The organism is Streptomyces sp. NPDC056480 (assembly GCF_042795405.1).
Classification (GTDB): domain Bacteria; phylum Actinomycetota; class Actinomycetes; order Streptomycetales; family Streptomycetaceae; genus Streptomyces.
On the sequence record NZ_JBHTSA010000050.1, the window covers coordinates 1 to 57,671 of the forward strand.

Annotated in this window: 41 protein-coding genes and 1 tRNA gene (1 of these 42 running past the window's edge); 20 read left to right on the top strand and 22 right to left on the bottom strand. The window is 71.9% G+C overall.

The genetic code is table 11. From position 1 onward, the window contains the following. Positions 1-46: 46 nt before the first annotated feature. The 4 genes from ACFQ79_RS22080 to ACFQ79_RS22095 all read right to left on the bottom strand — a co-directional run bounded on the left by ACFQ79_RS22080 (position 47) and on the right by ACFQ79_RS22095 (position 5,037). A complete protein-coding gene (locus tag ACFQ79_RS22080) occupies positions 47-442 on the bottom strand; it encodes a hypothetical protein (RefSeq protein WP_383586039.1) in 396 nt (131 codons plus the stop codon). A gap of 121 nt (positions 443-563) precedes the next feature. Next, the gene (locus ACFQ79_RS22085) at positions 564-2,204 is read right to left on the bottom strand and encodes a protein kinase (RefSeq protein ID WP_383586041.1); all 1,641 of its coding nucleotides are present in this window, start codon (positions 2,202-2,204) and stop codon (positions 564-566) included. Beyond that, the gene (locus ACFQ79_RS22090) at positions 2,201-2,902 is read right to left on the bottom strand and encodes a hypothetical protein (RefSeq protein ID WP_383586043.1); all 702 of its coding nucleotides are present in this window, start codon (positions 2,900-2,902) and stop codon (positions 2,201-2,203) included. Before ACFQ79_RS22090 ends, ACFQ79_RS22085 begins: the two co-directional genes overlap by 4 nt. A 77-nt stretch (positions 2,903-2,979) precedes the next feature. Continuing rightward, positions 2,980-5,037 carry an N-6 DNA methylase gene (locus ACFQ79_RS22095; RefSeq protein ID WP_383586045.1) on the bottom strand — a complete coding sequence of 686 codons (2,058 nt, stop codon included), beginning with the start codon at positions 5,035-5,037 and terminating at the stop codon, positions 2,980-2,982. Between the two features lie 185 nt (positions 5,038-5,222). Between ACFQ79_RS22095 and ACFQ79_RS22100 the strand changes: the two genes are divergently transcribed. After that, positions 5,223-5,924 carry a hypothetical protein gene (locus ACFQ79_RS22100; RefSeq protein WP_383586047.1) on the top strand — a complete coding sequence of 234 codons (702 nt, stop codon included), beginning with the start codon at positions 5,223-5,225 and terminating at the stop codon, positions 5,922-5,924. A gap of 271 nt (positions 5,925-6,195) precedes the next feature. Here the strand turns inward: ACFQ79_RS22100 and ACFQ79_RS22105 are convergent, their stop codons facing one another. Both ACFQ79_RS22105 and ACFQ79_RS22110 read right to left on the bottom strand, forming a co-directional pair. Continuing rightward, positions 6,196-6,852, bottom strand: a complete 657-nt coding sequence (locus tag ACFQ79_RS22105) for a hypothetical protein (protein ID WP_383586049.1) — start codon at positions 6,850-6,852, stop codon at positions 6,196-6,198. A 29-nt stretch (positions 6,853-6,881) separates the two neighbouring features. Further along, a complete protein-coding gene (locus ACFQ79_RS22110; protein WP_383586051.1) occupies positions 6,882-7,403 on the bottom strand; it encodes a hypothetical protein in 522 nt (173 codons plus the stop codon). A 179-nt stretch (positions 7,404-7,582) separates the two neighbouring features. Between ACFQ79_RS22110 and ACFQ79_RS22115 the strand changes: the two genes are divergently transcribed. Further along, positions 7,583-8,194, top strand: a complete 612-nt coding sequence (locus ACFQ79_RS22115; protein WP_383586053.1) for a HEAT repeat domain-containing protein — start codon at positions 7,583-7,585, stop codon at positions 8,192-8,194. Positions 8,195-8,289: 95 nt separating this feature from the next. On the opposite strand, the gene ACFQ79_RS22120 is transcribed toward ACFQ79_RS22115, so the two are convergent. From ACFQ79_RS22120 to ACFQ79_RS22150, 7 genes are all read right to left on the bottom strand, one after another. Then, positions 8,290-8,775 carry a DUF4265 domain-containing protein gene (locus tag ACFQ79_RS22120; RefSeq protein ID WP_383586055.1) on the bottom strand — a complete coding sequence of 162 codons (486 nt, stop codon included), beginning with the start codon at positions 8,773-8,775 and terminating at the stop codon, positions 8,290-8,292. Further along, positions 8,750-19,387, bottom strand: a complete 10,638-nt coding sequence (locus tag ACFQ79_RS22125) for a LamG-like jellyroll fold domain-containing protein (RefSeq protein WP_383586057.1) — start codon at positions 19,385-19,387, stop codon at positions 8,750-8,752. Before ACFQ79_RS22125 ends, ACFQ79_RS22120 begins: the two co-directional genes overlap by 26 nt. A gap of 271 nt (positions 19,388-19,658) precedes the next feature. Further along, the gene (locus tag ACFQ79_RS22130; protein WP_383586059.1) at positions 19,659-20,282 is read right to left on the bottom strand and encodes a BMP family ABC transporter substrate-binding protein; all 624 of its coding nucleotides are present in this window, start codon (positions 20,280-20,282) and stop codon (positions 19,659-19,661) included. Then, on the bottom strand, positions 20,279-20,617 hold the full coding sequence (locus ACFQ79_RS22135; protein ID WP_383586061.1) for a hypothetical protein: 339 nt from the start codon (positions 20,615-20,617) through the stop codon (positions 20,279-20,281). The genes ACFQ79_RS22130 and ACFQ79_RS22135 overlap by 4 nt, the downstream gene beginning before the upstream one ends. Positions 20,618-20,752: 135 nt before the next feature. After that, positions 20,753-21,499 (bottom strand): N-acetyltransferase, encoded by a 747-nt coding sequence (locus tag ACFQ79_RS22140; protein WP_383586063.1) that lies wholly within the window; start codon positions 21,497-21,499, stop codon positions 20,753-20,755. Positions 21,500-21,559: 60 nt separating this feature from the next. After that, a complete protein-coding gene (locus ACFQ79_RS22145) occupies positions 21,560-22,258 on the bottom strand; it encodes an HNH endonuclease family protein (protein WP_383586065.1) in 699 nt (232 codons plus the stop codon). An 82-nt stretch (positions 22,259-22,340) separates the two neighbouring features. Beyond that, positions 22,341-23,195, bottom strand: a complete 855-nt coding sequence (locus ACFQ79_RS22150) for a hypothetical protein (RefSeq protein WP_383586113.1) — start codon at positions 23,193-23,195, stop codon at positions 22,341-22,343. Positions 23,196-23,332: 137 nt separating this feature from the next. On the opposite strand from ACFQ79_RS22150, the gene ACFQ79_RS22155 reads away from it, so the two are divergent. Both ACFQ79_RS22155 and ACFQ79_RS22160 read left to right on the top strand, forming a co-directional pair. Continuing rightward, a complete protein-coding gene (locus tag ACFQ79_RS22155; protein WP_383586067.1) occupies positions 23,333-23,917 on the top strand; it encodes a TetR/AcrR family transcriptional regulator in 585 nt (194 codons plus the stop codon). A gap of 61 nt (positions 23,918-23,978) precedes the next feature. Then, a complete protein-coding gene (locus tag ACFQ79_RS22160; RefSeq protein WP_383586069.1) occupies positions 23,979-25,244 on the top strand; it encodes an SGNH/GDSL hydrolase family protein in 1,266 nt (421 codons plus the stop codon). A gap of 51 nt (positions 25,245-25,295) precedes the next feature. On the opposite strand, the gene mfd is transcribed toward ACFQ79_RS22160, so the two are convergent. From mfd to ACFQ79_RS22175, 3 genes are all read right to left on the bottom strand, one after another. After that, positions 25,296-28,850 carry a transcription-repair coupling factor gene (mfd, locus tag ACFQ79_RS22165; protein WP_383586071.1) on the bottom strand — a complete coding sequence of 1,185 codons (3,555 nt, stop codon included), beginning with the start codon at positions 28,848-28,850 and terminating at the stop codon, positions 25,296-25,298. 223 nt (positions 28,851-29,073) lie between these two features. Next, complete coding sequence (locus tag ACFQ79_RS22170; RefSeq protein ID WP_383586073.1) at positions 29,074-31,647, bottom strand: ABC transporter permease; 2,574 nt, start codon at positions 31,645-31,647, stop codon at positions 29,074-29,076. Then, positions 31,644-32,483: an ABC transporter ATP-binding protein gene (locus tag ACFQ79_RS22175; RefSeq protein ID WP_383586075.1), complete on the bottom strand. Its 840-nt coding sequence runs from the start codon at positions 32,481-32,483 to the stop codon at positions 31,644-31,646. Before ACFQ79_RS22175 ends, ACFQ79_RS22170 begins: the two co-directional genes overlap by 4 nt. A gap of 463 nt (positions 32,484-32,946) precedes the next feature. Here ACFQ79_RS22175 and ACFQ79_RS22180 point away from each other — a divergent pair, with 463 nt between their 5' ends. Together ACFQ79_RS22180 and ACFQ79_RS22185 are read left to right on the top strand one after the other, a co-directional pair. After that, positions 32,947-34,548, top strand: coding sequence for an MFS transporter (locus tag ACFQ79_RS22180; protein ID WP_383586077.1), 1,602 nt, complete (start codon positions 32,947-32,949; stop codon positions 34,546-34,548). Positions 34,549-34,664: 116 nt separating this feature from the next. Then, positions 34,665-35,399: a translation initiation factor IF-2 gene (locus tag ACFQ79_RS22185; RefSeq protein WP_383586079.1), complete on the top strand. Its 735-nt coding sequence runs from the start codon at positions 34,665-34,667 to the stop codon at positions 35,397-35,399. Between the two features lie 165 nt (positions 35,400-35,564). Here the strand turns inward: ACFQ79_RS22185 and ACFQ79_RS22190 are convergent, their stop codons facing one another. From ACFQ79_RS22190 to ACFQ79_RS22205, 4 genes are all read right to left on the bottom strand, one after another. Beyond that, positions 35,565-35,948 (bottom strand): VOC family protein, encoded by a 384-nt coding sequence (locus ACFQ79_RS22190; RefSeq protein ID WP_383586081.1) that lies wholly within the window; start codon positions 35,946-35,948, stop codon positions 35,565-35,567. Between the two features lie 63 nt (positions 35,949-36,011). Then, entirely contained in the window at positions 36,012-36,908 is an 897-nt protein-coding gene (locus ACFQ79_RS22195; RefSeq protein ID WP_383586083.1) for a cellulose-binding protein, read from the bottom strand. Between the two features lie 158 nt (positions 36,909-37,066). Further along, positions 37,067-39,724: an SUKH-4 family immunity protein gene (locus tag ACFQ79_RS22200; protein WP_383586085.1), complete on the bottom strand. Its 2,658-nt coding sequence runs from the start codon at positions 39,722-39,724 to the stop codon at positions 37,067-37,069. A gap of 7 nt (positions 39,725-39,731) precedes the next feature. Next, positions 39,732-40,730 (bottom strand): SMI1/KNR4 family protein, encoded by a 999-nt coding sequence (locus ACFQ79_RS22205; protein ID WP_383586087.1) that lies wholly within the window; start codon positions 40,728-40,730, stop codon positions 39,732-39,734. A 267-nt stretch (positions 40,731-40,997) separates the two neighbouring features. Between ACFQ79_RS22205 and ACFQ79_RS22210 the strand changes: the two genes are divergently transcribed. Together ACFQ79_RS22210 and ACFQ79_RS22215 are read left to right on the top strand one after the other, a co-directional pair. Continuing rightward, on the top strand, positions 40,998-41,513 hold the full coding sequence (locus tag ACFQ79_RS22210) for a YwqJ-related putative deaminase (RefSeq protein ID WP_383586089.1): 516 nt from the start codon (positions 40,998-41,000) through the stop codon (positions 41,511-41,513). A 10-nt stretch (positions 41,514-41,523) separates the two neighbouring features. After that, positions 41,524-42,015: an SUKH-3 domain-containing protein gene (locus tag ACFQ79_RS22215; protein WP_383586091.1), complete on the top strand. Its 492-nt coding sequence runs from the start codon at positions 41,524-41,526 to the stop codon at positions 42,013-42,015. Here ACFQ79_RS22215 and ACFQ79_RS22220 read toward each other — a convergent pair. Then, entirely contained in the window at positions 41,978-43,309 is a 1,332-nt protein-coding gene (locus ACFQ79_RS22220) for a sensor histidine kinase (protein WP_383586093.1), read from the bottom strand. The two genes, ACFQ79_RS22215 and ACFQ79_RS22220, sit on opposite strands and share 38 nt — an antisense overlap. A gap of 114 nt (positions 43,310-43,423) precedes the next feature. Between ACFQ79_RS22220 and ACFQ79_RS22225 the strand changes: the two genes are divergently transcribed. The 8 genes from ACFQ79_RS22225 to ACFQ79_RS22260 all read left to right on the top strand — a co-directional run bounded on the left by ACFQ79_RS22225 (position 43,424) and on the right by ACFQ79_RS22260 (position 50,046). Then, the gene (locus tag ACFQ79_RS22225) at positions 43,424-44,296 is read left to right on the top strand and encodes a hypothetical protein (RefSeq protein ID WP_383586095.1); all 873 of its coding nucleotides are present in this window, start codon (positions 43,424-43,426) and stop codon (positions 44,294-44,296) included. Between the two features lie 11 nt (positions 44,297-44,307). Continuing rightward, positions 44,308-44,378, top strand: a tRNA-Gln gene (locus ACFQ79_RS22230). A gap of 107 nt (positions 44,379-44,485) precedes the next feature. Continuing rightward, positions 44,486-45,934, top strand: coding sequence for a bifunctional UDP-N-acetylglucosamine diphosphorylase/glucosamine-1-phosphate N-acetyltransferase GlmU (glmU, locus tag ACFQ79_RS22235; RefSeq protein ID WP_383586097.1), 1,449 nt, complete (start codon positions 44,486-44,488; stop codon positions 45,932-45,934). Positions 45,935-46,055: 121 nt separating this feature from the next. Beyond that, positions 46,056-47,030 (top strand): ribose-phosphate diphosphokinase, encoded by a 975-nt coding sequence (locus ACFQ79_RS22240; protein ID WP_030315367.1) that lies wholly within the window; start codon positions 46,056-46,058, stop codon positions 47,028-47,030. Positions 47,031-47,288: 258 nt separating this feature from the next. Further along, positions 47,289-47,876 (top strand): 50S ribosomal protein L25/general stress protein Ctc, encoded by a 588-nt coding sequence (locus ACFQ79_RS22245; protein ID WP_030315368.1) that lies wholly within the window; start codon positions 47,289-47,291, stop codon positions 47,874-47,876. A 98-nt stretch (positions 47,877-47,974) separates the two neighbouring features. Then, a complete protein-coding gene (pth, locus tag ACFQ79_RS22250; RefSeq protein ID WP_383586099.1) occupies positions 47,975-48,571 on the top strand; it encodes an aminoacyl-tRNA hydrolase in 597 nt (198 codons plus the stop codon). Positions 48,572-48,613: 42 nt separating this feature from the next. Beyond that, positions 48,614-49,057 carry a hypothetical protein gene (locus tag ACFQ79_RS22255; RefSeq protein ID WP_383586101.1) on the top strand — a complete coding sequence of 148 codons (444 nt, stop codon included), beginning with the start codon at positions 48,614-48,616 and terminating at the stop codon, positions 49,055-49,057. Positions 49,058-49,221: 164 nt separating this feature from the next. Further along, complete coding sequence (locus tag ACFQ79_RS22260) at positions 49,222-50,046, top strand: LPXTG cell wall anchor domain-containing protein (RefSeq protein ID WP_383586103.1); 825 nt, start codon at positions 49,222-49,224, stop codon at positions 50,044-50,046. 85 nt (positions 50,047-50,131) lie between these two features. Here ACFQ79_RS22260 and ppc read toward each other — a convergent pair whose 3' ends face one another. Continuing rightward, positions 50,132-52,861 (bottom strand): phosphoenolpyruvate carboxylase, encoded by a 2,730-nt coding sequence (gene ppc / locus ACFQ79_RS22265; protein ID WP_383586105.1) that lies wholly within the window; start codon positions 52,859-52,861, stop codon positions 50,132-50,134. 249 nt (positions 52,862-53,110) lie between these two features. Here ppc and ACFQ79_RS22270 point away from each other — a divergent pair, with 249 nt between their 5' ends. The 4 genes from ACFQ79_RS22270 to ACFQ79_RS22285 form a co-directional block, all read left to right on the top strand. Beyond that, the gene (locus ACFQ79_RS22270) at positions 53,111-54,082 is read left to right on the top strand and encodes an acyl-CoA desaturase (protein ID WP_383586107.1); all 972 of its coding nucleotides are present in this window, start codon (positions 53,111-53,113) and stop codon (positions 54,080-54,082) included. Then, positions 54,082-54,765: a TetR/AcrR family transcriptional regulator gene (locus tag ACFQ79_RS22275; protein ID WP_030315379.1), complete on the top strand. Its 684-nt coding sequence runs from the start codon at positions 54,082-54,084 to the stop codon at positions 54,763-54,765. Before ACFQ79_RS22270 ends, ACFQ79_RS22275 begins: the two co-directional genes overlap by 1 nt. A gap of 297 nt (positions 54,766-55,062) precedes the next feature. Further along, positions 55,063-56,802, top strand: a complete 1,740-nt coding sequence (locus tag ACFQ79_RS22280) for an FG-GAP repeat domain-containing protein (RefSeq protein ID WP_383586109.1) — start codon at positions 55,063-55,065, stop codon at positions 56,800-56,802. Between the two features lie 271 nt (positions 56,803-57,073). Beyond that, positions 57,074-57,671, top strand: partial view of an FG-GAP repeat domain-containing protein gene (locus tag ACFQ79_RS22285; protein WP_383586111.1) — the 5' portion only. Its footprint extends 1,124 nt past the window's final position; 598 of the gene's 1,722 nt are visible here — the first part of the coding sequence; it begins with the start codon at positions 57,074-57,076; the stop codon falls past the right edge of the window.

Below are 57,671 nucleotides of genomic sequence, written 5' to 3' on the forward strand. Positions count from 1 at the left end.
CCCCGTGGGGGTTCCGGCCCTTCCCGGACCTGTCGGTGCGCGCGGACTACTTCGCGGGGACCTCTTCCAGGCACAGCACGAACTTGTCCGACTCCAGCTGCTGCGCGAGCGCCGACAGCTCCGCGCCGCACTTGTTCACGTCGAAGGTGTTGTCGATGACCTTGACGACCTTGAACAGGTCGGCCTTGCCCGAGGAGCAGTCCGTGGTGTCGACCTTGGGGTCGTTGTCCGGGCCCGTCACGGTGACGCACTCGCCGGCCTTGGCGTGCACGGGGGCGTCGCCGGTGAGGTACGGAAGGCCGAGCTTCACGCCGAGGGCGATGGCGATCGCGAGGACGACACCGCCGACCTTCTTGAGGATGCGGCTGCCCTTCTTCGCGGGGGCGGGCTGCTCCGGAGCGGCGGGCTGCTCGGGGGTGAAGGGCGCGGGCGGCGTCGTCATGAGGGATTCCTTGGGGACGTGAACATGATCAGACGCGAACGCTACATGCATCAAAAAGGGCAAAGAGGATCAAGAAGATCCATTGACCGATCAGTTGTCGAGTCGTGACTCTGGCGCTCCGTCAGGAGCGCGGCCCCAGCTGACGCTGGTGCTCCAGCACCCTCCGCAAGTCCGCCGGAAGCGGGTGATACGGCCCGAACGCCCGCTCCGCGTCGAACAGCAGCCGCTGGAGCTGCTCCTGTCCGGCAGCGTGCTCCCCGGTCGCCACGAGGAGCAGCGCGATCCGCTGCCGGATGTCGAAGGCACGGGCCGGATCGCCCTCGTAGTACGGCAGGACCGCACGGAACTCGGTGAGCGCGGCGGCCGTCTCCCCCAGCTGTTCGAGGCACAGGGCGGCGTCATAACGGAATTGAAGAGCCTGCGGATCCGCCGGCCCGGCCTCCGCGTCGCGGTCCGCCGCGAGGCGGCGCAACTCGGGCAGCGCACGCCGGTACCGGCCGTCGTCCATCAGCGTGGACGCGTACTGCTTGCGCAGGATGCGGACGACCGGCGACCCCTCGCCGTGCTCGGCCGCGGCGGCGGGCAGGATCCCGCCGAGCATGTCGACGGCCCGGGTGAGCGCCCCCTCCCCCAGCAGCCGCTTGACCTCGTCGACGGCGGCTGCGACGTCGGGGCGGGCGGGAGCGGCCGGGGGCACGGGGGCGGCCGGGACGGGCGGCGGATACGAGGCCCTCGGATCGCTCCTGGGATCGGTCACGGGCGCGGTCAAGGGCGCGGCCGCGGGCAGGGGCGGCGGCGCCTGCGCCGGGACGGCAGGTGCGACCGGCGCCACCGGGGCGGCCGTCGCCGCGGGGCGGTCCGGCCAGGGCGCGTGCGGGCGGAGGAACGGCCGGGTCGGGTCCATCGGACCGGCCGGGGCCCCGCGCGCGGGGAGCAGCGGCAGCAGCTCCTCGTACACCTCGTGCGCACCGGACGGCCGCTCCCGCGGGTCCTTGGCGAGCAGCCGGAGGACGAGCGCCTCCAGGGGCTCGGGGACCTCGGGCCGCAGCTGACGGAGCGGCACGGGGGGCTCGTACAGATGGCGGTGGAGGACACCGAGCGCGGTGGACCCGACGAAGGGCACGTTCCCGCTGAGGAGTTCGTGCAGCAGCGCGCCGAGCGCGTACAGGTCGGTGGAGGGGCCGACGGCGCCGCCCATGGCCTGCTCGGGCGCCATGTAGGCGGGGCTGCCGATGGGTGAACCGGTGTGGGTGAGGCGGGTGGTGTCGCTGTCCAGGACGGAGGCGACCCCGAGGTCGAGGACGATGACGGATCCGTCGGGACGGACCATCACGTTCCGCGGCTTGAGGTCGCGGTGCACGATCGGCACGGCGTGGACGGCCGCGAGCACGGCGCACAGCTGCGCGGCGACGCTGACCGCCCACTCCCAGGGGTACGGGTCGTGCTCGGCGAGGTGGTCGGCGAGGTCGGCGCCCTCCACGTACTGCATGACGAGGTACAGGTCCTCGCCCTCGCTGCCCGCGTCGTGGACGGTGACGAGGCCGGGGTGGTCGACGTGCGCGGTCACCCGGCACTCGCGCACGAAGCGGCGGCGCAGCTCGTCGGCCGCGGTGGCCGGGCCCGTCATGGTGGCCGGCCGGAGCAGCTTCACCGCGACCCGGCGGTCGAGCCTGCGGTCGTACGCCGTCCAGACCTGGCCCATGCCGCCCTGCCCGATGACGGTGGCGAGCTCGTAACGCCCGCCGATCACCCGCCCGTTCATGCCCGACCGTCGTCTTCCCCGGTCTGCCGGAGCAGGTCGCTGAGCTCGTCGAGCTCGGCGCGGACCTGCTCGATGCGGGGGGCGTGCCCGGGAAGCGGCGGCGGGGCCTGGCCCGGCGGCGGGGTGGGGACGTACGGACTCGGCGCCGAGCCCTGGCCCGGGCCCGGCACGGAGGCCTGGCCCGGAGCCCGGCCCGGCACGGGGCTGGGGGTCGTGACGGCGGCGGGCGGGTAGCCGTACCCCGGCGTGGCGTATCCGGGAGCGGCGTACCCGGGCGGCGGGGTGCCGTACGGGTACGCCCGCGGCGGGTGGGGCGACGGCGACGGGACCATGATCACGACCGGCGCCGGCTGGTGGTGGCGGATGTCGACCACCAGGAAGTAGCAGGTCACGATCGCCATCTGCACGAGCAGCACGATCATCCCTGCGGTGTTCATCCAGGTGTCGGCGAACCGCTGCTCCAGCGGCACCACGCATCCGATGTTCAGCACCAACTGGGCCCAGAAGAACGCCCAGTCACGCCCGGTGCGCCGCGTGATCGCGATCCGGAGCATGGCGACCCAGGCGAGGAAGCCGAGCGACAGGACCACCAGGACCGTGATGAGGACCCGGACGGTGATCGTGGCCGCCGTCGGGCCGGTGGCGCGCGGCGGCCCGGGTGCGGGTGTGGCCGCGGGTGTGGGCACCTGACCGTACATACGACGCTCCCCCAGGACGGACGATCAGGCCTCTGCGGTTGACCGGACCAAGTCGGACCAAGAGAGTATGACGGCCTTCACGCGGGCTCCACACTTCCGTCCGCGAGACCGTCGTACAGCCCCTGGACCAGCTGCTCGCCGAGGCGGGCGGCGAGCCGCAGGGCCTCCTCGAACTCGGCGAGCGACTTGAAGTGGGCGCCGTGGCGGCGCTGGTCGGCCAGGGGCAGCCGGGGCAGCTGGAGACGGCGCACGTCGAGCCGGGTCGCGGTCGAGGCGAAGCTGCTGGCCTGCCGGTTGTTGGCGGTGCCGCGCAGGAATCCGGCGAGGAACCAGGGGTCGAGGGCGGCCGGTTCGGGCCGCAGCAGCTGGAGGTTCCGGCCGAGTGCCGCGCCCGCGGTGGCGGCGTCCACGACCCGGGCGACGGAGCCGCCGCCGAGGACGGGGACGACGACGTCGCCCTCGGCGACGAGGACGGGCTCCTCGCGTTCCTCGGCCGGACCGCCGCCGGCGGGGAGGGTGCCGGAGGGCGCGCCGCCGGACAGGACGTCGTGCTCGGTCAGGACGGGCACGCCGCCCCCGGCGGGGGCCGTGCCCGAGCCGCCCGTACGGAGCTGGAGGGCGCCGGTACGGGCGAGTTCGCCGACGGTGGTGAGGGGCCGCGGCGCGGGGCGGGCGGGTACGGGGGTGGGGGCGAGGCCCCGGGTGCGCCGCAGGGTCTCGTCCAGGCGGTCGCGGACGGCGGCGAGTTCGGGGGCGGTGCCGCCGGCGGCGGGGGCGGTGAGATAGCGGGCGGGGGCGAGGTCGACCTCGTCGTCGAGGAGTTCGATGACGGGGACGGCGCGGGCGACGGACTCCTCGCCGCCGCGGCCTGTCCACGCGTCGAGCACCGTGTTCCGCAGGGTGGTCCAGGGGAGCTTGTCGCGGCCGGCGTCCGGGACGAGCCCGGCGGTGTCCACGAACAGGGTCTCCGCCGGCGGCCGCTGGCCGGCTCCGGGGCTGACGAGGACCCAGAGGTGGAGCGGGATGCCGTACGGGGGTGCGGCGCCGGCCGGGAGGGCGACGACGGCCCGGAGGGCGCCGCGGCGCAGCAGGTCGGCGCGGATGCGGCGGCCGGAGCGGCGGGAGGCGACGGCGGGGGGCATGAGGAGGACGGCGGCGCCGCCGTCGCGGAGCCGGGCGAGGGCGTGCTGCACCCAGGCCAGCTCGGACTCGGTCCTGGCCGGGAAGCCGTACTCCCAGCGGGGGTCGTAGGCGAGCTCGTCGTGGCCCCAGGTCCGCTCGTTGAACGGGGGGTGGCAGAGGACCGCGTCGACGCTCAGGGTCGGGAAGGCGTCGGCGCGGAGGGTGTCGCCGGTGGCGGCGCGGATGTCGGCGTCGCCGTGGAGGGCGAGCCGGAGGGCGGAGAGGGCGGCCAGGTCGGGGTCGGCGTCCTGGGCGTAGAGCGCGGTGGGGTGCGGGACGGCCCGCAGCAGGCCGCCGGTTCCGGAGGCCGGGTCGAGGACGGTGGCGACGGGGCGGCCCTCGGGGGCCGCGGCGGCGGCGAGGTCCGCCATGAGCTCGGCCAGCGGGGGCGGCGTGAGCGTGTACTGGCGGGGGTTGGCGTCGAGGTGGCGGCCGAGCAGGAACTCGAAGGCCTGGCGTGCGCCGCCCAGCTCGACGGCCAGCTCGACGGCGGCGCGGAGCAGGGGCACGGCGGGGAGCGTCTCGGCCGGGGTCGGGGTGTGAACGGACCTGGGCACGCCGAAGCGGGCGGTGAGGACCTCTTCGAAGACGACCGGCAGGAGTTCGCCGAGGCGGTCGTCGGGGAGCGCGGCCAGTTCGGTCCAGGCGCCGGGGCGGGCGCGGAGGAGGAGCAGGACGCAGCCGGTGTGGACGAGGCCGGCGACGGTGCCGGAGGGGTGGCCGGCGAGCTGCTGCCAGACACGCTCACGGAGCGGCACTTCGGCGAGTTTTCCCTGGTCGCGGAGCCATTGCTCGATGTCGGCGAGGGAGAAGGAGGGGCTGGTCTCGGTGCCGCCGACGGGCTTGGGGAAGTCGGCGTGGCGCCGGCGCCAGTTGCTGACGGCGGCCCTGCCGACCCCGGCGAGCCGGGCGATACCGGCGGCGGTGACCTCTGCCGTGCTCTCTTCGGGCACCTGTCCGTCTCCCCTCGTACGTGTGTGAACACGCCGAGCATAGCGCTCGAACCGATTCACGGCGTGAGCGAACTCGAAACCCGTGAACGGTGTTGACTCGGTTCACAGTCTCTGCTGTGATTACTCCATCGGAACACGGAGTCCCGAAAGCGGAGTCCTCACAGCGCCCGGAAGGTGCCACAGCCATGTCTCAGCAGCAGCGCAACTGGTTCGCCCGCCACAAGGTCCTCACCGCCGCCGGCGCGGTCGTCGCTGTCATCGCGATCGGCGCGGCGATGGGCGGGGGCGGCGACACCGAGTCCCCCAAGGCGGACGCCAAGCAGGAGCAGCCCGCGAAGCAGGGCGGCGACAAGAAGGCCCCGGAGTCCAAGGCGCCCGAGAAGAAGGCCGTCACGATCGACGGCGACGGCGACTTCGAGGTGGGCGCCGACGTGAAGCCGGGCCTCTACCGCTCCACGGGCAACAAGGACGCCGGCTGCTACTGGGAGCGCGCGAAGAACGCCTCGGCCGACACGGACTCGATCCTCGCCAACGACAACGTGACGGGCACGTCGTACGTGGAGATCAAGGCCTCGGACAAGCTCTTCAAGTCCTCGGGCTGCGGCACCTGGGAGGCCGTCGACGCGAAGGCGAAGGGCACGCCCGGGACGGCCCTCAAGGGCGACGGCGGCATGTTCAAGGTGGGCGTCGACATCGCCCCGGGCACGTACAAGTCGACGGGCAACAAGGACGCGGAGTGCTACTGGGAGCGCGCGAAGGACGCGAGCCACGGCACGGACTCGATCCTGGCGAACGACAACGTGACGGGCACGGCCATCGTCAAGGTCAGCGCCTCCGACGCGTACTTCAAGTCCTCGGGCTGCGGCGACTGGGCCAAGACGAGCTGACACAGCGCACCACGGTGCGGGTCACCCGACTCCTCGAAGCGGTCCGGGCCCAACAGGCTGTTCGCCCGTTGCGCCCGGACCTCGTTCTCTCCTGCCAGGAGCTACGCCGTCGGCACGCGGATCAGACCGTCAGAGGGACCGGCTTCCGGTGCGCGTTCCAGAACTCGACGCCGGCTCGCTCCTGAGCCGCCGTCAACGCGTCGGCTCCGTACGTCGCCGCGAGCGCCTTGCCGGACCGCGCCGAGTAAGGCCGACCGCCGACGGCCGGCCGTCATCCGCTCACTCCGTCCGGAGGCAGGTGATCCCGGACCCTGTCGAGCCGGTGCCCGGACACCTGGCCGCGGACCACCGCCCGGAGCGACTCGCGGTCGCCCGCGCGGGCGGCGAGGCCGTCGAGCCATGGCTCCGCGCCGGGCCAGTCGAGCGGCATCGACCACGCGGGCCAGGCCGCGACGAGTTCCCGGGCCAGGGCCAGTCCCTCTCCGGCCAGTTCGTCCCGGCCCGCCGCCGCTGCGACGAGGACACCGTCCTCCATCTCCGGAACGGCGGCGCCGTGCCCCTTCTCCAGACGGCGCCGAGCCTCCGCGTGGTACTCCCGCACGATCGCGTCGATCGACGGCGGCTCGTCGAGCGGCAGTCGGCTCTGCTCTCGCAGAGCGCCGGCCGCGTCGGGGAAGTCCCGCTCGTGCCGGGCGAAGAGCACGGGGTCGGGCGTCCCCGAAGGGCGAGCCGAACGCTGCCCCAGCATCAGGGACACCACCGGGAACTCCCTGGTCAGTGCATGGACGTGCGCCGTCGGAAGGTACCCGTCGCCACCGGTCGTCCGGTCGAGACAGATGCCCTGCACGACCGGGCCGATCCGGCGGAGCAGGTGCAGGGGCTTCCAGGCGTCGAACCCCGGAAACTCCGCGGCCCACTGCTTCGTCACCCGCCCAGCCGTGGGAACACCCGATGTGGTCATGGCTTCGCCTCGATTCCTCGATGGGGCGTGCTCGCGGGGTCTGCCGGACTCTGCACTCGGCTCGACGGAATCGTCGCGACCGTCACCTGTCCGTCCATGAGGCATTCGATGAGCACGGAACCACCCAGCGGATGGATCCAGAAGTGCGGCCCGGCGTCCAGGATGTCCCGCGCGTGCCGCACCGCGACCTCCGCGGGCATGGTCACGGCCGGCATCAGGAGGTTGGCCCAGATGACGGCGACCCGCCCGCCCCGCCGTACGTACGGGGAGAGCAGCTCCGTCGCCATCCTCGTCCAGTGCTCCTCGTCGTCCCACCAGAGGCGGTCGTCGAACGGAGCGGACTCGAAGTCGAGCACGTCGCCGGAAGCAGCCGGGAACCTGTTCAGCGTCGCCGCCGCCAGGGCGCGGTTCTCGGCGGGATCCAGCTTCACCACCTGCCGGCCGTCCTCGTCACGGGGGTCGTTCACGAAGTCCGGAAGGTAGTCCGGGCGGGTCCCGTAGGGATCACCGGTGGTCATGTGTTCCGCTCCGACATCTCGAAATGCTCCGCCCCGGGAACCCTAACCCCCCGTGCCGCGGCAGGCCGAGGCACCACAGGTGCGGGGCGCAGGGCGGGGCCAGGCCGGGCCGACGGGAGTCCACGGACAGCCGGCGCTAGCGTGGAGGGACCGATGCGGGACCCATGAGAGGACGGACGATGGCGCTCACCCTGGCGGAGGCGGTCACCCAGCTCGGCGACAAGGCTTCGGCGAGGCGCCGCTCCGCCGCGAGGCGCCTCGGCACCTTGGCGGACGGGTCGGCGGGACCCGACCTGCTCGACGCGCTCCGCCGCGAGACGGAGGTGCGCCGGAGCTGGGAGACCCAGTACGAGATGGTGATGGCGCTGGGGGCGTGCGGCTACCGCCCGGCCGTGGAGTTCCTGGCCGGACTGGCCCGGCAGCCCACCGAGGACGACGCGGTGCACCTGGCCCTGGGCGACGCGATCACGCGGCTGCGCAGCCCCGCGGAGGGCGTATCGGCGCCCTTGGCGTGGTGCCTGGAGCAGGGGGATCCGTCGCTGACCGACGGCGCCCTCCGGGCCGTCGCCGGCTTCGGCGGCGTGCCTGACGCCTCGACCGTCGACCGGATCCTGGACCTCCTCGATCCCCTGGACCCTTACGACGGCCTGCGCTACTGGGCCGCCGTCGCGGCCGCGAACTGGCCCGGAGCGCGTGTGCGCGCATTCCTGGAGTCCTGTGCGGCGGGTCCTCGGGCGGATGTGGCCGAAGCGGCGGGCGCGTCCCTCGAAGGCCGCAGGCCCGACAGCTGAGCACGGTCCCGCCCCCGGAACGCCAGTGACCCGGAGTCTGAGAGCCAGACTCCGGGTCACTGTCTTCTCACCGGTCTCCCGGCTCACTCACACGGTCAGGTGAGGTCCTCCCACCAGGAGAGGGGCTCACCCTGTTCGTCGAACACGTTTCCGTATTCCCATTCCACTCCCTCATCGGGGAGCTCGGCCAGAATCGCCTCGATCGCCGGGAACCCGACCTCGATCGGGAAGGTGAGGACGACGAGCGTCTCCAGCTCGCCGTCGACCCTCCCGCCGATCCTCACCGCTCTCCGCTTGAGAGAGACGACGGTCTCGTCCGGGATTCCGCTGTGGAACACCTGGACCGCGACGTTTCCGCCCCTGGCGACGACCTCCGCGTGCTTCGCGGCCTCGTCGTAGGCGATCACGTCGCCGGCGGCGATCCCCCGGAAGAACCCGGGGGACAACCGCACGAGGTAGTGACCGTCACTCACCGGGGTCACCGCGACCACCTCGTCGGCCCTGGCTCCCTGCTGGGACTCGACCGTGAGGCGAATCCCGAGCGAGCCGTCACCGCTAGTCGTATCTCCTGAAGCCGGCACCGCAGCCTCCCCTCTCCGCACATGACTTGCCCTTGGACGGGGCCCCTCGGTTCTGGGCGCTGCTGTTGCACGCCGCGCCCTCGATGCAGAGGTTCTCCGGATCAAGGTTGCCACCCTTGCTCCGCGCCACGTTGACGTGACCGATCTGGACGTTGTCCGCGTTCGTGGTGGTCATGCCGCAGCGCCAGCACTGGAGCACTCCGTCGCCGTCCGCCTGGGCCTTCGCGACCATCGCGTCACGGATCTTGGTGGGAACCGTCTTCTTCGCCGTCGGTCCTCCCCGGCTCGCGCCCATCTGACGCGGCGAGGCGGTCTCGCCGTCCCGGAGGACGAAGAGCGGCAGCTGGCAGAACTCCGGCTGGTCGGCGTTGTCGTTGTGGACGAGGACGGCGGTCCCGCCGGCCAGCACGAAGTACGTGTGCAGGCCCTCGATGCTCAGGTCGTACGTGGTCCTGTCGGCCTGGTACGACGTGACCTCGACGATCGCCGTCGGGGCACCCTCGCCGTTCTGGAGCTTCTGGCCGACCCGGAGGTCGCCCGCCTGCGTCCAGGAGTCGCGGGTGGACTCGTAGAACTGGTGGTGCTCGGTGGTCTGGATCGTCTTCGGACCGGCCTCCGTCATGACGGTGACGTCGACGTAGTCACGGTCGGTCTTGGTGACGATGACCTGCTTGACCTCGTGCACCTCCCGGGTCTTCTTGCCGGGCTCGGCCGTCAGGACCCTGTCGCCCGCCTTGACCTTGGAGATCTCCTTGGTCGTGCCGTCCGCCAGCAGCACCGGCGTCTTGCCGGTGAAGCTGTGCGGGGTGCTGCCGCGTCGGACCGGGCATCCGCCGCCGGAGCCGCCGCCGGGCGAGTCCTTCGCCTTGGGGCCGTTGCCCTTGCCCTTGGCTCCGAACGCGCCGCCCATGACGGCACCGATCGTCGCCGCCTTCGCGGCTCCGGCGACCGAGCAGCCCTCCTCGCTGTTCACACAGGAGGTGCCGTACTCGACCGCGCCCGTGAGGGCTTCCTCACCGGCGCTCTCCGCGACGTTCGTCGCGATCTTGCCGGCCGTGCCGGAGAGCAGCTTGCCCGCGGCGCTCGCCGCGAGACGACCGCCGACGCCGCCGGCCGCGCCGGTCACGGCGCCGATGGCGACCGCGCCGAGGAAGCCGCCGACCGACTTCGGACCGTCGCTCATCATGTAGCCGACGCCGTTGGCCGCGGCGCCCGCGAGGGCGGCGCAGCCGACGGCGCCCACGCCGGCCGTGATCGCGGTGCATCCCGCGAAGACGGCGATGCCGGTGGCCACCGAGGCGATGGTGGAGGCGTGCTGCTTGACGAAGTTGGCTGTCGCCTTCGCCGCCTTCTTGACGGCTCTGCCGACCTTCTTGGCTGCCTTGACCACCTTCTTGGCCACGTGTTTGACGGCCTTGGCGACCTTGCGGACCGCCTTCTTCACATGCTTGACGACCTTGTGGGCGACGCGTTTCACGGTCTTGTAGACACGTTTGACGTATCTCTTGACCTTTCTGACGCTGTCGGCCACGTACCGGACGGCCTTTCTCACCGCCCGCTTGGCCCGCTTCACCACCTTCTTGACGGCCCGCTTGACCTTCTTGGCGGCCTTCTTGACGACCTTGGCGACCTTCTTGACGGCCTTCTTGACGTGCTTGTAGGCCGACTTGACGGTCTTCTTGACCTTCTTCTTGACCTTCTTGACGATCTTGTCGGCCCAGCCCGGCCAGTGGCCGGTCGGGTCCATGCCCGTCATCGGGTTGCCGTCCGCGTACGCGTACCGGTTCGCCGAGATCGAGTTCGGGACCCCGCTGAGCGAGACGGTGTCACGGCTGTTGAACTGGCCGGTCTCCGGCGAGTACCAGCGCGCGGCCATGTTGACCTTCGCCGTCTCCGGGTCGGTCCAGCCGGACTGGTAGCCCAGCGCGCCGAGCATCGTCGCGGACTGGACGACCTTGCCGAACGGCGAGTAGGTCGTCGATCCGGTCAGCGCCTCACCCGTGGTGGTGAACTGCGCCACCACGTCCGTGTGCAGGTCGGTGAGGGCCAGCACCGCGGTCGCGGTCTTCACACCGACCAGGCTCCCGCCGGCGTCGCGACTGTAGGTCGTCACGCCGTCCGAGGCCACGTCGTTGCCGTCGCCGCTGTACTGGAACGAGTGGAGCACGCTGCCCGTCTCGTCCTTGGCGTCCAGGACGCGGTCGAGACCGTCGTAGGTGTAGGTGCGGTTCCCTTCCTGGACGACCCGGTTGAAGGCGTCCACCTTCATGGTCGTCACCCGGCTGGCCTCGTCCGTCACCGAGCTCAGCGTGCCGCGCGCGGTGTACGTGTAGGCGCTGTGGCCGTCCGACGTGAGCCGGTTCCGGGCGTCGTAGGTGTAGGTGTCGCCGCCCACCCGGGTCCGGTTGCCGGACGCGTCGTAGCCGTAGACCTCGTTCGTCGTCCCGTTGTTCCAGGACATGACGCGGTCGGCCCAGTCGTACGTGTACGTGTTGGCCGACGAACCGGCGAGCCCCGTCGTCGTCTTCGACGTCAGGTTGTCGTTCGCGTCCCACCCGTAGGTGAAGGAGGCGAGCGTCTTGCCGGTCGGCGAGGTCAGCGTGTCGGTGGTCGGGCGCTCCAACTTGTCGTAGCCGAAGCTGCGCTTCGCCTTGCCCGTGCCGTAGTCGACCGACGTCACGTTGCTGTTGACGTCGTAGCCGTACGTCGCCGTCGAGCCGGTCAGACCGTCGTTGGCCGTCTTCAGACGGCCGGCGGTGTCGTAGCCGAAGGTCGACGTGCCCGAGGCGTCGGTGCGGGAGGTCATCCCGCCGTCGCCGTCGTACGCGAAGGACGAGGAGCCCGAGGGCCCGTTCGCCGTCAGGAGCAGACCCCGGTCGTCGTAGGAGAAGGTGTTCTTCTCCGTGCCGAGACCGGCGACGGCCGTGACCCGGTCGTCGGCGTCGTAGTCGTACGTGTGGTCGGCCGTGACGGCCTCCGCACCCGTACCCGCCTGGCGGACCAGCCGGCTCTTCGCGTCGTACTCGAAGGAGATGTTCACCCCGCCGGGAGAACGGGACTCCTTGATCCGGCCCGCACCGTCGTAGACGGCGGTGAAGGTCCGGTCCGCGAGGTTCGGATGGGTCGGCGTCGACGGCTCGACCTGCGACTCCGGCAGACCCCATGTGTTGTACGTCGTCAGGAACGGGTTGGCCCGTCCGTCGGTGAAGCGGGTCTGGTTGCCCGCCGCGTCGTACCCGTAGGTCGTGGTGATCGACTCGGTCGCGGAGACCGGCTCGACGACCTTCGTGATCAGACCCGAGGAGTCGTACGTGAAGGTCTTCGTGTGACCACGGTGGTCGGTCGCCGAGACCATGTTGCCGGCCCGGTCGTAACCGGTGCTCGCCGTACGCAGCACGGCACCCGTCTCGTCCAGGTCGTCGGTCCTCACCAGCTGGCCGAAGCCGTCGTACGTGTTGCGGGAGCCGGTGCCGTCGGGCTCGGTGGCCGTGAGCGGCTGCCCGTCCATGTCGTACGTGAAGCGCGACACCTTGCCCGCGCTGTCGGTCACCTCGGTGACCTCGCCGTCGGCGTTGTACTTGTACGACTCCGTGACGCCCTGCGGCGACACGATCCGGGACAGCTCGCCGCCCGGGGCGTTGTACTCGTTGATCGCCGTGTAGGCCCGCTGCGTGGGCTGGCGCACGATGTCCGTGCTGGTCAGCTCGCGGCCCAGGTAGTCGTACGTCATCTCCTGGCGGGCGCCGTTCGGCCGGGTGGCCGACAGCTGGTCGCCGTTGGTGGAGTACGTGTACTTCGTCGTGCCGCCGCCCGGCTCGGTGACCGAGGCCAGGTCGCCCAGCTGCGTGTACGTGTAGGTGGTGCGGTTGCCGAGCGGGTCGACCTCCGCCGTCACCTGGCCGAGCTTGTTGTACTCGTTGTACGAGGTGGCGCGGATCGGGGCCGACGCACCCGGCGCGAGGTAGTCGGGAGACGTCATCGACAGCTCCTGGCCCTCCGCGTCGTACGCCGTCGTCACCACGTTGCCGAGCGGGTCCGAGGACTCCGTCGCCTCGCCGAACGTGTTGTACCCGGTCATCGTGACGGGCCGGACGGAGACCGGGGTCCCGCCGTTCTGCTCCGCCATGACGGCCGGCTCGGTGACCGAGGTCTGCTGGCCGAGTTCGTCGTAGCCGTAGTCGGTGACGTTGCCCGCGGTGTCCGTCTGGGACACCGGCAGACCGCGCTGGTCCAGCTTCCACATGGTCGTGCGGACCGTGGAGCCCGCGGCCGGCAGGGTGCCGCCCTTGAGCGCCGTGACCTGTGCCGCGGTGAGCGCCTCGCCGTAGACCTGGACGTCGTCCAGGCCGCCGAGGTGGTTCTCCGCGTAGGCGCCCTTGTACCAGCGGCGTCCCAGCTGGAGGGGACCGGTGGCCTCCCACGGGGTGGTGAAGGCGGCCGGGGTGCCGCTCGCGACACCGTTCACGTACAGCCGGATCTGGGAGCTCGCCTGGTCGTAGACGCCGACCAGGTGGGTCCAGGTGTTGGCCGTGACGGCGGCGGTGCCCGACGAGACCCGCACGATGGCCGGGTCGTAGGTGTCGGTGGCGTGCCGGTTGAAGGTCCAGCCGTAGGCCGTGGAGTAGTAGAGCTGGAAGCCGGAGGCCTCCTTGCCGTCCTGCGCGACGAAGGTCCGGTTGGCCGTCGTGCTGGTCAGCTTGACCCAGGCCGAGACCGTGAAGCTGCCGCTGGTGTTCACCACCGGGCCGTTGGTCTGCGCCCACGAGTTGGCGTCGCCGTCGAAGACGGCGCTGCCGCTCCGGTCGGTGTTCCAGTGCATGCCGGTGCCGTGGCTGCCGGTGTTGTTGGCGCCGGAGGAGTCGGCCAGGCCGAAGCCGGTCGTCTCGTCCAGCCTGTAGCGGGCCACCGGGGCCGTGGTCCCGTCGTGGGAGGTGGTTCCGGTGATGTTGCCCAGGGCGTCGTACCGGGTCTCCGTGGTGGACACGTCACCCGTCGCCGGGTCGCGGTCCGTCTCCGACACCACGTTGTCGTCCGGGTCGTAGCTGGTCTGCGTGGTCCGGGCGAGCCCGTTGGGGTCGAGGATCTCGGAGACCGTACGGTCGGCCGCGTCCACCGTGAAGGTGCTGCGGGTCTGCCCGTCGTTGGTGACCTGCTCGATCAGGTTGCCGGCGGCGTCGTAGGTGTTCGCCTGCTCCGTGAAGGACTTGCCGGTCTGCGGGTCCTTGCGAACCACGGAGGCCGACAGGCCGTCGTCGGTGTAGGTGTACGCCGTCTGCCAGCCCAGCGAGTCGGTGATCGACGCGAGGCGGCCGGCGGGGTCGTAGGCCCGGGACTCCTGGACGAGGGTCGTCGGAGCCGTCGGGTTGTACGGGTCGCCGGTGTAGTCGAGCAGGCTGGTGGTGAGCGGACGTTGCTCGGCGTCGAAGGTGTAGACGTTGACGGTCCCCGCGGGGTCCGTCTCCTTCACCTTGTTGCCGTAGACGTCGTACTCGAACGACGTGGTGTCGCCGCCCGGGTCCGTCCTGGTCGCCAGCTGGTTGGTGGCGTCGTACGTCATCGACGTGACGCGCGCCGTGTCACCGCCGGTGAGGTCCTGGACCGTCTGGGACAGGATGTTGCCGTCGGGGTCGTAGCCCGTGGTCGTCTTCGCCTGGTGCCTGGCGCCGGTGACCCGGTTGGTGACGGACGGGGTCGTCTCGGTGAGGACCTGGTCGTTCTTGTCGTACGTCTGGCTCGTGACCAGGCCGGCCGGGTTGGCGTCCGAGACCTCCTTCTTGGAGATCTCGCGGCCCAGCTTGTCGTACGTGTACTCCACCGTGGCGCCGTTGGCGTCGGTGATCTTCGCCAGGTCGCCGTTGGAGAAGTAGGTGTACGTGGTCTTCTTGCCGCCCGGCGTCACGACCTGCGACACGAGACCCGCCGGCGTGACCGCGGCACCGCCCTCCGCCGCCGGGGTGGTGGCGGTGGTGTACGTGGTCGAGGCGGTCCGGCCGTTCGGATGACCGGCCACGGGGGGCGTGGTCACCGACAGCAGGTTGCCGCCCGTGTCGTAGGAGTAGCTCGTGAGGTAGGCGTTGTCCGTCGGACCGGACGAGCGCCCGTCCCGCTCCGTCAGGATCAGGTCGTTGCGCAGGTCCATCGGCGGGAAGGCCGTGGTCGAGTCCGGGTAGAAGGTGTAGTACTCCGTCGAGCACTTGTTCGCGGCCGTGTTCTGGCAGGTGGTCTGGGCCACCGTGTTGCCGCGCACGTCGTGACCGGTGATCGAGCGGTTGCCGTTGGCGTCCGTGATGGTGTGCAGGAAGCCGCCGGTGTCGTACCCGTAGGTGGTGCGGTCGCCCTCGGTGTCGATCGCGGCGAGCAGGCGGTTGCCCATCTCGGCGTCGTACACGTAGGTGAGGGTCTTGTCCTTCGGATCGGTCAGCTTGACCGTCTTGACGGGGGCGATGCCGGAGGACGCCTTGTAGGCCGACCAGTGGGCCGCCACGTCCGCATCGGTCAGGCCCTTGGCGTGGACCGCGACCTCGGCGATGGATCCGGTGAAGAAGGAGACGTCACCGGGCGAGCTGAACCAGCCCTTGCCGAAACCGGCACCGATGAACGTGCGGGTCGTCGTCTGGTCGTTGGCCGCGCCGGTGTAGTCCTTCTGCTTCACCCCGTCCAGGTAGAGCGTCTGCGTCGTGCCCTTGGCCGCCAGCACCACGTGGTGCCACGCGTCGTCGGTGACCGTACCGGTGGTCCCGAAGTCGGTCGTCCCGCTGCCGGAGGCACTCCACCAGTGACCGCGCAGCCTGCCGTCCGCACCGACGTACAGCAACGGCGAGTAGGCCGCGCCCGCTCCGAGCGGATCGTTCGGAGCACGGGCCTGGTCGCTCATGAGCACGCCGGGCTCGGCCGTCTTGAACCAGAGCTCGACCGAGCGGTCGGCCTTGGCGTGCAGCGGACCGTACGGCACCTCCACGAAGGAGGTCGAGCCGTCGAAGGTCGCCGCGCTCGCGTCACCCGGACCGAAGGGGCCTTCGGCACCCTGGATGACGTTGTTGTACGTGCCGAAGCCGGTGTTCACCTGGTTCGCGGCCTGCGCCGCTCCCTGGGTGTCGTCCAGGCGCCAGTAGCCGGCCGGGGCGGAGCCCATGACGGCGGAACGGTAGACCTGGGACGAGCCGGTGATGGTCGGCGGGTTGAGCTTCCAGGTGCCGCCGTTGCCGTCGGTGGCCTGGAGGACGCGGTCGTCGGTGGTGTCGTAGACGACCGAGGCCTGGGTCTTGCCGCCGGGGGTGGTGATCTTCTGGAGCAGCCCGGCCGACCGGACGGCGGAGTCGTACTGGGTCTTGATCAGGTCGGCGGAGAGGGGCTCGGAGAAGATCGCGACCTCGGCCATCTGGCCGTTGAAGTGCCCGAGCTTGTCGTTGGCGTTCATCGCCGGCCAGCCCATGGTGTTCACACCGGCGCCGAGGGCGATGTACGGCTGCACCCAGTCGTTGACGGCGCCGCTGAGCGAGCCGACCGCCGCACCGTCGAGGTACAGGGTCTGGCTGTTGGCGACGCCGGTCAGGACGGCGTTGTGCCACTTGCCGTCGGTGACGACCGGGGTGGACGTGATCGTCGTCATGCAGCCCGGCGACATGGCCAGGCAGCCGCGCAGCTTGCCGTCGGTGCCCACGTACACCGCGGGGGTGTTCTTCGTGGTGTTGGCCACCGGGTCGGGGTCGCTGAGGGGCTTGTCTCCGTAGTAGAAGAGCACGCCTCCGGCGGTGCTCGTCTTGAACCACAGCGAGACGGAGGTGTACGAGGGCGTGGCGCCCGGCGCGGCAGGCATCTCGACGTACGAGGTGGTGCCGTTGAAGGCGGCCGCCTTCTGGGTGGAGCCCGCGAGGGGACCCGTGCCGCCCAGCGTCACGTTCTTGTACGTGCCGTTGTACTGGCCCTGGTTGGCGTCGAGGGCGTCCTTCGCGACGGTGCCCGAGGTCTCGCCGAGCCGCCAGTAGGCGAACGGGTCGGCGTCGAGGACCGTGGTGCGGTAGTGGTTGCCGGTGGCGTACGTGTACGTCGTGCACTTGGACCAGTCGGCCGGCGGGCACACCTTGGTGAGCTGGTCACCGGTGTAGGTGTACTGCCAGGTCTGGACCGAGTTCGCGTCGCCGGCCGTGGCCTGGTCGGTGTAGACGGTCTGGACGTGCCAGGCGGTGGCCGAGGCCGGCTGGTACCAGGTCAGGCCCAGGTTCCGCTTGGAGACCTCGTTCGTGATCTTCGTGAGGCGCTTGGCGGCGTCGTACGTGAAGGTCTCGGTGCGGCCCGCGTAGTCCTTGATGGTCTTCAGCGCGTAGGTGCCGGTCTTCGCGGTCGCCTGGGTGAAGGCGTACTCCGTGAAGTCCTTGTCCGTGAGCGCGTAGCCGCCGGTGACGGCCGCGAGGCGCGCGTAGCGGCCCAGCGGGGGCACGAAGGTGCCGTCCGAGTTCCGGCCGAAGGCGACCTGTTCACCCCCCGGGTAGGTGATGATCACGCTGGTGAGGGCGCCGGTGCCGTCCTTGACCTCGACGGCCTTCATGTCGACGATCGTCGACCAGCCGGCGCCGAAGGCGGAGTCGACGCGGGGGTCGAGGCTGTTGTAGGAGCGCTCGATCTCCAGCGACGGGCCGATCACCGGCACGTCGGCGTCGGTGTCCTCGGTCGTGTAGTTGCCGTCCGAGGGGTCGAACTCGTGCCCGTCGGTGTTCATCGACAGGCCCGAGGTGACCGGCGGCTGCGGCACGGCCGTGGTGAAACGGCTGCCCTCCACGACGGCCGAGGTGCCGTCGCTGGCCTCCACGTACCAGTCGTAGTTCTTCGACCACTTCAGTTTGCCGGCGGGAACCTTCCAGCTGCCCTTGGTGATCGCGCCGGACGTGGCCACCAGCGTGGGGGTGCCGGTGGCGTCCCCGTCGTAGACCTCGAAGGTGTAGGACAGGGGGCTGGGGCCCTTGTCGGCGTCGCTCGCGTAGACGAGCAGCTCCGGCTGGAGGGTGTTCGCCTGGAAGTTGGCGGGCGGGTACTGGGCGTTGATCTGCGGTGCCGAGTTCGGCGTGTAGGTCAGGTCCAGGGCCGGGCGGAAGCCGGCGGTCGCCGCGTTGTCCGAGTGGAACTTCTTCCAGTGGAGCATGTCGTTGGTCGGCGCGGTGAGCGCCAGGCCGTAGTTCGCGGCCCCGGCGGCGACGTTGTTGAACCACGTCGTGCTGAGCGAGACCGGCATGCGCGTGCCGACGCTCGCGGCGCCGGAGCTGTTGGAGCAGGAGGCTCCGGGTGCCGGGGTGGCGGTGCCGATCGCGGCGCCGAAGGACGGACCGGGGTACGCCGTGACGGCGGACGGCGTCCACGACTGCGTGATCGGGTGCACCGAGAACGACTGGGCCGCGCAGGTCGAGGACCACAGGGCGTACACGTTCAGGGTGGCGGCGGTGACCCGCTGCCCCGCGAGCGTGGTGCCGAGGGAGCTGAACTGCAGGAACGAGTTGGTCTTGTTGGTGCCCGAGTCGTACGAGCCGACCTTGATCTGGGTCTCGGTGGAGTGGTCCCCGCCGATGGTGTTCTGCGTGTACGTCGAGTTCGACGCGGTCACGGTCGGGTCGACGGTCACCGGGTAGACGCGCGCGGGGTCGTCGAGCCAGGCGCGGTCGGCGGTCATCCGCAGGGCGGGCTGCCCGTCGGCCTTGCCGTCGACGGTCGTCAGCTCGTAGGCGACGGCCCGGGACTGGGCGCGGTCGCCGGAGCGCGGATCGACCTTCGAGTCCTCCATGTACGCGTGCGGGATGGTCGCGGTGACCTTGCCGTCGGCGTCGGTGAACTCCACGTCGCCGTCGGCGGCGACGCGGGGGGTGAGGCCCTCGAGGTCGAGCGCGAAGACCCAGGAGTTCGCGGCCTGCGGGGAGCGCAGGACGACGTTCTCCTTGAAGCCCTCGGCGAGCGGCACGAGCTGCACGTCGGTCTCGGGGAGGACCCCGGCGTACGTGAGGGTGCCGTCGGCATCGACGGTGGGCTCGGTCTTCGCCGCGTCCCGCAGGGCGTAGGCGAGTGAGCGGCCCTTGCCGAAGTCGACGGAGGCGAGGGCCTTGTCGGCGGCGGTCGGCGCGAACTCGACGTCGAGGGAGTTGGCCGTCTGCTGGAGACGTCCGTCCTCGTCCTCGGTCAGGCTCGTGTCGATGGCCTTCCACGTGCCGTCCGCGGCCTTGAAGTTGGTGCGGCCGGGGAAGTGGCGGACGGTGGTGGAGCCGTCGGCGTTGACGTAGTAGTCCGAGGTGGCCGTGGACTTCTTCGCGTCACGCCTGCTGGTGCGCGCGTCGAAGCTCTTGGCGCTGCCCGGCGCTTTGCGGGTGCGGACCTCGGCGGGGTCGTCGGTCTCCCGCTCGAAGAGCGGAAGCTCGCCCTTGCCCTTGCCGGGCTTGCGGCCGGCCTCGCCCTCGAGGCTCGTGGCGTCCGACGAGGCGTGATGGCTCTTGCCCCGGGCTGTGCCGCCCTGCTGGTCGGGGGTGTCGAGAGGGCTCTCGCTCACCCATTTCCACAGTCCCGTGAGGGAGAGCTTGGGCATCTTCACCGGTTCGAGCGTGACGCCCGCGGCGAGCGCCGACTCGGTGGTGATCATGAGGAACAGTGAGATGAGTACGGAAAGAGCCGTAGCCCTCAGCCTGCGTCTTCCGGTGCGACCCGGTGGGAACAGGCGAGGGCTACGGACCCGGCGTATACGCATGGGCCAGCCTTTACTAACGCGATGCTTACAAAGCTTCGCGAGCCTGCCCGATGACGGATCGCCAGTTCACACCAGGGTGCCGAACTTTACTGCGCCTTTACCCAATGGAGGGAACCCTTCCGGACAACTCCCTCCGGGCCGCCCAGACGGGACACCTGTCGCCCCGTCACTCCTCGCGGGCCAGCCGCTTCACCGTCGCCGCGATGTCGTCCTTCAGGGACGCCCCGGGGGCCACCCGGACCAGGTTGTCGTGGGCCGCGCCGCCGGCCTCGCCGACCGTCACGAACCGGACCTTCGGGTTCTTCTCCACCGCCGCCTCCGCGGCGGCCACCTGCGGGGCTCCCGAGGCGACGACGATCTCGCAGTCCCGCTGGACCAGACCGTTGACGAACGGGCGGGCGTTCTCCACCGACTTCTCGCCCATCACCGGTACGAACGTCACGCGGATGTGCCTGTCCAGGGACGCCGCCTGCATCCCCTCCCAGACGGGGGCCGCCGGCGCCCCGCTCACGATGCCCCGCTCGTCGGTCAGCAGACAGGCGTCGTAGTCCTGATAGGCACGGGCGCGGGTGTCGGGCGGGGTGCCCTGCCGGTCCGATCCGGCGAACAGCCAGGCACCGACGAGACCGAGGGCGAGGACCACGACCGAGCCGACGACCCAGCCGGCCCGGCCGCGCAGCGCCCCGGCACCGGCGGCCAGCAGCCCGGGGACCCGGGCCGACCCGGACTCCGCCGCCTCCCTCCTCGCCGACTCCCGCTCGGCGACGCGCCAGGCACGACGGGTCTTCACCGGCCGGCCCCCTTCGCGGTGAGGCAGTGCGCCGCCGCACCCAGGGTGGAGGCCGCGAGCAGCACCACGTCGACGAGGTAGGCGAAGCCGTGGGTCTCCTCGGGCGTCAGCGCGATCTGGAAGCACCAGCCGACCGAGGCGGCCGTGAACAGCAGCGCGGCGAGCCAGTCGTTCCGCGTCCCGCGCCGCAGGGCGAGGGCGAGCGAGGGGACGAACCCGAGGACACCGAGACTGAGCAGCGGCACCAGCGCGAGCCCGACCCGGGCCGGCCGGCCCGGCAGCTCCTTGGGGCGCGGGGACTCCGCGCCCTTCTCCAAGCGGACGGCCTGGTTCACGATTCGCGGGACCTCTCACGGAGGCGCCCGCCGGGGGCGGGGCGCACGGGTGTACGACAGGGGACGCCGTACGGTACATCCCCCGCCGCGAGGATCACCCCCGGGGGCCTCTCCCCCCGCGGCGCCCCGTACACCTCAGATGCGGTGCCGCACCCACACATTGGGCTCGACGTAGACCGCGTATCCCCGCGAGACGTCGCAGTGGACGGGCACGAGCGCGCCCTCGACCTCGACCGGGCCGTCCGCGTCGAAGGGGAGACCGGTCCACGAGCGCCACTGCTCGACCGAGCCGGAGACGGTCATCGAGGCCGGGGCCACCGCCTCGATGACACCGCCCGCGCGTACGTGGACGCGCAGCCAGGCGTCGTGCGGCAGACCGTCGGACTCCCGGGTGCGGAACGCGTACTCGTGGATGGAGGACGCGGCCTCCAGGTGCTTGCCGTTGGGGCGGACCGGGGCGACCAGCTCGGAGAAGCCGCGCCGCGCGGCGTTGTCCCGCATGGCGGCCAGCATCCGGTGCGAGAGGCCCTGACCCAGGGCGCTCGTGTCGACCGTGATCTCGATGGCGCTGACGGTGTCGGCCTCGCGGCCGTGCTTCAGGTCGGAGAACGCCCAGAGGAGCACCTCGTCCCAGCCGCGCGCCGGCAGCGCGCGGCGTCCGTCGACATCGAGCCGGAAGGGAACGCTGAAGCCACGGGCGACGACCTTGCCCTCGCCGTCGGTGGCGACGAGCACGAACTCCGGCAGCTCACGCACGATCCGCCCGATGTTCGCCCAGCCCACCGGGTCGTACATCATGAACTCGGGCCAGAGATCGCGCATGCCCCACATCGGCCCCTCCAGTTCGGGGCGCTCGGCGAGGGTCGATATGTTCAGGTCCATGCAGGCAGAGTAAAGATCATTTCCCGCCGCACCAAGAGGTTTTCCCCTGGCCGGGGAGGGCTACGGGAGTTTCTGCTGCGGGCAGCCGGCGAGGACCCGCTTCATCGCGTCCCGCTCGCCGCCCGTCACCCACACCCCGTACTTCTTCTTCACGGCGATCTGCCGCGCCACGTACGTGCAGCGGTACGCCTTGTTCGGCGGCAGCCAGGTCGCCGCGTCGCCGTCGGACTTGCGGCGGTTGGTGGAGGCGTCGACGGCGAGCAGGTTGAGCGGGTCGTTGGCGAACCGGCGCCGGGTCTCCGCGTCCCACGTGCCCGCGCCCTTCTGCCAGGCGTCGGAGAGCGCGACGACATGGTCGATGTCGACCTTGCTGCGCCCCCGGACGAAGCGGACGGTGGTCCCGGTGTACGGGTCGTCGGTGAGCGTGCCGGAGGCGACCTTGCAGCGACCGTCGGTGAACCGGACGCCGGTCAGGTCGCGCTTGAGTATGTCGTCCCGGGTCCCGCAGCCGTTGCCGTCCACGTCCACCCAGGCACGCCCGAACTTCTCCCGCTCGTAACCGGTCTTCGGCGCCCGCCCCTTGACGGTGAGCGTCTCCACGGCGGCGAGAGCGGTCCCCCGCGCGGCGGGCCTGTCTCCCGCGCCGCCGCCGGATCCCGGACCGCCGCCGGATCCCGGACCGTCGCCGGCTCCGGGCGAGCAGGCGGTGGCGAGGAGCGTGGCGACGGCAAGTGCCGAGGCGGCCAGGGTCGTTCGCATCGTCCGCTCTGTAAGCATTCGGGAATTCTAGGCGGCGCGGGCCCGCCGGGGAGGCGGGACCCCGGCCGGCCCTTCGCCCCCCTCAGACCTTGCCGATGCCCAGGGTGTTCTCGGAGGGCAGCAGGCCGGAACCGATCGCCGCCAGCCAGGGGCCGCCGAGCAACTCCGCGAGACGGGCGGTGCCGTCCGGGCCGAGGGCGGCCCAGGGGGCGACGGCGAGTTCGTCCGTGCGCCGCTCGACCTCGGCGCGCAGGGCGCGGCCCGCCTCGGTGGCCGCCCCGTCGGCGGTCAGGAGGCCGCGGTCGACGAGACGGGTGCGCGCCGCCGCCCATTCCCCGCCGCTCCAGCCCCGGCTCTCGAAGACGGGCTCCGGCGCCGCGCCGATCGCCGCGAAGGAGACGAGCGACTCGACCGGGTCGAGCCCGGCGTCGACGAGGGCTTCGAGGTGGCCGTCGCCCCGGTGCTCGCGCAGGATCGTCGCGGACTGCCAGAGGACCACGTGCGGTGCCTCGGGCCGGGGCAGGGCGGCGTTGGCGACGGCGAGCGGGCGGGAGACCTCGGCCCCGGAGGCGGCCGTCGCCCCGTCGGCGGCGGTGCGGGCGAGAGCGGCGGCCTCGGCGAGTCCGGGGCTCGCGAGGAGCTCCTCGCCCAGGACGGCCCGGTAGGTGCGGTCGACGGCCCGGAGCCGCGCGGCGAGCACGTCGGCCGGGGCTGCGGCCTCCCAGGCGGCGGGGACGTACCGGGCGATCATCGCGGGGCTGAAGCTGTAGAAGGTGTCCGCCACCCGGTCCGCGCCCACGGGGCCGAGGGGCGCGGCGCGCCAGGCGAAGTAGGAGGGCCAGCGCTCGGAGGTGTCGTAGCCGAGGGCGGCGGCCTCGTCGAAGGCCTCGGGGGCGTAGTAGAGCAGGGCGTGCAGGGGTTCGAGCAGGTGCCACATCTGACGTACGCGTCCGGATTCCACGGCGGGCTCCTCTTCACTCGCTCAGCTTCACTCGCTCAGCATCTAGTCACTGCCTAGATAGTGCTCCGCAGCCCTGAACTTGTCAATGCCTAGATTGGGGCTAGGCTCCTCCCATGACGCCTACCAGCCGGACCTCCTACCACCACGGCGGCCTGCGCCGGGCCGTCCTCGACGCCGCCCTCGACGTCATCGCCGCCGAGGGCCCCGGGGCGCTCAGCCTGCGCGACCTCGCGCGCCGCGCGGGCGTCTCGCACGCCGCGCCCGCCCACCACTTCAAGGACCGCACCGGACTCCTCACCGCCCTCGCGACCGAGGGGTACGGGCTCCTCGCCGAGGCCCTCGCCGCCGCGCCCGAGCTGCGCGAACGCGGGGTGCGGTACGTGCGGTTCGCGGTCGGGCACCCCGCCCACTTCCAGGTCATGTTCCAGCCGGACCTGCTGCGCGCCGACGACCCGGACCTGCTCGCAGCCAAGGAGCGCGCCTCCGCCGAACTCCGCGCCGGCGTCGCCGGCCTCACGGACGTCCCCGACGCCCGGACGGCGGGCATCGCGGCCTGGTCGCTCGCCCACGGCTTCGCGACGCTGCTCCTCACCCACAACGTGACGGGAGCACTGGGCGACCGCGACCCCGAGGAGTACTTCCGCTCCCTCACCGGCCTGCTCTTCACCGGCCAACTCCCGCTGGAGGAGCAGCCGTAGGGAAGGCGAGAGGAAGGAAGCCGCGGGAATAGCCCGCGCCGGTCGGCAATTGACGGAGAACATGAGAACCACGAACACCCTCCGTCGCACCGCAACGGCCCTGCTCACCACGGCTGCCCTCGCCTTAGCTCCCACCGCCCTCGCCACCCCCGACCACGCGGGATCCGGCTCGCCCTGGCGCGGCGCCTGGGCCGCCTCCCCGCAGGCACCGAGCGCGCCGCTCGGCCCCAACTGGTCGCAGCAGGGCTTCGACGACCACACCGTGCGGCAGGTCGTCCGCGTCACGGCCGCCGGCACCCGGGCCCGGATCGAGCTGAGCAACCGGTACGGCACCACCCCGCTGCGCGTCACCGGCGCGACCGTCGCCCGTACGGCCGAGGGCGGCGCGGTACGGGCCGGTTCGGTCCGCACCCTGCGCTTCGACGGGCGGGCGTCCACCACGATCCCGGCCGGCGGCACGCTCCTCAGCGACGGCGCGCCGTTCCCGGTCAAGGCCTTCGAGTCCCTGACCGTCACCCTGTACCTGGCCGGCGAGACCGGCCCGGCCACCTTCCACCAGTTCGCCGGCGCCACCGCCTTCCGGGCCGAAGGCGACCACCGCGGAGACCTGTCCGGCTCGGCCTTCACGGAGACGAGCACGTCCTCGTACTTCCTGTCGGGCGTCGAGGTCACCGGCGGCCGTGACACCGCCCGCCGCGACGGCATCGTCACCTTCGGCGACTCGATCACCGACGGCGTGGGCTCCGCGACGGACGCGGACAACCGCTACCCGGACGAGCTCGCCGAGCGCCTGGCAGCGGCGGGCAGCCCGCGCGCGGTCCTCAACCACGGGATCGCGGGCAACCAGGTCGTCAACGACACGACCTGGGCCGGCGAGAAAGCCCTCACCCGCTTCCGCCACGACGTCCTGAACGAGCGGGGCGTCCGCACGGTCATCCTCCTCGAAGGCATCAACGACATCGGCGGCAGCACGGTGAACTTCCCCGCCGCGCCCACCCCCGACGTCTCCGTCACCGAACTGATCAAGGGCCACCGCACCCTCATACGCCAGGCCCACGCCAAGGGCCTGAAGGTGATCGGCGCGACCCTGACCCCGGTCAAGGGCTCCTTCTACGACACCCCGGCCAACGAGGCCAAGCGCGACGCCTTCAACGCCTGGGTCCGCACCTCGGGCGCGTACGACGCGATCGTCGACCTCGACCGGGCGGTCGCGGACCCGGCGGACCCGGACCGCATCCTCCCGGCGTACGACTCGGGCGACGCCCTCCACCCGAACGACGCGGGCTACCGCGCGATGGCCGGGGCACTGGACCTCGACGAGCTGTAACCGCCGGCCGGGGTGCGCGGGCGACCGCCCGCGCAGCCCGGCCCGGCTCCGCTACGACCCCAGGATCGTCGTCAGGAACTCCCCGGTCCACGCGAGCAGTTCGCGGCCCACGACCGGCTTTCCGCCGATCTTGCCCGCCGTCGGGCGCGGTACCAGGATCTGATGGACGGCCGGCTTGATGACGGTCCGCGGGTAGAGCCGCTTCAGGCGGAGTTCCTGCGACTCGCGCAGTTCCACCGGGGCGAAGCGAATGTTCGGGCCCTGCAGCACGATCTCGCCGACGCCGCACGCGCGCGCCAGCATGCGCAGGCCCGCCACCAGGAGGAGGTTCTCGACCGGCTCCGGCAACTTGCCGTAGCGGTCGACGAGTTCCTCACGGACCGCCCTGATGTCCTCCTCCGAGTTGGCCGACGCGATCGAGCGGTAGGCCTGCAGACGGAGCCGCTCGCCCGGCGCGTAGTCGTGCGGCATGTGGGCGTCGACCGGCAGCTCGATCTTGACCTCCAGCGGGGCCTCCTCCTCCACCCCGCCCTCCATCTGCGCCCGGTAGTCCGCGACGGCCTCGCCGACCATCCGGACGTACAGGTCGAAGCCGACGCCCGCGATGTGACCGGACTGCTCGCCGCCGAGCAGGTTGCCCGCGCCGCGGATCTCCAGGTCCTTCATCGCCACGTACATGCCCGCGCCCATCTCGGTGTGCTGGGCGATCGTCGCGAGCCGCTCGTGCGCGGTCTCCGTGAGCGGCTTCTCCGGCGGGTACAGGAAGTACGCGTAGCCGCGCTCCCGGCCACGGCCGACGCGGCCGCGCAGCTGGTGGAGCTGCGAGAGACCGAAGTTGTCGCCGCGCTCGACGATCAGGGTGTTGGCGTTGGAGATGTCGATGCCGGATTCGACGATGGTCGTCGAGACGAGGACGTCGAACTTCTTCTCCCAGAAGTCGACGACGACCTGTTCGAGGGCCGACTCGGACATCTGGCCGTGCGCCGTCGCGATCCGCGCCTCGGGGACGATCTCGCGCAGCCGCGCCGCCGCCCGGTCGATCGAGTCCACCCGGTTGTGGATGTAGAAGACCTGGCCCTCGCGCAGGAGTTCACGCCGGATCGCGGCGCCGATCTGCTTCTCCTCGTACGGGCCGACGAAGGTGAGGACGGGGTGGCGCTCCTCCGGCGGGGTCGTGATGGTCGACATCTCGCGGATGCCGGTGACCGCCATCTCGAGCGTACGGGGGATGGGGGTGGCCGACATGGTGAGGACGTCGACGTTGGCACGGAGCTTCTTCAGCTGCTCCTTGTGCTCGACGCCGAAGCGCTGCTCCTCGTCGACGATGACCAGGCCCAGGTCCTTGAACTTCGTCTCGGAGGCGAACAGGCGGTGGGTGCCGATGACGATGTCGACCGAGCCCTCCCGCATGCCCTCCAGGGTCGCCTTCGCCTCCGTGTCCGTCTGGAAGCGGGACAACGCCCGTACCTTCACCGGGAACTGGGAGTACCGCTCGGAGAAGGTCCCGAAGTGCTGCTGCACGAGCAGCGTCGTCGGCACGAGGACCGCGACCTGCTTGCCGTCCTGCACCGCCTTGAAGGCCGCGCGGACCGCGATCTCCGTCTTTCCGTAGCCCACGTCGCCGCAGATCAGGCGGTCCATGGGGACGGTCTTCTCCATGTCCTCCTTCACCTCGGCGATGGTGGACAGCTGGTCGGGCGTCTCCGCGTACGGGAAGGCGTCCTCCAGTTCGCGCTGCCACGGGGTGTCCGGGGCGAAGGCGTGCCCGGGGGCCGCCATCCGCGCCGAATACAGCTTGATGAGGTCGGCCGCGATCTCCTTGACGGCCTTCTTCGCGCGGGCCTTCGTCTTCGTCCAGTCCGCGCCGCCGAGCCGGTGCAGGGTCGGCGCCTCGCCGCCCACGTACTTGGTGACCTGCTCCAGCTGGTCGGTCGGGATGTACAGCCGGTCGCCGGGCTGGCCGCGCTTGGCGGGGGCGTACTCGACGAGGAGGTACTCGCGGGTCGCGCCCTGCACGGTCCGCTGCACCATCTCCACGTACCGGCCGACACCGTGCTGCTCGTGCACGATGTAGTCGCCGACCTCCAGGGTCAGCGGGTCGATGGTCTTGCGGCGCTTGGCCGGCATCCGCTGGCCGTCCTTGCCGGCCGCCTTCTGGCCGGACAGGTCGGTCTCGGTGAGGACCGCGAGCTTGAGCGCGGTGTCGACGAAGCCGTAGTCGATGGAGCCGGTCGCCACGTGGACGACGGACGGGGAGATCTCCGCGGGGCCGCCCGCCTTCGAATCGAAGGCGGTGAGGCGGGCGGCGATGCCCTCGCCGCCGAGGACCTCGACCGTCCGGGTCGCGGGGCCGTGGGCCTCCGTGACGTAGACCGTGCGCCAGCCGTCGGCCAGCCAGCCCTTGGTGTCGGCGAGCGCGCGTGCGGTGTCGCCGCGGTACGACTCGGGGGCGTGCATGCCGAGCGTGAGGGTGTCACCGTCGCCGTCGGCCGTCACGTCCGCCGCGAACGGCGACACCGACCACCAGGACATCCCCAGCTCGCGCGCCCGGTCCCGGACGTCCGCGATCCCCCACAGGGAGGCCGCGCCGACGTCGATCGGGGCCTCGCCGCCGCCGGCCGTGGCCGCCCAGGACGCCTGGAGGAACTCCTGGCTCGTGGCGACGAGGTCCGAGGCCCGGGTCCGCACCCGCTCCGGGTCGCAGACCACGGCCAAGGCGCCCTTCGGGAGGACGTCGAGCAGCAGCTCCATGTCGTCGACGAGGACCGGCGCGAGGGACTCCATGCCCTCGACCGCGATCCCCTCCGCGATCTTGTTGAGCAGCTCGCCCAGCTCCGGGTGCTCCTCGGCGAGCGCCGCCGCCCGCTCCCGTACGTCCGCGGTGAGCAGCAGCTCACGGCAGGGCGGCGCCCAGAGTCCGTGCTCGGCCACTTCGAGGGACCGTTGGTCGGCGACCTTGAAGTACCGGATCTCCTCGACGTCGTCGCCCCAGAACTCGATCCGGAGCGGGTGCTCCTCGGTCGGCGGGAAGACGTCCAGGATGCCGCCGCGCACGGCGAACTCGCCGCGCTTCTCGACCAGCTCGACCCGGGAGTACGCGGCGGCCGCCAGGCCCTCCACGATCTCGTTCAGATCGGCCGTCTGCCCGCTCCTCAGCGCCACCGGCTCCAGGTCGCCGAGGCCCTTGACCTGCGGCTGGAGCACGGAGCGGATCGGGGCGACGACGACGCTCACCGGGCCGGCGGCCGGGTCGTCGTCCCGCGGGTGCGCGAGACGGCGCAGTACGGCGAGACGGCGGCCGACGGTGTCGGAGCGGGGCGAGAGCCGCTCGTGCGGCAGGGTCTCCCAGGAGGGGTACTCGACGACCGTGTCCGGGTCGAGCAGTGACCGCAGCGCGGCGGCGAGGTCCTCGGCCTCCCGGCCGGTCGCGGTCACCGCGAGCACCGGCCGCCCCGAGTCCCGGGCGAGCGCGGCGACGGCGAAGGGCCGGGCGGCCGCGGGACCGACCAGATCCACGTGCGGGCGGTTCCCGTCGGCGGCGGCCTTCACCGCCTCGGCGAGGGCCGCGTCCTTGACGACGACATCGAGCAGACCGTGCAGGCTCATGAAGCTTTCCATCCCGAGGGGTGACGGGGGCGGGCAACGCGAACAGCCCGACACGTCGCACGGGCCGGGGTGTCCAGCGTACGACGCGCCACGGACACCCGCTCCCGTAACACGACCCACCGGCCCCGGCCCCCGTCCCGCGCACGGTCGTCCGCCCCACCCCCGTGCGGGCGGACGACCACGCCTCTCACCCCGCCCCCGTGGGCGGGTGGGCAGCCCTCGGCTACTCGCTCGCGATCGCGTTCAGGACGTTCATCCGGCCCGCCCGGAACGCCGGGACCAGCGCCGCGAACAGCCCCACGAACGCCGAGCCCACGAACACCGTCAGGATCGTCGGCCACGGGATCTCCAGGACCCCGAGGCCCTCGAGCGCGAGGAGCTTCTGGGCGGCCGTGCCCCAGCCCATGCCCAGGCCGAGGCCGAGGAGCGCGCCGAACAGGGCGATCACCACCGACTCCAGGCGGATCATGCGCCGCAGCTGGCGGCGGGAGAGGCCGATGGCCCGCATGAGCCCGATCTCCCGGGTCCGCTCGACGACGGAGAGGGCCAGGGTGTTCACGACGCCCAGGATCGCGACGACGATCGCGAGGGCGAGGAGCCCGTACACGATGTTGAGCAGCTGTCCGACCTGGTCCTGCAGCTGTTCCTTGTAGTCGGCCTGGTTGCTCACCTTGTACTGCGGGTACGGCACGAGCGCGTCCTTGAGGGCCTGGTAGGCCGCGGTCTCCTGGCCGTCCTTCGCGCTGGCGAGCAGGAGCAGGCTCTGCGGCATGCGGTCGGCGGGGACGTACTCGGCCAGGGTGGTGACGTTGGTGTACATCGCCCCCTTGTCGACCTGCCCCGTGTCCGCGGTGATCGCCGCGACCTTCAGCTTCGCCTTCTCGCCGCCCTTGAACGCGACGGTCAGCACGTCGCCGACCTTCACCTCGTGCTCGGTGGCGTAGTCGCTGCCGACCGACATCGCGCCCTTGCCGTACGCGTCGGTGAGGGTGCCCGCGGTGGTCTCCCGGCGCAGGTCCTTCACGTACGACGGTTCGGTGGCGGCCAGGTCGGCGGTCGTGGTCCTGCCGCGCGGGTCGGTGACGGTGGCGTCGACCCACCGGTACTCGGTGACGTGGTCGAGGCCCGGCGCCTTCTCCAGGGCCGCCTGGGCCTGCGGGACGATCGGCTGTCCGGTGCCGGACTGCACGATGAAGTCGGCGCCGACGGACCGGTCCAGCTCGTCGGTGGCCGAGGCGACCATGGAGGAGCCGACGACCGACAGGGCGGCGACGAGCGCGAGGCCGATCATCAGGGCCGCGGCGGTGGCGCCGGTGCGGCGCGGGTTGCGGAGCGCGTTCCGCTCGGCCATCCGGCCGACCGGGCCGAAGATCCGCAGGACGACGACGCCGAGGGCCCGGACGACCGCACCCGCGAGGAGCGGGCCGACGACGACGAAGCCGAGGAGGGAGAAGAGGACGCCGAGGCCGAGCCAGAGGGAGCCGGCGGCCGCCTCCTCGGCGCGGGACGCCGCCACGAGCGCGGCCGCTCCGGCGGCGGTGAGGGCGAGACCGATGCCGCCGCGGATCCGGCCGGCCCTGCCGTCGGCGGGGGTGCCCGCGTCGCGGAGGGCGGCCATCGGGGAGATCTTCCCGGCGCGGCGGGCCGGGATGTAGGCGGCGAGGACGGTGACGACGATGCCGAGGACGAGGCCGACGACCGGGGTCGTCCACGTGACGGTGAGGTCGTCGGTGGAGAGCTCCATGCCGATCGCGGACATGAGCTTCATCAGGCCGACGGCGAGTCCGACGCCGGCGGCGACTCCGGCGACGGAGCCGACGAGGCCGAGGAGCAGCGCCTCGATGAGGACGGAACGGTTCACCTGCTTGCGGCTGGAGCCGATGGCCCGCATGAGACCGATCTCGCGGGTGCGCTGGGCGACCAGCATCGAGAAGGTGTTGACGATGAGGAAGATGCCCACGAGGAAGGCGATTCCGGCGAAGCCGAGCATCGCGTACTTCATGACGTCGAGGAAGCCGGCGACGTCCTCGCGGCCCGCGTCGGCGGACTCGGCGGCGGTCTGCAGCTTGTAGCCGTCGCCGAGGGAGGCGCCGATGTTCTTCTTCAGGGTGTCATCGCTGACGCCGGGCTTGGCGTCGGCGGTGATCTGGGTGAACAGACCTTCCTTGCCGAGGAGTTCGCGCTGCGCGGTGGCGGTCTCGAAGTAGACGACCGTGGCGCCCGGGTTGGTGACCTTGAAGTCGACGATGCCGGAGATCTTCGCGGTGAAGTCGCCGGCGACGGAGATCGTCCGCAGTTCGTCGCCGATCTTCAGGCCGTGCTTCTCCGCGGTGTCGCCGTCGACGACCACCTCGGTGGGGCCGCGCGGCTCGTGGCCGGAGGCGATCTCCACCGAGCGCAGCTCGTTGGGGCTCCAGTTGACGGCGATGGTCGGGGCGCCGCTGGTGGGCCCGACGTTCTTGTTCTTCGCGTCGACGACGGTGACGCTGGTCGAGATGACCGCGCCCTGCGCCGCCTCGACGCCCTCGGTCTTCCGGACCTGCTCGACGAGCGAGGCGGGGAAGGACTCGGGACGGCCGGTCTGCGGGCTCTCGTCGTCGACCGCGGCGCCCTTGGGGCTGACGGTGACGTCGGATGCGGTCGACGCGAAGAGCTTGTCGAACGTCGTGTTCATGGTGTCGGTGAACACGAGGGTGCCGCTGACGAACGCGACGGACAGCAGGACGGCGACGGCGGAGAGCGCCATGCGTCCCTTGTGCGCGAAGAAGTTGCGCAGCGAGGTCTTCAGGACGCTCATGACGTCCGCCCGCGCGCGTCGAAGTCCTTCATGCGGTCGAGGACGGCGTCGGCGGTCGGCCGGAGCATCTCGTCCACGATCCGTCCGTCGGCGAGGTAGAGGACCCGGTCCGCGTAGGAGGCGGCGACGGGGTCGTGGGTGACCATGACGATCGTCTGGCCGAGCTCGTCGACCGAGGTGCGGAGGAAGCCGAGGACCTCGGCGCCCGCCCGCGAGTCCAGGTTTCCGGTCGGCTCGTCCCCGAAGATGATCTCGGGCCGGGCGGCGAGGGCGCGGGCCACGGCCACACGCTGCTGCTGGCCGCCGGAGAGCTCGTTCGGGCGGTGCTTGAGGCGCTCGGAGAGACCGACGGTGTCGACGACCCGGCGCAGCCACTCGGCATCGGGCTTGCGGCCGGCGATGTCCATCGGCAGCGTGATGTTCTCGATGGCGCTCAGGGTCGGCAGCAGGTTGAACGCCTGGAAGATGAAGCCGATCCGGTCCCGGCGCAGCTGCGTGAGCTTCTTGTCCTTGAGCCGGGTGATCTCGGTCTCGTCGAGGAAGATCTCGCCGCTGGTGACGGTGTCGAGCCCGGCGAGGCAGTGCATCAGGGTCGACTTGCCGGAACCCGAGGGCCCCATGATCGCGGTGAACTGTCCGCGGGCGATGTCGACGTCGACGGAGTCCAGCGCGACGACCCGGGTCTCCCCGGAGCCGTACGCCTTGACGACCTGACGCGCCCGCGCGGCGACGGCCGTACGCCCACCCGCCGCCCGACCACCGCCCCTCAACGAGGCGCTGCGCGCCGCACCTTCATCGTCGCCCCCGTGCCTGGGGATGGTCACAGCCGTGGTCACGGTTTTCTCCTAGCGGTGGAGTGGAACAGCGGGTGGGTTTGTAAGTTCAAGTTAAGGAGCGGGGAGCGGAGTTCTCCTCCTCCGCCGGGACGAACGGCCCCTGGCCCGTATGGGGGAGATCCCCCTAAGGGGCGTCCACCCGAGGCACCCCCGCCATCGCACCGCCGACCCGTTTCCGGCCCTGCCCCGACGCCTCCGGCCACGCGGGCGACGCCCCCACCTGCGCCACCGTCGTCCCCGGTCGTGCCGGACACGTGTGAGGGCCTCCACCTTGAGGTGGAGGCCCTCCCCTCACCCGGCGGGTCGGGGAGATCCCTGACGCGGGGGTCGCGGGCGCGGGTTCCCGGAGGCGCGGGATGGGGAGCGGGATGCGGAACGGCACGCCTTGGGGGTTCCTCCGCGTCGGGTACGGGTGAGACCCTGTCGAGCAAACATTTAGGTGTACAAAGAAAGGGTTCTCGCGGTGACCGAGTCCTCCACGACACCGGCGGGCACCCCCGCCGGAAAGGCCGGAGCCGCCGGCGGAAGGACCGGAGCCGACGCCGGAAGGGCCGGAGCCGCCGCCGCACCCGGCACGCCGACGCCCCGGCGCCGCGGCCCCGTCGTGGCCGCCCTCATGCTCGGCATGGGGCTCGCCGCCATCGACGGCACCATCGTGTCCACGGCCGTCCCCCAGATCGTCGGCGACCTCGGCGGACTCGCCGTCTTCTCCTGGCTGTTCTCCGGCTATCTGCTCGCCGTGACGGTCACCCTGCCGGTGTACGGGAAGCTCAGCGACACCTTCGGCCGCAAGCCGGTCCTGATCGCCGGGGTCGTCCTCTTCCTCGTCGGCTCCCTGCTGTGCGCGGCCGCCTGGAACATGGCCTCCCTCATCGCCTTCCGCGTCGTCCAGGGCCTCGGCGGCGGCGCGCTCCAGGGCACGATCCAGACGATCGCCGCGGACCTGTACCCGTTGAAGGAGCGCCCCAAGATCCAGGCGAAGCTCTCCTCCGTGTGGGCCGCGTCCTCGGTCGCGGGCCCGGCGGCGGGCGGACTCCTCGCGGGGTACGCGGACTGGCGCTGGATCTTCCTGATCAACCTGCCGGTGGGTCTGGTGGCGCTGTGGCTGATCGTCCGGCACCTGAAGGAACCGGCCCGCACCACGCCACGCGCGCGCGTACGCATCGACTGGGCGGGCGCCCTGTCGATCTTCGCCACGGGAGCGCTCCTCCTCACCGCCCTGGTCCAGGGCGGCGTCGCCTGGCCCTGGCTGTCGGCCCCGTCCCTGGGGCTCCTGGCGGGAGCGGCCGTCCTGGGCGTGGTGACGGTGGCCGTCGAGAGGCGTGCGGCGGAACCGATCATCCCCGGCTGGGTCTGGCGCCGCCGCACGATCTCCGCCGTCAACCTCGCGCTGGGCGCGCTGGGCCTGCTCATGGTCGCGCCGACGGTCTTCCTGCCGACGTACGCGCAGTCGGTCCTGGGCCTCGGGCCGATCGCGGCCGGTTTCGTGCTCTCGGTGATGACGCTGAGCTGGCCGATCAGCGCGGCGTTCTCGAACCGGATCTACGGCCGGATCGGCTTCCGCCTGACGGCCGTCATCGGCATCTCCCTGGCCCTGGTCCTGCTCCTGGTGTTCCCGTTCCTCCCCTTCCCGGGGGAGCCCTGGCAGCCGGCCCTCATCATGCTCCTGCTGGGCGCCGCGCTCGGCCTCTTCCAACTGCCGCTGATCGTGGGCGTGCAGTCGACCGTCCCGTACGAGGAGAGGGGCACGACCACCGCGTCGGTCCTCTTCTGCCGCCAGGTCGGACAGAGCGTGGGGGCGGCCCTGTTCGGCGCGGTGGCGAACGCGGTCCTGGCCGCCCGCCTGGGCGGCGGCGACCTGGACACCCTGGCCCGCGCGCTCGACGCGCCCGGCTCCCTGACGGCGGGGGCGATGGACGGTCTGCGGCGCGCGGTCGACGCGGCGGTCGACTACGTCTTCGTGGGCGCGGCGGCCGCGGCGGCCCTGGCGCTCCTGGTCCTCCTCACCCTGGCACCGCGCCGCTTCCCGGTCCTGAAGGAGGCGACGGGCGACGACTCCGGCTGACCTCCGCGAAGGGGGCCGGCTCCGCCGGACCGCGGCACCGCCTGAGTACGCGTACCCGAACCGGCCTGAGTACGAAGACCGTTGCCCATGGCGCCTCGACGGGCGAGAGTGGGCACATGCGCCGACTGCTGCTGCTCGCACCGCTGTTGCTGTCGATCGCCGGCTGCGGGGTGGTGAACTCCGCCGAGGGCGAGGCGACGGACGCCGCACGGGAGGTGGCCCGGAAGGCGGGCGAGCGCCTCTACAGCCAGCGTCCGCGCACGGCCGAGGAGGTCGGGCGCTCCGCCGCCGGCCTCGACGGGGTGGAGGTCCTGCGGGTGACGGGCACCGCGACCCACGACGGCGACGGCGTCGACCTCGTCGTCCGCACCTCCGGCACGGGGTACGAGGGATGGCTCGCCCGCGAACCGGTCACCGTGCGGCGCTGCTTCGAGGTCCGGGTGTCCCCCCGAACGGAGTGGGGGGAGGAACCCGGGGACGCGGACTGCCCGGACGGCCCCCCGCTGGCCTTCGCCCCGCCGCCTCAGCCGCCCCGGCTGCCGTACGAGGAGCTCCGCGCGAACCTCCCCCGGGTGCCGAAGACCGGCCGGGTGGACGAGGCCGAGGTGCGCCGTGTGGTCGCCGGCCTGGACATGGACCCGGCGATCCGTACCGAGGTGGCGGCGGACGACGGACGGGTCGGCGTCCTCCTGCTGGTGAAGGGCAACGGATTCGACGCGCAGGACTGCCTGCTCGCCCGGGTGGCCCCGGGCGCCACCGAGGTGTGGTCGCCGTCCCGGATCCAGCGGATGCCGGGAGAGGGCGGCTGCTCCACCGCCAACGCCTTGAACCCGCTGCCGCCACCGCACTGACCGGGCCGCCCTGCCATGCGGCCGACCGGGCCACCCCGGCCATCCCGCCGACCGAGCCACCCCGGCCATCCCACCGACCGGGCCGCCCTGCCATCCCGCCGACCGGGCCACCCCGGCCGCGCCCTTGCCGTACGGGCCCACCCGACGGGACCGGCCCGCCCCCGGTCACGCGCCGCCCGGCCGCTTCCGGGGCGAGATGCAGAACGGGTGCCCCGCCGGGTCCAGGACGACCCGCCACAGGTCGGGGCGCGGCTGGGCCGTCGGCACCGTCGCGCCCCACTCCACGAGCCGGGCCACCGCCTCGTCCAGGTCGTCGACGTCGAAGTCGAGGTGCAGCTGCTGCGGCACGTCCCGGCCGGGCCACGTCGGGGGGCGGTAGCCGTCGACGCGCTGGAAGCCGAGGAGCAGCCCGCCGTCACCACCGCCGACACCCGCGAACTCCTCGTCCGACCGCTCGTGGAGCGGCAGTCCGGTGGCCCGGTGGTAGAAGCCGGCGAGGGCCAGGGGGTCGGCGCAGTCGAGATTGACGGCGGTCGGTCGCATCAACATGGGCGTGAGCTTAGACAGTTGGGCCGGGGAGGGCAGGACCGCGGGTCTCCGCAGGCCGGGCCGCTACCCCTCGCCCTCGTCCTCACCCTCGTCCTCGTCCGCCGTCCCCGCGCGGCCCGTCAGTGCCGCCAACGAGTTGCGGATGTGGTCCATGTGGCCGTGGATCTCGTCCCGGGCCTCCTCGTGCTCCCGCAGCACGCGCTCCGTCTCGCGCTCAGCCCGCTCCGCCTTCATCCGGGCCTCCGCGAGCAGTCCGCCCGCTCTCGCCTCCGCGTCCTCCTGGCCGTGCCGGGCCTGCTCCTCGGTCTCCGCCAGGGACCGCTGCGCCTCCGCGAGCCCCGCCTCCGCCGCGGCGGTCAGCTCCTCGTGGTGGGCGTCCAGGGCGGCCGCCCGGCCCTCCGCCGCACGTTCCGCCTCCTCCCGTACGGCCGTCTGCTCGGCGCCCTGCTCCGCGAGGAGGTCCGCGGCGCGCCGCTCGGTCTCCCCGAAGGCCTCCCGCGCCCCGGTCAGCCGCTCCTCCGCCTCGCGCCGCGCGTCCGTCGTCAGCTCCTCGGCCCGCGCCCGCGCCGTCGCCAGGGTCGCGCCCGCCGCCGCGTCGGCCGCCGCCCGGACGCCCTCCGCGTACGCCCGCGCCGCCTCCGCCGCCTCCCGGCCGGCCGTCTCCGCCGCCTCCGCGAGGGACTGCGCCTCCGCCTCGGCGGCCCGTACGAGCGTCTCGTCCTCCAGCTCCGCCAGCTCCAGGATCTTCCCCGCCCGGCCGCCGAGGGTCTCGTACCGGTGCGGCACCAACGCCTCGACGGCCGCGCGCAGCCGGACCGCCTCGGTCTCCATCTCCTTCGCGAGGACGGTGAGCCGCGCGGCCCGCTCCCAGGCTCCGTCGCGGTCCCGGGAGAGCGCTGCGAGATGGCGGTCGACCTGCTCGGGCCGGTATCCGCGCCCCCGTCCGACAGCGAAACTCATCCCTGGCGCCCCTTCCCTGTGCCCGACCCGAACGTCCAGGATGCTGCATCAGAACGGACAAAAGACGCCCAACGCGCATACACGTCGAGCGCCTTTCATCACATTCTGTCCAGCAGAGTCTGTCCAGCGGTACCGGCGGGAAACCCCGGCCCCACCTTCTACAGAAGCCCGTCCCACATCTGCTCGAGCAGCACCGACCACCAGTTCTCCGGCGACGACAGCGCCGCCGGGTCCAGCATCGCCAGCTGCGCCTGGAAGTCGACCGTCCAGCGGCCCGCCTGCTCCGGGTTCAGCCCGAACCGCAGCCGCCACATCCGGCCGAGCAGCGCCATCGCGCGGGTGAACTCCGGCAGCCCGGTGTTCACGAACTGCGGCGGCACCGACTGCCCGCCGGGACCGGCCTCCACCGGCACCGCCACGATGTGCGCGGTCCCGTACTGGACGCAGATCGCCCGGCCGAAGTCCGAACCGAGCACCAGGTACGAGCTGGCGTCCGGCGCGGCCTGGACCTGCCGCTGCGCCGCGAGCTCCGCCAGCGTCGGCACCACGGGCACCGCGGGCTGCGCCCAGAAGAACGGCCCGAAGTCCGCCGGCAGACCCGCCCACACCAGCGTGCGCGCCACCAGCTCCGGCACGCCCTGCCGCGACACGGCGCGCTGGTCGAAGCGGAGGATGCCGGGACCGAACGCCCCGGCCAGCTCCTGCGCGATCGCCTCCGGCGGGACCGGCGGCGCCGGCTGCACCTGCGGCAGCGGGGCCCGCACCGGCGCCGGTCGCGCGGGACCGTCCGCGACCTGGTGCAACTCGCCCTGATGGGTGAGAAGTTGCCCCATGCCCTGCTGGCGGCCCGCGTGATCACGGCCGTACGGGGCGATGCTGGTGATCCGCGCCTGCGGCCAGGTCTCCCGGATCATCCGCGCGCAGTAACCACCGGGCAGCTCACAGGACTCCAGCTCCGTGTGGAGTTCGAGCACCTGCTGCGGCGGCACGTTCATCGCGCGCAGCTCGTGCAGGATCTGCCACTCGGGATGCGGGGTGCCCGGCGCCGAACGCCGGATGATCTGCGCCTCGGAACCGTCGGGCGCGCGATAGCGCAGCACCGCCTGGTAGCCGGGACCGACCGTCGGCTGACCCGCCGGCTGCGGATAGCCGTACGCGGGGGGTACGGCCCCGGGCACGGGACCGGGACCCGGAACCGGACCGGGCACCGGACCCGGCGCGGACGGCGGCACGTGACCGCCGTGCAGCGGCGGCGGCGGAGCCGGCGGGCCGGGGGGCTGCGGCGCCGTCGGACCGGCCGGACCCGGGTGGGCCAGCATCGTCGCGGCGTGCTCGATGCCGCCCGCGGGCGTACCGGGCACACCCGGCGGCGGCGGGGGCGGCGGAGGCGCGCCCGGACCGCCCTGGTTGGGGTGCGCCAGCATCGTCGCCGCGTGGTGCACGGGCTGCGGCGGCGTCGGCGGCCCGGGCGGGGCCGGAGCGGGCGGCGGGCCGGGCGGACCCGGCTGCGCGGGCGGCCTGGGCCCCTCGGGCCCGAGCTGCGACACCAGCTGGGTGGGGATGTACGCACCGGCGCCCGACGAGCCGCCGGGGACACCCGGCGCTCCCGGCGGCGGCGGGGGCGCCGCGGGGCCGCGCCCGCTCTTCGGCGGCAGCGCGGCCTTGCTGGTCGCCGCGTCCGCGATGTCCCGGGCACCCGGCGCCGAGGGCGCGGGGGCCGGCGCGGGAGGCGGCGGCAGACCGGGACCGGCGGCCTGCGGAGGCGCGGGAGCGTGAGGCGCGGACGGCGGGGCATGCGGGGCAGGTGCGGCCGGAGCGCCGCCCGCCGGAGCGCCGCCCGGCGGCGGCGCGGACGGGTCGAGCCGGGGCGCCACGGCGGTCGGCGGCAGCGCGCTGCCGCCCTTCATCAGGGCGGTCGGCGCGTCGGCACCCACCTGCGGCGGCGGGGTGTCCTCGTCGTCCGTTCCCGACAGCGCCGGCGCGAACACGGTCGCGGGCAGCGGCACCGCGCCGTCCGCACCACCGGAGCTCGCGTTGGCATCGGCCCACGGACTCGGCGCGGGGGGCGGAGTCGGCGCGGGCACGGGACCGGGCGCCGGCACGGACGCGGGCGGCGCCGGAGGCGCGACCGGAGGCACGACCGGAGCAGCGGGGGCCACGGCCGCCGGGGCCGGGACGGCCTGAGCCGGGACGGCCGGAGCCACGGGGCCCGAAGCCGCACCCGCGCCCGCGCCCGGCGTCTCCGCCGGAACCCCGTCCATCGCGGTCGGCTCGTACGCGACGGCACCCGCCACCGCGGACACCCCCGCGCCCTCCGACGAAGAGGACGACGAGGCCACCGAGGCAGAGGGCCCCGTCTCCGCCGCCGCCACCGGCTCCGACACGTCGTCCGTCGACGCCGAGGAACTCCCGCTCTCCTGCGAGGCGTTCGGCTGCTTCGGCAGCCCGATGCGGTCCGCCGCGTCCTGCAGCCACTCCGGCGGACTCAGCAGGAACGACGTCTGGTTCAGATCGATCCGCGCCGCCGGCACGGCCGCCTGCGCCGGAACGTCCTCCGACGTCCCGTACTCCTCCTCGTACCGGCGGATCACCTCACCCACCGGCAGCCCCGGCCACAGCGTCGCCTCACCGCTGTCCCGGGCGATCACCAGACGCTGACGCCCGCCGTCCGAGGTCGGACCGCCCTCGCGGTCCTCCGCCCACACCACGAACCCCAGCTCGAACTCCCGCACCCGCACCTCACGGTGCTGATACGACGGCAGGTCGCCGTTGATCCATTCCTCGGCGCGCTCCTGCGCCTGCGCGAACGTCACCACAGCCCACTCACTCCCCCACCGGGACGACCGGCACCGCACGCGCGAAGCCACCGTCCACCATCAGGTTCGCCACCGTCTCCAGCTCCGGCGGATTGCCCGCGAGCCGCTGCAGAAACGCGTCGAAGTCCGCACCGCACGGCAGCAGCAGCCGCGCCACCCGCTCACCCACCGACCAGCCCGCCGCCACCTCGCCGGAGTCCCGGGCGTCGTCGTACGCGCAGAACCACACCGAACCGACCCCCTCACCCCGCACCTTCAGCGCGATCAGACCGCCCTGGACGAACGCCACGCCCAGATAGTCCTTGGTCAGATGGTCACGGAGGCACTTGTTGACGTAGACGAGGTCGTTGACCCCCGCCTCCTCCCGCACCGTGAAGAACGGCTGGTCGACCAGGAGCCCCAGCTCCGCGTCGAGCGCCGCACCCACCGGGGCGCACCCGCCGGCCGCCCGCAGGAACGAGCGGTACGCCCCCGGAAGCCGGTAGCCGAGATCCTCCTCGACGCCCTGGAGCTGCTGCTCCGACACCGACACCAGCCCCTTCGGCAGCCCGAAGTGCGCCGGCCGGGTCTCCTGCAACGGGCGCGTGCCCCGCTTCGTGTGGTCGACGGCGGCCGTCGCCACCCCGCCGTGATGGCGCAGCAACGCCTTCACCTCGACCGGGACCAGCTCCATCCGCCGGCTGCGGGCCACGTGGTGCCACGTCCAGCCGTGCGGCGTCGCCACCGACGGGATCGTGTCCCACAGCTCGTGACCGGTCGCCGCCATCGCCGCGTTCGCCGACACGTAGTCCGTGAGCCGCAGCTCGTCGACGCCGAAACCCTCCGGCGGGTCGGCGATCTCCGCCGCCGCGCGCGCGTACGGCGAGAAGTCCGGATGACCGAACTCGTCCACCCGCACCCCTCTCGGGTGCCGGGAGGCCCGGACCGGGTCCGGGAAGTGCACGACCTGCCCGGCATAGGCCGCGTTCGGTGGCGCGGTGTCCTGCCCGAGCCGACCTGTCGTCATGGCGGTTGCCCCCTGCACTGGCGTCGCTGACTGCTACTACCCGCAGCCGCTGGCTGCTCCTGACTGATGCCGCACAGCCTATGCGCTGGCACAAGAGCCCGAACCGGCCCGATCCGACGGTGACCAACTGTCACGACGCCATGACAGGCGCACCATGATTCCGACACACCGAAGCCGCGTTTCAGCGCCCCAGCTTCCCCATATGGCTCCCTATTTGGCAGGCTGTCCACGCAACTCGGGGGATTGCAGGAGGGGAAGACCAGCACCATGCACGCAGCACCGACACCCACACAGGGTGACCCACGCCTCAACTGGAGCAGCAGCGCCGACACCACACGCGCGCCCTTACTGCGTCAGCGCCGCGACGGCATCCTTCCCGCCGTCGGGGCCGCCCTCTCCGTCCGCGGCGAGACGACCCTCACGTGCACCGCCGGCCGCGGCGACCGGCCGCCCACCCTGCACGCCCTCGTCCAGGACTTCCTGGACACCCTCACCAGCGGCCAGCGCGAACGCTTCACCGGACGCTGTCCCGAGGCGATCCTGCTCTCCCGGCACCTCACCGCCGCCGAGAACGCCCGCTCCAAACGCGCCCAGCGCAAACCGCTCACCCCCGGCGAGGCCCGCCGCTCCCTCAAGCACGCCAAGCTCACCGCACGGCACATCCGCGAGGACGGGGACCCCCTGCACGGCAGCTACGCCGCACCCTGCCGCTCCTGTACGGCGATGCTCGCCCACTTCGGCGTCCGCACCGTCGACCCCACCACGCCTGTCGAGAACGGCTGACCGCACGCACATGCCCGACCACCTCAGCACGACCCGGTTCCCGGTCAACGTCGACGCCGCCCTCCGCGAGGCCGGCTGGCAGCCCGGCCGCTGGGACATCAAGCTCGCCGAAGAATGGGCCGACACCCTGCGCGCCCACCTCTCCCCCGCGGGACACCGGCACAGCGTCTTCCCCGCCGTCGTCGAGGCCTGGGCCGAGTTCGGCGGCCTGCGGATCTCCGCACCCGGCCACGGCCGCCAGATAGCGCCCGCGGCCGTCCGCTTCGACCCGCTCGCCGGACTCCACCTCTCCCGCACCCTCGGCGACCTCGGCCGCGCCCTGGACACGGAGCTCGCGCCGCTCGGCGAGGAGGGCGACCACCAGGCCGTCCTCGCCATGGACATGGAGGGACGGGTCTACAGCCTCGACCACGCGGGCGACTGGTACCTCGGCAAGGACATCGACGCGGCGCTCTCGACCCTCGTCACGGGCGCACAGCCGACCCGCCTGACGGCGGGGTGACGGTCGGCAGCACCGCCGACACCTTGAACCCGCCCGCGTCGGTCACCCCGGAGACGAACACCCCGCCGAGCCGCAGCACGCGCTCCCGCATGCCGACGAGACCGTTCCCGCCGCTCGGCAGCCGTACGTCGGCGACGCCCGCGTCCGAGGGACACGGACCGTTCTCCACCTGCATCGCGACCTCGGCCTCCCGGTGCGCGAGCCGCACCACGACCTCGGCGCCCGCCGCGTGCTTGTGGACGTTGGTCAACGCCTCCTGCACCACCCGGTACGCCGTGCGCTCCACCTCGGGCGGATAGGCCCGCGCGTCACCGACGACGACGAACTCCACCACGGCGCCCGCGAGCCGGGACTGCTCGCACAGTCCCTCCAGCGCGTCCAGGGAGGGCCCGTCCTCGGCGGCGGCCTCGGCGGCAGCGGCGGCGGCCCGCCCGACGGCCGCCAGCGGCACGGGAGCGGGGGCCACCGGAGCGGTCCCCTCCCGAAGCACTCCCAGCATCTCCCGCAACTCGGTCAACGCCTGCCGCCCCATGTCGCCCACCAGGGCGGCGTTGCGCACGGCCTTCTGCGGATCCTTCAACGCCACCGCCTGGAGCGCCGCCGCGTGCACCACCATCAGCGACACCCGGTGCGCCACCACGTCGTGCATCTCACGGGCGATCCGCGTCCGCTCCTCCTGCCGCGCCCACTGCGCCCGCTGCTCGGCCCGGTCCGCGAGCAGCGACAGCTCCTGCTCCAGGCTGTCCGCCCGCTCCCGCAGGCTCTCCATGAGCCGGCGGCGCGCCCCTATGTAGAGGCCGAAGAGGAGCGGCGGCGCGTTGAGCCCGAGGGTCATGAAGAGCGAGACGACGGGCACGTACCAGCCGCTCGGGTCGATCTCGGCCCGGGCGACGTCCTGCCGCATCCGGACCGCGGTCACGACGAACACGGCGACCGTCGACATCCCGGCGAGCAGGGCGGTGATCCGACGGGGCACCTCGGAGGCGGCGAGCGAGTACAGCCCGACGATCCCCATGAGGAAGCCCATCTCGGCGGGCGTCACCGCGATCGACACGAGGACGACGCCGATGGGCCACCGCCGCCGTACGAGCAGCACGGACCCGACGAGGAATCCGAACAGCACCCCGACGGGCAGGGGCAGCGAGGCCTGCTCGGCGAACCGCACCCCTTCGAACGCGCACTCGATGGCGGACACGAGGGCGAGCCCCCCGTCGAGCACGGCACTCCGCCGTCTCCCCCACCACCACCATGTCCCGACGCCCACGGCGTCCCGGTCTGCCCCCGTTGTGGTCATACCCACCACCCTACGGGCGAGGCCCTGCGTCAACGCTGCACACACCAGTCCCTCGAACTGTTGAATCGACAGGCTTTCGACCCGGACGTCCGCATTCCGGACGATGGTGTTCGCATGACAGCCGAGACGAGCAGGTACACCGACTTCGAGGGCTTGCGGGAGCAGGCGGTCGCGCTCCGCCGCGAGGGGCTCAGCCGCCGCCGGATCCGGGACCGCCTCCACATCGACAACAACGATCTCCTCAACCGACTCCTCGAAGGCGAACCGCCGCCGGAATGGACGAAACGCCCAAACGCCAAGGACGACCTGCGCGACCGGGCGAGGGAGCTACGACTCCAGGGCATGACCTACGACCGGATCCAGCTGGAGCTGGGCTGCTCGAAGAGCTCGATCTCGCTGTGGGTACGGGATCTGCCGAAACCCGAACGGAAGCGGTCCCGCGAGGAGGCCTCCGAGATCGCCCGCAGGGGATGGGAGCCGGTTCTGCGCCGGCGGGAGGAGGAACGGCAGGCCACCAAGGACACGGCGGCCGCGGAGATCGGCGAGATGTCGGAGCGCGAGCTCTTCCTGCTGGGGGTGGGGCTCTACTGGGCAGAGGGCACCAAGGACAAGGAGCACGCCCGCCGGGAGCGCGTGACGTTCGTGAACAGCGACCCCGGGATGATCCGGATCTTCACCGCCTGGCTGGACCTCCTCCGCATCGACCCCACGCGCAGGAGGTACTACGTGATGATCCACGAGACCGCCGACGCGGCGGCCGCCGAGCGGTACTGGAGCGACCTCGTCGGCGTCGACGCCTCCACGTTCAACAAGACCACCCTCAAGCGCCACACGCCCCGCACCAACCGCAAGAACGTCGGCGACGGCTATCACGGGTGCCTCGTGATCCAAATCCTCGGGAGCGCCGATCTGTACCGTCGCATCGAGGGGGCCTGGTGCGGCATAGTAGGGGCGGCCGGGACTACCCAAGCGGGTATTCGGACATAGAGGGCGAACCATCCCGGATCGTCTAAGGGCAGGACAAATGGTTTTGGTCCATTGAATGAGGGTTCGAATCCTTCTCCGGGAGCCTCTGAGCGGGTCCTGACCACCACGGTCAGGACCCGCACTCATGTCCGCCACCCTGCCCCCCGGTATCCTTCGTGCGTCCACCACCCAAAGCCGAAGGGCATTCCCGTGAGCGCCAATCGCCCGGCCGCCGTCGTCGTCCTCGCAGCGGGTGAGGGCACCCGCATGAAGTCGAAGACCCCCAAGGTCCTCCACGAGATCGCCGGGCGCTCGCTCGTCGGGCATGTCGTCTCCGCCGCCCGGGAATTGGAGCCCGAGCACCTCGTCGTGGTCGTCGGGCACGCCCGCGAGCTGGTGAAGGGGCACCTGGAGGAGCACTACGCCGGGACCCGCACCGCCGTCCAGGAGGAGCAGAACGGCACCGGGCACGCGGTGCGGATGGCCCTGGAGGAGCTCGGACAGACGCCCGAGGGGACCGTGGTCGTCGTCTGCGGCGACACCCCGCTGCTGTCCGGCGAGACGCTGCGCGCCCTCGCCGACACCCACGCCGCCGACGGCAACGCCGTCACCGTGCTGAGCGCCGAGGTCCCGGACTCCACCGGGTACGGGCGGATCGTGCGGGACCCGGCGACCGGGGCCGTGACCGAGATCGTCGAGCACAAGGACGCCTCCGACGAGCAGCGGGCGATCCGGGAGATCAACTCCGGCGTGTTCGCGTTCGACGGGCAGCTGCTCGCCGACGCCCTCGGCAAGGTCCGGACGGACAACAGCCAGGGCGAGGAGTACCTCACCGACGTGCTGAGCATCCTGCGCGAGGCCGGGCACCGCGTCGGCGCCTCCGTCGCCGACGACCACCGCGAGATCCTCGGGATCAACAACCGCGTGCAGCTCGCCGAGGCTCGCGGCCTGCTGAACCGGCGGCTGATCGAGCAGGCCATGCTCGCCGGCGTGACCGTGGTCGACCCCGCGTCCGTCTTCGTGGACGTCACCGTGACCTTCGAGCCCGACGCCGTCCTGCTGCCCGGCACCCAGCTCCTCGGGACGACCCACATCGGCGAGGACGCCGTGGTCGGCCCGAACACGCGCCTGAAGGACACCCGCGTCGACAAGGGCGCCCGGGTGGACAACACCGTCGCCGACTCCGCCGTCATCGGCGAGAGCGCCTCCGTGGGGCCGTTCGCGTACCTCCGTCCGGGCACGAACCTCGGCCGGAAGTCCAAGGCCGGCACGTACGTCGAGATGAAGAACGCGACGGTCGGCGAGGGCACCAAGGTCCCCCATCTGTCGTACGTGGGCGACGCCACGATCGGCGAGTACTCGAACATCGGCGCGGCGAGCGTCTTCGTGAACTACGACGGCGAGGCGAAGCACCACACCACGATCGGGTCGCACTGCCGGACCGGGTCGGACAACATGTTTGTGGCTCCCATCACGATCGGGGACGGCGCGTACACCGCCGCGGGGTCCGTGATCACGAAGGACGTGCCGGCCGGCTCGCTCGCCGTCGCCCGGGGCCAGCAGCGGAATATCGAGGGTTGGGTGGCCCGGAAGCGTCCCGGCAGCGCTGCCGCGCAGGCCGCTCAGGCCGCCTCGGAGGACTCCGCCGGCGAAAGCTGACCGGAAACGGGTACGTCGAACTCGGCGTACCGTGATACGTGCACACAAATTCGGCTGGCTCGCACACGCGCACGACAGCTCGTGGAACGCGGCCAGACAACACGTCTGAGGAGACAGTGCTGTGACCGGGATCAAGACGACCGGCGAGAAGAAGCTGATGCTCTTCTCCGGCCGCGCCCACCCCGAGCTGGCCGAGGAGGTCGCGCACCAGCTGGGCGTCGGCCTCGTTCCGACCAAGGCGTTCGACTTCGCCAACGGTGAGATCTACGTCCGCTTCCAGGAGTCGGCCCGCGGCGCGGACTGCTTCCTGATCCAGAGCCACACGGCTCCGATCAACAAGTGGATCATGGAGCAGCTGATCATGATCGATGCTCTGAAGCGGGCCTCGGCCCGGAGCATCACCGTGATCATCCCGTCGTACGGCTACGCCCGTCAGGACAAGAAGCACCGCGGCCGCGAGCCGATCTCGGCGCGTCTGGTCGCGGACATGCTGAAGACGGCCGGCGCGGACCGCATCCTGACGGTGGACCTGCACACGGACCAGATCCAGGGCTTCTTCGACGGCCCGGTGGACCACCTGTCGGCGCTGCCCGTGCTCGCGGACTACGTGGGCGCCAAGGTCGACCGCTCCAAGCTGACGATCGTCTCCCCGGACGCGGGCCGCGTGCGGGTCGCCGACCGCTGGTGCGACCGGCTGGACGCGCCGCTGGCGATCGTGCACAAGCGTCGTGACAAGGACGTCGCCAACCAGGTCACCGTGCACGAGGTCGTCGGTGACGTGAAGGGCCGCGTCTGCGTCCTGGTGGACGACATGGTCGACACCGGCGGCACGATCTGCGCCGCGGCGGACGCCCTGTTCGCGCACGGTGCCGAGGACGTCATCGTGACGGCCACGCACGGCATCCTGTCGGGGCCGGCGGCGGACCGTCTGAAGAACTCCAAGGTGAGCGAGTTCGTGTTCACGGACACGCTCCCGGTGCCGGGCGCGCTGGAGCTCGACAAGATCACGGTGCTGTCGATCGCGCCGACGATCGCGCGCGCGGTGCGTGAGGTCTTCGAGGACGGTTCGGTGACGAGCCTCTTCGAGGAGCACTGACGTCACGGCGAGAAGCCGGTACGCGAGGGCCGTTTCCCCGTTCGGGGGAGCGGCCCTCCGCCGTGTTCGGGTGATCGAATTGGGTGGTGGGGCGGCGGGCCGGTAGACTGCCGTAGTTGCTCGGCGAGGGAGGCCGTACCCGTACGGATGTACAGGGTCACGGCGGTCCGTTATCGACGCGCTCTTCGTAGCAGGCCATCGCCAGTCGTGGCCGGGTGACCCGGTTTTCTTTCGTCACCTTTCTACGAGGAGTGCACCATGTCCGAGGTCAAGCTCGCCGCTGCCGTCCGTACCGAGTTCGGCAAGGGCGCCGCCCGCGCGATCCGCCGCAACAACCAGGTCCCCGCCGTCGTCTACGGCCACGGTTCCGAGCCGGCGCACGTCACCCTCCCGGCCCACGACCTCGCCCTCGCGCTGCGTACGCCGAACGTCCTGCTCTCCCTGGACGTCGACGGCAAGAACGAGCTGGCGATCCCGAAGGCCGTCCAGCGTGACGCCATCAAGGGCTTCCTCGTCCACGTCGACCTGCTGCTCGTCAAGCGCGGCGAGAAGGTCACGGTCGAGATCCCGGTCCACGCCGAGGGCGAGCTCGCCGCCGGTGGCAACCTGCTCGAGCACGTGCTCAGCACCCTCTCCATCGAGGCCGAGGCCACCCACCTCCCCGAGGCCGTCACGGTCTCCGTGGAGGGCCTGGAGGCCGGTGCCTCCGTCCTCGCCGGTGACATCACCCTGCCGAAGGGCTCGACCCTGGTGACCGACGCCGAGGCCGTCGTCCTCCAGGTCCTGGCCGCGCAGGCCGAGGAGCCGGCCGCCGAGGCCGAGGCCACCGAGGGCGAAGAGGCCTGAGCCGTAGGCTCTGCCTGACGTGACGGGGTGACGGGCCGCACGGCCCGCCACCCCGTTTTCCGTATCTGGACGTACCTGGACGAGGAGACCCGACGCACATGACCGATGACGCGAACGCGCCCTGGCTGATCGTCGGCCTCGGCAATCCCGGGCCGGAGTACGCGGCCAACCGGCACAACATCGGGTTCATGGTGGTGGACCTGCTCGCCGAGCGGATGCGGGGCTCGTTCAAGCGGGCGGGGAAGGCGCAGGCGCAGGTCGTCGAGGGCCGGATGGGCCCGCCGGGACCTGCGAGCCGTCGGGTGGTGCTCGCGAAGCCGATGTCGTACATGAACCTGTCGGGCGGCCCGGTGACGGCGCTGCGCGACTTCTACAAGGTGCCGACGGCGCGCATCGTGGCGATCCACGACGAGCTGGACATCGACTACGGGGTGCTGCGGCTGAAGATCGGCGGCGGCGACAACGGCCACAACGGTCTGAAGTCGATGACGAAGGCGATGGGCGCGGAGTACCACCGGGTGCGGTGCGGGATCGGGCGTCCGCCGGGCCGGATGCAGGTGGCGGACTTCGTCCTGAAGGACTTCTCGTCGACGGAGCGCAAGGACCTGGACTGGTTCGTGGACCGGGCGGCGGACTCGGTGGAGTGCCTGGTGGCGGAGGGGCTGGAGCGGGCACAGTCCGCTTATAACTCCTGAGGCCGGTGGGGCTCTCGCAGTACGACTGTACGATCGCGGGTCATGACGCACGTCCGTAACGCCGCCATGGCCCTCGTCGCCCTCCTTCTCGTGGTCGCGGGCGCCTGGACCTCCTGGAACTCGGCCCAGCACGTCCTGCTCGCCAAGGGTCGGGAGCACGGCACGCTGACGGTCACCGGCTGCACCGACGACACGTGCAGCGGCCGGTACGCCCCCGAGGACGCCTCCTCGAACCGCCGGACGCTGACGATCGCGCGTTCGGTGGCGGCGGAGAAGGGCGTGACGATCCCGGTGGTGGTGAAGCCGGGCACGGACGAGGGCGTACGGACGGGCTGGGGCGGCGGCCTGCACGCGTGGCTGCCGCTGGGCGGGGCGCTGCTGCTCGCGGCGCCGCTGATCGGCGGCGGTCTGCGGCTGCCGAGGACGGCGTGGTCGATGGCGGGCGCGGGGGCGGCCGTGCTCGTGGCGGCGTTCTTCGCGCTCTGAGGGCCTGAGGGCCCTGAGGGGTGCGGCCGGGGTGCGGCCGGATTCCACCGGCTCCCGACGCGATCGTTGTGGGGCTCTGGTGTGAGGCCGGCATAAAGCGGCGGATAGTCTGCCCTCCTGCCACCCCCCACGGCATCCCTCATCCCATAGATGGACGACTGCACATGCGACGTTCTCTCATACCCGCCGCCGCGTTCGTCGCGGCCATGGCAGGCTCCCTCGTCCTGGCGCCGGTGGCTTCCGCGTCGGAGTCCCCCAAGCCCGCGCCCCTGCCGCTGCACCAGGTCGAAGACCTGCCCCTGACCGCCGAGGAGTTCGGCGAGAAGGGCGAGTGCCCGACGGTGCCGGCCGGCAAGGACGGCTGGCACTTCGTACTGCCGGGCAGCGGCAAGGGCGACTCCGCCGTCTTCACCAAGCTGACGGTGGAGTTCCAGCCGGGTGGCATCCAGACCATCACGACCTTCGGCCCGCCGAGCGACAAGCACGCCTACGCGACCTCCGAGCCGGGCGCCAAGCTGGTCTCCGCCTCGGCCGAGGTCTCCGCCCCGGTCAAGCAGGGCTGGTTCAACCTGTCCCACACCTGCCCGGCCACCCCCGTCTCCGAGACCACCCCTCCCGTCACGGAGACCCCTGGTACCGAGACCCCCGGCACGGAGACTCCCGGTACCGAGACCCCCGGCACGGAGACACCCGGTACCGAGACCCCCGGCACGGGAACCCCGGGTACCGAGACCCCCGCTCCGTCGGAGACCGCCCCTGGTGCCTCCGACACCCCGGGCGCCTCGGAGACCCCCGGTGGCACCGAGTCGCCGTCCGCCTCCACCCCCGCGGGTGAGACCGGCGGCAACGGCGGCACGGGCAGCACGGGCGGCGACCTCGCCGAGACCGGCGCCGGCGCCCCCGTGGGCGTTCTCGCCGCCGTCGCCGTGGCCCTCGCGGGCGCCGGCGCGTTCCTGGTGACCCGCCGTCGCAAGGCCCAGCAGCACTAAGGGCCGGCGGGTACCGGCGTACCCCGACACGAAGGTGCCCCCGTGGAGACTTCCACGGGGGCACCTCTCTGTGTGCGGCCGGGCGTCAGCCGGTGTTGCGGAGGCCCGCCGCGACGCCGTTCACGGTGAGCAGCAGGGCCCGCGCGAGCAGCGGGTCCGGCTCCTCGCCGCGCTCGGCGGCGCCGCGCTGGCGGGCGAGGAGGGCGACCTGGAGGTAGGAGATCGGGTCCAGGTAGGCGTCCCGGATGGCGAAGGTCTGCTGGAGCACCGGGTTGGAGTCCAGGAGCCTCTCGCCGCCGGTGACCTTGAGGACCTCGGCGACGGTCAGCGCGTGCTCGGCCTCGATGGTGTCGAAGACGTGCTTGAGGTCGTCGGGGACCAGGGTGTCGACGTAGTGGCGGGCGATCCGCAGGTCGGTCTTCGCGAGCGTCATCTCGACGTTGGAGAGGAAGTTGCGGAAGAAGTGCCAGTGCTCGTACATCTCGCCGAGGACCGGGGCGAGACCCGCCTCGCGCAGCGCCTTGAGGCCGGAGCCGACGCCGAACCAGCCGGGCACGATCTGGCGGGACTGGGTCCAGCCGAACACCCAGGGGATGGCGCGGAGTCCGTCGAGGGAGACGCCTGAGCCGGGGCGGCGGGAGGGCCGAGAGCCCAGGTGCAGGTCGGCGAGCTGGTCGACGGGGGTGGAGGCGAGGAAGTACGCCGGCAGGCCGGGGTCCTCGACGAGCGTGCGGTACGCGGTGTGGGCGGCGTCCGAGACGGTGTCCATGGCCGCGTCCCAGCGGGCCAGGGCCTCGTCGGACTGGCGCGGCGCGGTGTGGAGTGCGGAGGCCTGGAGGGTGGCGGCGACCGTCAGTTCCAGGTTCTCGCGGGCCAGGGACGGGATCAGGTACTTGTCGGAGATGACCTCGCCCTGCTCGGTCACCTTGATCTCGCCCTCGAGCGTGCCCCAGGGCTGGGCGAGGATCGCGTCGTGCGAGGGGCCGCCGCCGCGGCCGACGGTGCCGCCGCGGCCGTGGAAGAGGCGGAGCCGTACGCCGTAGCGGTGGGCCACGTCGCGGAGGCGGCGCTGGGCCCGGTGGATCTCCCACTGGCTCGTGGTGATGCCGCCGAACTTGGAGGAGTCCGAGTAGCCGAGCATGACCTCCTGGACGTCGCCGCGGAGCGAGACGAGGCGCCGGTAGGAGGGGTCGGCGAGCATGCCGTCGAGGATGACGTCGGCGGCCTTGAGCTCGTCGGTGGTCTCCAGGAGCGGCACGATGCCGATCTTGGCCCAGCCGCCGTGCAGGTCGATCAGACCGGCCTCGCGGGCGAGGACGGCGGCGGCGAAGACGTCGTCGGCGCCCTGGCACATCGAGATGATGTAGGACTCGATGACCTCGGGGCCGAAGCGCTCGAAGGCCTCCTTGACGGTGTGGAAGACACCGAGGGTCTTCAGTCCGGCGGCGTCGAGCGGGGCCGGCGTCGGGGCCAGCGGACGGCGCGAGCGGAGCTCCTTGGCGAGGAGCTTCTGCCGGTAGTCGCGTGGCATGTCGGCGTACCGCCAGGACTCCTCGCCGAGGCGGTCGAAGAGCTGCCCGAGGGCGTGGTGATGGGCGTCGGCGTGCTCGCGGACGTCCATGGTGGCGAGCTGGAGGCCGAAGGCGGAGAGGGTGCGGATGGTGCGGTCCATCCGGCCGTCGGCGAAGAGCGCGCCGCGGTGCTCGCGCAGCGAGGTCTGGATCAGGGTGAGGTCGTGGACGAGCTCGGCGGTGCCGAGGTAGTCGCGGCCGTCCTGATGGGGGGTGCCGGAGGCGAGGCGCTCGCGGGTGTTGACGAGCTTCTGCCGGATGCAGGTGGCCTTGAGGCGGTACGGCTCCTCGGCGTTGAGGCGCTTGTAGCGGGGGCTGATCTCCGGGAGGAGCTCCAGGTCGCGCTGGAGGGAGTCCAGGAGGTCCTGGGTGGCTCCGGCGTAGCGGATGGAGTTGGAGAGGAGTCCGCGCAGGTAGTCGACGAGTTCGAGGGCGTCGGTGATGCCGTGCTCGTGCTGGAGGATCAGGATGTCCCTGGTCACCTGGGGGGTGACGTTGGGGTTGCCGTCGCGGTCGCCGCCGATCCAGGTGCCGAAGGTGAGCGGGCGGGTGCCGGCGGGGAGTTCGACGCCGACGCGCTCCAGCTCGGCGGCGAGGTCCTCCAGGACGTCGCCGACGGCGCCGGCGTGCAGCTCGTCGAGGTAGTAGATGGCGTTGCGGGCCTCGTCGGCGGGCTCGGGGCGGACGACCCGGAGTTCGTCGGTCTGCCAGATGAGGTCGATGTTCTCGGCGAGCCGCAGGTCGTGGCGGCGCCGGTCGGCCTCGATGACCGGGGTCTCCAGGAGGGCGGCGATGCGGCGCAGCTTGTTCAGGACGGAGCGGCGGGCGGCTTCGGTGGGGTGCGCGGTGAAGACGGGCCGGACGTTGAGGTTCTTGACCGTCTCGCGGACGTGCTCGGGGTCGCCGTCCTTGAGCATGTCGGCGGTGCGGGCGAGGAGGCTGCCCTCGGCGGCGCGCTTCTCGCGCATCTCGCGGCCGCGGTGGACCTGCTCGGTGACGTTCGCGAGGTGGAAGTAGGTGGAGAAGGCGCGTACCAGCTTGGCGGCGGTCTCGAGTTCGACGCCGCGGAGCAGCTCGGCGGCGGCCTCGCCGTCCTCGCGGGTGAGGCTGCGGACCCGCTCGACGAGGTCGAGGAGCTCGTGGCCCTCCTGGCGGACGAGGGTCTCGCCGAGGAGATCGCCCAGTCGGCGGATGTCGGCGCGCAGCTCGGCGCTGGCGGTGGGGGTCTGGTCGGCACTGCTCACAGGTGCGGCTCCTTGCAGTGTTTGAGCACGTCTGGAGGGGTACTGGAGGCTTGCGGACCGCGCTGTCCGACGCACCCAGGATAGGTGTCCACATTGTGGTCGGCGGCCAGGGTCGTCTTGTGCCCCCTTGCCGCGCGCCCCGGCGCTGCCATACTTACGACGCCGTAGGTTACGGAAGCGTAGCCTCGCGCTCTTTTCATACCGTTCCGCTCCGTTTCATCCTCATCCCTTCATCCCCAGGGGACACCCATGACCACCAGCCCTGAGTTGCTCGAAACCGAACAGGACCACCTGCCCTCCGGCACGCTCGGCGGGGACAAGAAGCGATCGATCGAGCAGATCACGCTGCTGCTGTTCATCACGGTGCCCTTCATCGCCCTGATCGCGGCGGTGCCGCTGGCCTGGAGCTGGGGCGGCGTGTCGTGGCTCGACCTGGGTCTGCTGGTGGCGATGTACTACATCGGCTGCCACGGCATCACGATCGGCTTCCACCGTTACTTCACCCACGGTTCGTTCAAGGCCAAGCGGCCGCTGCGGATCGCGCTCGCGATCATGGGCTCGCTCGCGGTGGAGGGGCCGCTGGTGCGCTGGGTGGCGGACCACCGCAAGCACCACAAGTTCTCGGACGCGGAGGGCGACCCGCACTCGCCGTGGCGTTTCGGTGAGACGGTGCCGGCCCTGATGAAGGGCCTGTGGTGGGCGCACATCGGCTGGATGTTCGACGAGGAGAGGACGCCGCAGGCGAAGTACGCGCCCGATCTGATCAAGGACCCGGCGATCCGGCGGATCTCCCGTGACTTCATCTTCTGGACGATGCTGTCGCTCGCGATCCCGCCGCTGGTGGGCGGTCTGGTGACGATGTCCTGGTGGGGCGCGTTCACCGCGTTCTTCTGGGGTTCGCTGGTGCGGGTCGCGCTGCTGCACCACGTGACCTGGTCGATCAACTCGATCTGTCACGCGGTGGGCAAGCGTCCGTTCAAGTCGCGGGACCGTTCGGGCAACGTGTGGTGGCTGGCGGTGCTGTCCTGCGGCGAGTCCTGGCACAACCTGCACCACGCGGACCCGACGTCGGCGCGGCACGGGGTGCTGCGCGGCCAGGTCGACTCCAGCGCGCGGCTGATCCGCTGGTTCGAGCTGGCCGGCTGGGCGTACGACGTGCGCTGGCCGGCGAAGGAGCGCATCGAAGCCCGCCGCCAGAGCGCGCCCGCAGACGCGGCATGATGGAAGACGTGGCGATCGACGGCAGGACCAGTGGCACCGGCAGCGGCGAGCAGAAGCCCCGGCGGGGCCGCCGGGTGCGGATGACAGGCGCGGAGCGCCGGGAGCAGCTGCTGGACATCGGCCGGACGCTCTTCGCCGAGAAGGGCTTCGAGGGCACGTCGGTGGAGGAGATCGCGGCGAAGGCCGGGGTCTCCAAGCCGGTGGTGTACGAGCACTTCGGGGGCAAGGAGGGGCTGTACGCGGTCGTGGTCGACCGGGAGATGCGCCAGCTCCTCGACGGGGTGACGGGCGCGCTGACGGCCGGGCATCCGCGGGAGCTCCTGGAGCAGGCCGCGTTCGCGCTGCTCGACTACATCGAGAACTACACGGACGGTTTCCGGATTCTCGTACGGGACTCCCCGGTGGCGCAGTCGACGGGCACGTTCGCGTCGCTGATCAGTGACATCGCCACGCAGGTGGAGGACATCCTGGGCCTGGAGTTCAAGGCCCGGGGGTTCGACCCGAAGCTGGCGCCGCTGTACGCGCAGGCGCTGGTGGGCAGTGTGGCCCTGACGGGTCAGTGGTGGCTGGACGTCCGCAAGCCGAAGAAGGCGGAGGTCGCGGCGCATCTGGTGAATCTGGCCTGGCACGGTCTGGACGGTCTGGAGCCGAAGCCGCGGTTGATAGGGCACCGGAAGAACTGAGGCGGGCGGGCCGGGTCCGGGCGCGCGACGGGCGGCCCGGGCACGGCAACCGGCACGGCAACGGACCGGCACGGCACGGCACGGCACGGCAACGGACCGGGCGGTCGGATTCGGTGAGTAAAGCCCTGGTCATCGGTTCACCGATGAGTAGAATCGTGTTCAACATCCGGGGGGGTGTTCCGACCTTCGGACGAGGTCGTCTCCGCGTGGCCCAGTGGCCTGCGATGACGCCGTTCGATGCCGTGCGAACCCCCCTGTTTGGTTCTGTCGAACCTCTGATCCCTGGGGGGGATCTCTTTGTTCTTCCTGCATTCCAAGCGGGCCCGTCGTGTCGTCGGCTGCACCGCTCTCGCCCTCTCCGCGGGCATGCTCCTCACCGGCACCGCGTCCGCCGACACGCCGGCGCCGCGCCCGGCGGTGGAGAAGCCCGTCGGCGGCTCGGGCATGCCGTCCGAGCGGTTCCTGCCGCAGGACCGTGCCCGGTCGGCCGGCTCCGCCGGTGACGCCGGTGCCGCCGGCACCAGCGGTGCCGCGGCGGACCGTCAGCCCTCGCGCTCGGACTTCGACGGCGACGGTCGCGCCGACGTCATCTTCCGCGGCGCCAACGGCTCGCTGTGGACGTCGACGACCACGGGAGTCCAGTCGGAGTTCTCCGCGTCCGGCGAGTACGTCAAGGACGTCATCCCGATCGGCGACCAGGACGCGAACGGCAGCGGTCCCGAGGTCCTGACGCTGTCGAAGTTCGGCAATCTGGCGCTCTACGCCGACGCGACCCCGTCGTACGCCGGCCACCGCTGGTCCGGTGCCGGCTGGCAGATCTACAACAAGATCTTCTCGCCCGGCGACCTCAGCGGTGACGGCCGCGCGGACGTGCTGGCCCGTACGCCCGCCGGCGAGCTGTACGTGTACGTCTCCACCGGCACGTACGGCGCCCCGTTCCACGCCCGTCAGCTGGTCGGCAAGGGATGGACGGCCTACGACCAGCTGATCGGTCTCGGTGACAGCGACGGAGACGGCCGGGGCGACTTCCTCGCCCGTACGCCCGCCGGCGCCCTCTACTACTACGGCAGCACCGGCAACCCGAAGACGGTGAAGGCCGCCCAGCAGGTCGGCCGCGGCTGGGACACGTACAACCAGATCATCGGCATCGACGACGACAACGGCAACGGCGTCGGCGACGTCATCGCGCGCGGTTCCGACGGCACGCTGTGGATCTACTACGGCACCGGCGGCGGCCACTTCACGGCCCGCAAGCAGGCCAGCTCCGGCGGCGGCTGGGCCGGTGTGCCCCAGTTCGGCGGCGCCGGCAACATCCCGGCGCACGGCAAGGAGGGCCTGCTCGCCCGCGACAAGGCCGGCACGCTCTTCTGGTACAACCCGACGGGCACGGGCAAGCTGGCCGCCCGCGCGCAGATCAGCGACCCGGGCGGCTGGGCCGGTTCCACGATCTTCGAGGTCAACTCGCTGGGCCGGGACGGCATCTCCGACACGCTGGAGATCTACCAGGGCCACCTCTACAAGGGCGACACCGACTTCGGCGGCGGCTGGAGCGGCATCGACCAGATCGCCGGCCCCGGCGACCTGAACGGCGACGGCACCGGCGACTTCGTGGCCCGTGACCGCTCCGGAGTCCTCTGGCTGTACCGGACCAACTACGACGGCACCGCGCTCCACGCGCGCGTCAAGATCGGCTCCGGCTGGGGCGCGTACGACCGGATCCTCGGTTCGGGCGACCTGAGCGGCGACGGCCTGAACGACCTGGTGGCCCGCGCCAAGGACGGCACCCTGTACCTGTACCAGGGCACCGGCCAGGGCAGTTACGCGTTCAAGCCCCGGGTCAGGATCGGCGGCGGCTGGAACGCGTACCCGCAGCTGGCGGCGCCCGGCGACATCACGGGCGACGGCAAGGCCGACCTCCTCGCGGTGAACGCGGGCGGCGAACTGTTCCGCTACTCGGGCTACGGCGACTCGGGCCCGGTCTTCAAGCCGCGCGTCTCGATCGGTACCGGCTACCAGATCTACAACGGCCTGTACTAGTCGCACCCCGCACCACGCGCACCAGGCTCCAGGCACCAGGCACCACGCGAGCGCCCCGCACCGGAACCCCGGTGCGGGGCGTTCCCGCGTGCCGGACGGGCCCGCGCCCGACCCCGGGACGGAGCGGAAGCACTGTCACCCGGGAGAGGTATGCTCCCGAACACCCGGGGGCGTTCGCCCTCCGTACGCGCTTTCTGCCGTACGGAGCCGCCGCGGACGCCCGTACCCGGTCCCATGACATCTGATCCCTGGGGGGGATCTCTTGCGTTCTGTGCGCTCCACGCGTGCCCGCCTCGCGGCCTGCACCGCTCTCGTCCTCTCCGCGGGCATGCTGCTCGCGACCCCGGCGTCGGCCGACCGGCCCGCGCCTCCCCACACCGCCGTCGAGAAGCCGACGGCCGGCTTCACCCCGCCGCCGACGCGGCCCCTGCCGGGCACGGCCCGCGCGGGCGACTCCGCCCGAGCCTCCGCGGCCGCCGTCGCGGGATCCAGGGTCCCCGATCCGCTGTCGGACTTCGACGGCGACGGAGTGAGCGACCTGATCTACCGCGGCTGGGACGGCAACGTCTACACCTCGCTGGCCGCGAACGGCGGCGGCGCCTTCAACGGGAGCCACCCCGAGCCGCCGAAGGACATCATTCCGATCGGCAACCAGGACGCGGTCGGCGGCGGCCCCGAGGTCCTGATGCTCTCGCAGCAGGGCACGCTCACCATGTACGCGGACGCCACGCCCACCTCGGCGGCGTCGGTGTGGCAGGGCAAGGGCTGGCAGATCTACAACAAGGTCTTCTCGCCCGGTGACGTGAACGACGACAACCTGGCGGACCTGCTCGCCCGCGACACCGGCGGCAACCTGTACCTGTACTACG

What these genes read in the sequence shown, in the direction of transcription:
- ACFQ79_RS22080 (WP_383586039.1), bottom strand. Translation starts at nt 442, where the DNA reads ATGACGACGCCGCCCGCGCCCTTCACCCCCGAGCAGCCCGCCGCTCCG.
- ACFQ79_RS22085 (WP_383586041.1), bottom strand. Translation starts at nt 2,204, where the DNA reads ATGAACGGGCGGGTGATCGGCGGGCGTTACGAGCTCGCCACCGTCATC.
- ACFQ79_RS22090 (WP_383586043.1), bottom strand. Translation starts at nt 2,902, where the DNA reads ATGTACGGTCAGGTGCCCACACCCGCGGCCACACCCGCACCCGGGCCG.
- ACFQ79_RS22100 (WP_383586047.1), top strand. Translation starts at nt 5,223, where the DNA reads ATGTCTCAGCAGCAGCGCAACTGGTTCGCCCGCCACAAGGTCCTCACC.
- ACFQ79_RS22110 (WP_383586051.1), bottom strand. Translation starts at nt 7,403, where the DNA reads ATGACCACCGGTGATCCCTACGGGACCCGCCCGGACTACCTTCCGGAC.
- ACFQ79_RS22115 (WP_383586053.1), top strand. Translation starts at nt 7,583, where the DNA reads ATGGCGCTCACCCTGGCGGAGGCGGTCACCCAGCTCGGCGACAAGGCT.
- ACFQ79_RS22125 (WP_383586057.1), bottom strand. Translation starts at nt 19,387, where the DNA reads ATGATCACCACCGAGTCGGCGCTCGCCGCGGGCGTCACGCTCGAACCG.
- ACFQ79_RS22140 (WP_383586063.1), bottom strand. Translation starts at nt 21,499, where the DNA reads ATGGACCTGAACATATCGACCCTCGCCGAGCGCCCCGAACTGGAGGGG.
- ACFQ79_RS22145 (WP_383586065.1), bottom strand. Translation starts at nt 22,258, where the DNA reads ATGCGAACGACCCTGGCCGCCTCGGCACTTGCCGTCGCCACGCTCCTC.
- ACFQ79_RS22150 (WP_383586113.1), bottom strand. Translation starts at nt 23,195, where the DNA reads ATGTGGCACCTGCTCGAACCCCTGCACGCCCTGCTCTACTACGCCCCC.
- ACFQ79_RS22155 (WP_383586067.1), top strand. Translation starts at nt 23,333, where the DNA reads ATGACGCCTACCAGCCGGACCTCCTACCACCACGGCGGCCTGCGCCGG.
- ACFQ79_RS22160 (WP_383586069.1), top strand. Translation starts at nt 23,979, where the DNA reads ATGAGAACCACGAACACCCTCCGTCGCACCGCAACGGCCCTGCTCACC.
- mfd (WP_383586071.1), bottom strand. Translation starts at nt 28,850, where the DNA reads ATGAGCCTGCACGGTCTGCTCGATGTCGTCGTCAAGGACGCGGCCCTC.
- ACFQ79_RS22170 (WP_383586073.1), bottom strand. Translation starts at nt 31,647, where the DNA reads ATGAGCGTCCTGAAGACCTCGCTGCGCAACTTCTTCGCGCACAAGGGA.
- ACFQ79_RS22185 (WP_383586079.1), top strand. Translation starts at nt 34,665, where the DNA reads ATGCGCCGACTGCTGCTGCTCGCACCGCTGTTGCTGTCGATCGCCGGC.
- ACFQ79_RS22190 (WP_383586081.1), bottom strand. Translation starts at nt 35,948, where the DNA reads ATGTTGATGCGACCGACCGCCGTCAATCTCGACTGCGCCGACCCCCTG.
- ACFQ79_RS22195 (WP_383586083.1), bottom strand. Translation starts at nt 36,908, where the DNA reads ATGAGTTTCGCTGTCGGACGGGGGCGCGGATACCGGCCCGAGCAGGTC.
- ACFQ79_RS22205 (WP_383586087.1), bottom strand. Translation starts at nt 40,730, where the DNA reads ATGACGACAGGTCGGCTCGGGCAGGACACCGCGCCACCGAACGCGGCC.
- ACFQ79_RS22210 (WP_383586089.1), top strand. Translation starts at nt 40,998, where the DNA reads ATGCACGCAGCACCGACACCCACACAGGGTGACCCACGCCTCAACTGG.
- ACFQ79_RS22215 (WP_383586091.1), top strand. Translation starts at nt 41,524, where the DNA reads ATGCCCGACCACCTCAGCACGACCCGGTTCCCGGTCAACGTCGACGCC.
- ACFQ79_RS22220 (WP_383586093.1), bottom strand. Translation starts at nt 43,309, where the DNA reads ATGACCACAACGGGGGCAGACCGGGACGCCGTGGGCGTCGGGACATGG.
- ACFQ79_RS22225 (WP_383586095.1), top strand. Translation starts at nt 43,424, where the DNA reads ATGACAGCCGAGACGAGCAGGTACACCGACTTCGAGGGCTTGCGGGAG.
- ACFQ79_RS22245 (WP_030315368.1), top strand. Translation starts at nt 47,289, where the DNA reads ATGTCCGAGGTCAAGCTCGCCGCTGCCGTCCGTACCGAGTTCGGCAAG.
- pth (WP_383586099.1), top strand. Translation starts at nt 47,975, where the DNA reads ATGACCGATGACGCGAACGCGCCCTGGCTGATCGTCGGCCTCGGCAAT.
- ACFQ79_RS22255 (WP_383586101.1), top strand. Translation starts at nt 48,614, where the DNA reads ATGACGCACGTCCGTAACGCCGCCATGGCCCTCGTCGCCCTCCTTCTC.
- ACFQ79_RS22260 (WP_383586103.1), top strand. Translation starts at nt 49,222, where the DNA reads ATGCGACGTTCTCTCATACCCGCCGCCGCGTTCGTCGCGGCCATGGCA.
- ACFQ79_RS22270 (WP_383586107.1), top strand. Translation starts at nt 53,111, where the DNA reads ATGACCACCAGCCCTGAGTTGCTCGAAACCGAACAGGACCACCTGCCC.
- ACFQ79_RS22275 (WP_030315379.1), top strand. Translation starts at nt 54,082, where the DNA reads ATGGAAGACGTGGCGATCGACGGCAGGACCAGTGGCACCGGCAGCGGC.